This is a genomic window from Microbacterium suaedae (assembly GCF_003254645.1).
GTDB classification, from domain to species: domain Bacteria; phylum Actinomycetota; class Actinomycetes; order Actinomycetales; family Microbacteriaceae; genus Microbacterium; species Microbacterium suaedae.
Genome location: NZ_PNFD01000002.1, coordinates 395,017 through 452,687 on the forward strand (window position 1 = coordinate 395,017; position 57,671 = coordinate 452,687).

Below are 57,671 nucleotides of genomic sequence, written 5' to 3' on the forward strand. Positions count from 1 at the left end.
TCTCTGGAAGGACTGCCCGACGGTGCCGTTCGAGCTCCCGACACGCCCGTCGAACGAGCCCGATTTCACCTGATCTCGCGAGCTGTTGTAAGCTATATGAGTTGCCCGCGAGGGTGAAAAACAAAAAATGGGCCCATGGCGCAGCTGGTAGCGCACCTGCATGGCATGCAGGGGGTCGCGGGTTCGAGTCCCGCTGGGTCCACATAAGTTGAGCAAGTTGAAGCCTGCCCCGTCTGATGACGGGGCAGGCTTCTGCTTCACGCGCAGGGTGTTGCCGAGATCAGAGTAGGAAGACCTCGTCGGAGTCCCCGCTGACCCCACTCAGGTGCTCGTGTGTCAGCAGCCATCCTTCTGCGGTTCGAGCGAAGACGTTCGTGGCGCGACCGATGCCACTTCGCGCCTCTCCGTCAATGGTCCCCGTCCAGTGATATGCGTACACGGCTACGGCCGTATCGGTTCCGCGAGCTACCCACGTGACATTCGAGGCCCAGTACCGCTCGTCAGGGAGCAGCGCCCAGGTGCGTTCGAAGTACGCCCTGATCGAGGTCATGCCGACGCAGGTCGCATCCCCGAAGAAGTACACCGCGTCGGGGGCGAGGCACTCCGCAACCTCGTCGAAGTCGTGCGTATTCGTCGCTGCCAGGTACGCGTCCAGCGCGTCGTCCACGCGTGTCATCGTCGCGTCCTCGCGCTGTCGGGGGCAGAGTCGTTCAACGTCGCGGTCAGCCTCCAGATCGGCGGTCGCTCGGGGTCGTCGCGCTGGGCGTCGATGACGAACCCGTGGCGTTCGTAGAGGCGCACGTTCCTCGGGTCGGAGGTCTCCAGCGCGATCAGCGAGCCACCCCGCTGCGCGACTTCCCTCACGGCAAACGTGATCAGGGCCGACGCGTACCCGCGACCCTGGCTATCTGGCCTGACTCCGAGGGTCTCTAATCGCCACGCATGCGGCGGTGGTTCGGTGTGCTCGAGACGGGCGGCACGGTCGCCGTGCAACTCGAGGATGCGGTCGATCACACCTTGTCCCGGCGCGGGTGCTTCCGGCGGTAGAACGGCGATCACCCCGTCCCTATCGACGGTCACGGCGACGAGACCGTGCGTGTGTGCGTAGTCGAGATAGAGCCCCTGCAGCTCGCGCAGCCGATCGGCGTAGCCGCTTTCGGGGATGACGTAGCGGGTCCACGGGTAGTGCTCGAACGCGGCTGCGAGCGTGTCTGCCGCAGCGGCGAGATCTTCCGGGCGCGCATGTTTGATCGGAGTCGTCACTGTTCGCTCCCTGGGCCGCTCACGCCGGTACTCCGCTTTCGGCATCCGGTCGCCTGTGCACGATGCCGTCCTTCATGACGAAGTCGACCCGTCCCGTGGCCTCGATATCGGTGAGGGGGTTGCCGGGCATCGCGATGAGGTCGGCGATCCTGCCTTCGGCGATCACGCCGAGATTGTCGAGTCCGAGCATCTCGGCGGCCACGCTCGTCGCCGCCTTGAGCGCGCGCAGCTCGCTGATGCCGTGGGAGACCATTGCGGGGAACTCGCGCCAATTGTCGGCGTGGGGGAACATGCCGGCGTCGGTGCCGAATGCGATCTTCACCTCGCTGGCCGCGAGGTGTTCGGCGCCCGAGAGGATAGCCGACTGGTGCTTCTGGAACTTCTCCTGCTCGAATCGCGGCTTGCGCTTCCAGTGTTCTGCGTCGAACGCCATCTGCGCGTCGTTGACGACCGTGTACTGGGTCGGGACGAGAAACACCCCGGCGTCTTCGATCATCTTCAGCGAGTCCGCTGACGCGAGATTCCCGTGCTCGATGCTGCGCACCCCGGCCTTCACGGCCCTGCGCACGCCCTCGTCTCCGTAGCAGTGCGGGGTCACGGGCCGGCCCAGGTCGCGGGCGGTCTCGACGAGGACGCTCATCTCCTCCTGGGTGTAGGTGATCTGCTCCGGATCGTCGGAGGGGCTGGAGAATCCGCCGGTCGCTCCGAACTTGATCCAGTCGGCCCCCGCGCGGATCTCCTGCCGGACCCGCGTGCGGATCTCGTCCGGACCGTCGGCGGCGGCGAGTTCCATGGCGCGGTTCAGGGGTTGATAGTGGTCGGCCAGCAGGCCCGAGAAGTCGCCGTGGCCGCCGCGGGCGGAAAGCAGATGCGGGGCGACGAGCATGCGCGGACCGGCGACGAGTCCGGCATCGATGGCGTTTCGCAGATCGATCGTGGCGTAGTGAGGATCACCGGCTGCGAGGTCGCGGATCGTCGTGAAGCCGTTGCGGAGCAGCGTCTCGAGGACGGGCAGGCTGCGGAGCGCGGTCGCCGCGCCCGACGAACTCATGGCGCTGGTGATGTCTGGCGACACCGCCACGTGGGTGTGGCAGTCCATGAACCCGGGAGTCAGCGTGTGCCCGGCGAGATCGACGACGTCCGTGCCCGGCGGGGCTTCGATTCCGGGGCCGACGGCCACGATCCGTCCGTCGGTGACGAGCACCTCCTGGCCCGCCTCCGCGGCGTCGGCCAGGCCATCCCAGACCAGGGCTCCTCGGAGCAGAGTCGACGAAGTCATGGCGTTCCCCTTCACTCTCGTTTCGTGCGTTTCACCCGCGCACGTAGCGCAGCAGAAGCTCGTCGCGCGCTCGCAGGACGGACGCGAGGCGCATCGACGTCGGCGCGGATTGGGTATCGCCGGCGATCCGGGCCGCATCGCCTCCCTCGAGTGTCGGTGCGAGCGTCAGGCACAGCTCGTCGACGATTCCCGCGGTCAGGCACGCGCCGAAGAACGACGGTCCGCCCTCGCTGTGGATCCGCGTGCACCCGCGCGCCGCGAGATCGTCGCGAAGCGCGCGGAGGTCGACGCTCTCGTCGCCGGTCACGACCACGTCGGCGACCGGTTCGAGTGCCGCGCGTCGCTCGGATGGCGCGCTCGCCACCGTGTAGACGACCGGCCGTACGGGCGCGTCGGCGAAGACGGGGGAAGTCGGATCCACGTGGAGCGAGCGGGTCACGAGCGCGAAGACCGGGTGCGGGGCGAGGCCCTGACTCTCGCGCCAACGCGCGGATGCGTCATCGAGTCGCATCGCTCCGTAACCCTCCGCGCGTGCGGTCCCCGCGGCGACGAGGACCGCGTGAGCGGGGCGGCGGAGCAGGTCGAAGACGCGATGGTCGGCCTCGTCGCCCAGACCCGCCGAGAGCTCCTCGCGCGTGGCCGCACCGTCGAGGCTGGAGACGAAGTTCATCCTCAGCCACGCCTGGTCCGCCGGGAACGCGTATGCCGCGAGGAGAGCCTCGTCGTCCAGATCAGCGTCGGGGTTCGGCCAGAGACGGTCGATGCGCGGGCTCATACGTTCCTCGTGGGGTGCGTGTTGTGCTCCATCCGGGCCGGTTCGCGCCAGCCGAGGATCGCCTCGGTCATCCGCGCCGCATCGACGGCCGCCGCGACGTCGTGCATTCGCACGATCCGCGCGCCGCGCTCGATGCTGCTGACCATTGCCGCGAGCGAGCCTGCGAGCCGCATCTCTTTGGCACGGTCGAGGGTCTCGCCGATGAAGTCCTTGTTCGACACGGCGACGAGCAGCGGCGGCCCGATCTCCGCGATCTCGGCGAGTCGCCGGGTGAGCTCCAGCGAGTGCGCGGTGTTCTTATCAAGGTCGTGTCCCGGATCCACGATGATGCGGTTCTCCGGCACGCCTGCGTCGATCGCCCGCTCGGTCCGGGCGAGAAGGAAGTCCCGCACCTCGCGCACGACGTCATCGAAGCGGGCCGCGGGCTTCTCGACGCGGGGCGGCCCGACGCTGTGCGTGATCACGACGTGCGCATCGCTGTCGGCGATCACACGGGCCATCTCCGGGTCGCCGAGCCCGCTCGTGTCGTTGACGACCGACGCACCAGCCGCAATGGCCGCCGCGGCCACCGAGGCTCGATTCGTATCGACCGAGATGACGACGTCGCTTGTCTCCGCGATCCGCTCGACGACCGGGACGACCCGCTCGATCTCCTCGGGGACCGAGACGGACGGACCGCGCCCGAAAGGGACGCCCCCCACGTCGACCCAATCGGCGCCGAGTTCGGCGGCGCGACCGGCCGCAGCGACGGCCCGGTCGAGGGCGAACGTCGCACCCTCGTCGAAGAACGAATCGGGTGTGCGGTTCACGACCGCCATGACCGCGATCTGGCGCGCGAAGTCGAACTCGCGCCGGCCGATACGCCGAATCACGCGATCGATGCCAGGTCGATGGCCGAATCAGCGAGCTGGGTGCGGTCGACGGCGACCCGATCCCGGATCAGGCGCTGCACCTGATACTGCACGTCCCAGATGTTGACGTTCATGCCGGCGACGACGCGATCGCCCTGCACCCAGAAGGCGATGAACTCACCGGATCGGCGGTCACCGCGGACGACGACCTCGGCGTCGTCAGCGAGTGGCGCGTAGCCGGAGTACTCCATGCCGAGGTCGTACTGATCGGTGAAGAAATACGGCACATCGTCGAGCGCGGCGTCGCGCCCGAGCATCGAGGCGGCCGCGACCTTGCCGCTCGCGATCGCGTTCGCCCAGTGCTCGCTCCGCAGGCGAGCTCCGAGCACCGGGTGGAAGGCGTTCGCCGCGTCGCCCGCCGCGAAGATCCCCTCGACCGAGGTGCGCATGCTCTCGTCGACGAGGATCCCGCCGTCGATCGCGGCACCGGCCGTCTCGGCCAGTTCGGTGTCGGGAACGGCGCCGATGCCGACGATCACCACATCGGCGGGAACGAGCTCACGATCGGTGCGCACGCCCGTCGCGGAGTCGCCTGATCCGGTCTCGATGGCGAGCACCTGGCGCTCGAGCAGGAAGGTGACGCCGTGGTCCTCGTGGAGTTCGCGGAACACCCCGCCCATCTCGTCGCCGAGCGCGGCAGCCAGCGGCGCCCGGCTCCGGGTCACGACCGTCACTTCGTTGCCGTATCCGCGCGCGGCAGCCGCGAGCTCGAGCCCGATCCACCCGGATCCGACGCAGACGACGCGACGCCCGCCCTCGGCGAGCGAGGCGCGCAGCGCATCGGCGTCGTCGAGAGTGCGGAACGTGTGCACTCCGGGGGCGTCCCCGCCGGGGACGGGGAGCGGGCGCGGAGTCGCGCCCGTCGCGATCAGGATCTGATCGAATGCGAGCGATGTGCCGTCGTCGAGCTCGACCCGGCCCTCCGCGATGCCGCGCGCGGCGACGCCGAGGTGCGGCGTGACGTCGTACTCGGCCTCCCACCCCTCCGCGTGCACGAAGACGCTCTCGCGATCGTCGGCGCCCGTGAGGTAGCCCTTCGACAGCGGCGGTCGTTCATAGGGGCGACGCGGCTCGGCGGCGACCAGATCGATGGCGCCGTCGAAGCCGAGAGAGCGGAGCTCGGAGACCGCGGTCGCCGCGGCGAGGCCTCCTCCGATGACCACGAAACGTGTCGGCATGGTTCCTCCTCCCTCGTGTCAGCCTATGCCCGTCTGTGTGATCGTGGCGAGACCGAGTTCGGGCGCGATGCCGATGTCGCCTCCGTCCGCGAGAATCGAAGGATGCGTGAGACGACCGACCCGCCGCCGATCCGTTCCGGATCAGTGTGGCGCGTTCCCGGGATGTCGGCGCTGCTCGCGATGTCGGCGCTCGGGTTCTCCGGCTACGCACTGCTGCTGCCGACCGCCCCGCTCTGGGCACGGCACGGTGGCGCCGACGAAGCGGGGGCGGGGCTCGTCAACGCCGTGCTCATGCTCGCGACGGTTCTCGTGCAGACGGTGGTCCCGTGGGCGCTGCGGACACTCGGATGGCGAGTCACGATGATCGCCGGGATGCTTCTGCTCGGCGCCCCGTCAGCGATGCTCGCGCTCTCCGACGCGCTCTGGGCGGTGCTGGCCGTCTCCGCCGTGCGCGGCGCCGGCTTCGCCGTGCTGACGGTGTGCGGCGCGAGCGCGGTCGCGCACCTCGTCGCTGCTCCCCGACGCGGTCGTGCGATCGGTGCCTACGGGCTGTCGATCGCACTGCCGCAGTTCCTGCTCACGCCGACATCGGCATGGCTCGCGGAGTCCGTGGACTTCCGAGTCGTGTTCGCGCTCGGCTGCCTGCCGGTCATTGCCGCGCCCTTCGCCGCATTGCTCGGGGCCCGCATCGATCGGCGAGGCGAAGAGGACGAGGAAGAGAGCTCCGACGGGCCGGTGGGGCCGGGACGACTGATTCTCGCGCTCGCGGTTCCTTCTCTGGTGCTGCTCGCCATCACGACGCCGGGCGGCGCGATCATCTCGTTCGCCCCGCAATTCGGATACGGCGCGCTCACGGTGGTGATCGGTCTCTTCGCCTTCACAGGCGCAACCGCCTTCACGAGGTGGCTGGCGGGTGGCTTCGCCGACCAATTCGGCCCGCACCGATTCATCGCCCCGCTGCTCGTCGTCGGCGCGGCAGGTCTCGCCGTCGCGGCATGGGCCGTGCTGGCTCCGGACGACCGCCCCATCGCCCTCGTCGTCGGCGTGACGCTCGTGGGTGCCGCGTACGGCGCCCTGCAGAATCTGACCCTTGTCGTGTCGTTTGCCGCCGTACCGAACCGGCTGCGCAATGTCGCGAGCACGACGTGGAACATCGGCTTCGACGCCGGCACCGGTCTCGGATCCCTCGTCGTCGGCTTCATCGCGGCGGGCACGAGCTTCGCCGTGGGGTTGGCGACGACGGCAGCGTTCTGTCTCGTCGTCGCGGTGCTCTACGCGGTCGCTACGGCTCGTCGACGGCGCCGCGCGAGGGCGGAACCGCCCGCGTTCTGACGCCCGCGGTCTTGCCGCCGATGCGGCGTGCGCTCGGAGGCGGCGGGTCAGAGGCCGCCGTCGAAGCCGTTCTGCCGCCAGGCCTCGTACGTCGCAATCGCGGCGGCGTTCGAGAGATTGAGCGAGCGCGCGCCGGGGACCATGGGGATCCGCACGCGGTCCGTCACGCGATCGTGCCGCAGCACCTCGTCGGGGAGTCCGTCGGGCTCGCATCCGAACAGCAGCGCATCGCCCGAACGGTAGGAGACATCCGTGAAGGACCTGTCCGTGTGGCCAGTGAAGGCGCAGACTCGCCCCGAACCGTGTTCGTTCAGGAAGGCGAGGGCCGCGTCGAGATCGCTGTGCACGCGGACGCGCGCGAGGTCGTGATAATCCAGGCCCGCGCGACGCAGCTTCGCATCCGAGAGGTCGAAGCCGAGGGGCTCCACGAGATGGAGGGTGGAGCCTGTGACAGCCGCGAGGCGAATGGCGTTGCCCGTGTTCGGGGGGATCCGCGGCTCATGGAAGACGATGTGGAACACGACGCCTCACCGTACCCGGCTCTCCTGAAGAGGAGGGCGGCATCCATGCGACGTCACATTCCCCCTGCAGGCGGAACGAGGGGCGTAGCCTCGAACGAAGGAGGCGCATCATGGCCACCGTCCGCAGAACCATCCCGACCGATGTCCGTCGCACGGGCGGACGCGGCACCAGCGACTTCTCCGAGCTGGCGAAGAGGATCCGCGATCGGGGATTCCTCCGGCACCGCTACGGCTACTACTGGACGAAGCTCGTCGGCCTGCCGCTCGCGCTCGCCATCGCAATCGCCGGATTCGTCTGGATCGGCGACACCTGGTGGCAGCTATTCACCGCAGCGCTCCTCGCGATCATCTTCACGCAGATCGCCTTCCTCGGCCACGATGCGGCTCACCGCCAGATCTTCGTCTCGGGCCGGTGGAACGACTGGATCAGCCTTATCCTCGGCGATCTGTTCGTGGGGATGAGCTACGGCTGGTGGCGCCATAAGCACACGAGACACCACGCGAACCCCAACCGGGTCGGCGCGGATCCCGACATCGAGCTGCCCGTCATCGCCGTCTCGGGCGAGGAGTCCGAGCGTCGTCGGGGTCGGGTGCTGGGCTGGTTGCGCGCCCACCAGGGGCTGTTCTTCTTCCCGATCCTGCTTCTCGAGGGCGTCTCCCTGCACGCCTCGGGTGTGCGCCGCGTCGCGACGCGCGAGCATCTGGATCGGCGCTGGGTCGAGATCGGGATGCTCAGCGTCCGACTCATCGGATTCACCGCACTTGTGTTCTTCGTGCTCTCGCCGGGCATCGCCGCCACCTTCCTCGCGGTGCAGCTGGGCGTGTTCGGGTTCTATATGGGCGTCGCGTTCGCGCCGAACCACAAGGGCATGCCGATCGTGCCGCGTCATCTGAAGCTCGACTTCCTGCGTCGGCAGGTGATGATGAGCAGGAACATCCGCGGCGGCCGCGTGATCGATATCGCGATGGGCGGGCTCAACTATCAGATCGAGCACCACCTCTTCCCGTCGATGCCGCGCCCGCACCTGCGCCGCGCGGCCCCCGTCATCGCCGACTACTGCCGCGAGCGCGACGTCCCGTACACACAGACGAGCCTGTTCAGCTCGTACGCGATCGTCGTCCGCTACATCAACCGCGTCGGCCTCGGCGAACGCGACGTGTTCACGTGCCCTCTGGTGGAGCAGCGCAGCCACCTGGGGGCGTAGGCACGCTCAGCTCTCTTCCTCCGATGCCGCGGGAACCTCGCACACACCCGACTCGGCGTCGCAGACGACCCCGGGAGTGGTGACGAACGCGAGGGGCTGGGGGAGCGGATCACGCATTGCGCTGCTCCCAGGCCTGTGAGATGGCCTGTCCGTATGTCTCGGTCGGGACAGCGCCGGGAATCCCGAGGCGCCGATCGAGCACCGTGAACGGTACTCCCCGGGCACCGAGCGCCTGCGCCTCGGCCTGGTCGGAGCGCACCTCGTCGGCGTAGCGGTCGGAAGCGAGCACGTCGCGCACCTCGTCCTCGGGCACACCGGCCTCGGTCGCGATCCGCACGGCGGTCTCGTGCGAGAACGCGTCCGGGGTGCCGCCGAAGAGCTCACGCTGCATGGCCTTCATCACGCGCCATCCGGCTCCGTGGGACTCGGCGAGCTTGACGACCCGCAGGTGGTCGAGGGTGTTCCGCACCGCGTGATCGACCTCGTACGCGAGCCCCTCCTCGCGGGCGAGCGCCTGCACCTGCTCTTCCATGCCGCGCGCCTCGTCGAGGGACTTTCCGTACTTCTCCGCGAGATAGGCGACCGTCGACCGAGGCTCCTCCGGCGCGTCAGGGTCGAGCTGGAAGGCGCGGATCCGTACGTCGATCCGGTCGCCGTGCTCAGAGGCCTCCATCGCCTTCTCCAGGCGCTCGTCGCCGATGTAGCACCAGGGGCAGAGCACATCGCTCCAGACCTCGATCGTGAGGGTGTCGGCAGCGGATTCGGTCGTCATGTGGGGTCTCCATCTCTTGGGGCGTCCCCGGTTCAAACGCGGGGCGCCGCGCACTATTCCCCGCTCGCGCCCGATGCGGGCCGCGGTTCGTCGGTCAGCTCGCCGTGGATGCGGTGCAGATCCTCGAGGAGCGATCCGATGAGGATCCAGTGATCGCCCGATGGGGTCGCGACGCTGTAGGGGCGCGTGAGGGCGGGCATCGTCGTCGTGACCGGAGCGTCGCCGAGGGCGCCCGCTCGGCGGATGGCCAGCTTCACGTCGTGGGCCGCGCGGCGCAGCTGCTCGGCGATCCCGATCACGGCGGGCTCGCCGGAGAGCGCGTCGTCGTAGCGATCGTAGAAGGCGCGGGTCATGCCGATGATCTGCGTGACGACCGGGCCCACGCGGTCGACGAGGTCGCGGACCTCCCGGAGCTCTCGCCGGTGCCGGCGCCCGCGCGGGTTCAGCGACAGCGAGTTGCTCGCATCGTCGATCGCCTTCTCCGCCGCCTCGCGCATGGGACGCAGCAGGCGGGCGGTGACGAGAAGCTCGGCACGTTCGGAGGGCGACTGCGGCGACTCGAGCGCCTGTGCGAGCCGCTCCATGGCCGCGGCCAGTTCGTCGCCGAGGGCATCGAGCGCGCGATGCGCGGGCGCGACGGCGACGGGCGGGACCAGGGCGAGATTCACGACGAAGCCGATGATCGCGCCGATGATCGTCTCGCCCACGCGGGTGACGGCGTATCCGGGTGTCGCCGCGCCGAGAGCGAGCACGAGCAGCGCGCTGATGCCGACCTGATTCGTGGTTCCGGGCGTCATCTTGAGTGCCCACGCGATCAGCAGCGAGAGCGCGATCGCCGCGACCACGACCCACGAGGAGGGACCGAGCACGAGGCCGAGAATCGAGGCGATCACGACGCCGACGAGGACGCCCGTCGAACGTTCGACGGCCTTCTCCAGAGACTGATTGAGACTCGGCTGCACGACGAGGAGCGCCGCGATCGCCGCGAAGACGGGAGCGGGGCCATCGGGGATGAGGAGCAGCGAGATCAGCCATGCGCCGCCCGCCGCGACCGCAGACTTGATGATCTGCAGCAGGGGCGACCTGCGCTGCGCGCGGATCGCCGCGATCACGTTCATGGATCCACCGTATTGCGCGCGGTGGGGCGATGGGGCAGGAACAGCCTTCGACAGACCCTCACGTTCGCCCCGGGCGCTTACCATGGGAGACATGGTGACGAGGCCTCCTGAGCACGACATCGACGAGTCGAAGCTGACCGTCGGAGAACCGAAGACGCAGGCTGTCGGTGTGCCGGCCGTCCTGAACTCCCTGAAGATCGCCGTCGATCAGATGGGCCTCGCACGCAGCGCCCAGACGCTGCTGCAGGTGAATCAGAAGGACGGATTCGACTGTCCGGGATGCGCCTGGCCGGAGGAAGACCGCCGGCACGTCGCCGAGTTCTGCGAGAACGGCGCGAAGGCCGTTGCGGAGGAGGCGACGGTGCGCCGCGTCGGACCGGAGTTCTTCGCCGAGCACTCGATCGACGAACTGCGCTCCCACGACGACTGGTGGCTCGGGCAGCAGGGTCGCCTCACGCATCCGATGATCCTCGACGAGGGGGCCAGCCACTATCGCCCCGTGTCGTGGGACGATGCGCTCGACATCATCGCCGACGAGCTGCGCGCACTCGACGACCCCGACGAGGCCGTCTTCTACACGTCCGGGCGCACGTCGAACGAGGCCGCCTTCGTCTATCAGCTGCTCGTGCGCGGCTACGGGACGAACAACCTCCCCGACTGCTCGAACATGTGCCACGAGTCGAGCGGATCCGCGCTCGGCGCAACCTTGGGAATCGGCAAGGGCACGGTGTCGATCACCGACATCCACGATGCCGAGCTGCTGATCGTCGCGGGCCAGAATCCGGGCACGAATCACCCGCGCATGCTCTCGGCGCTCGAGAAGGCGAAGCAGCGCGGCGCAAAGATCATCGCGGTCAACCCGCTGCCCGAGGCGGGTCTGCTGCACTTCAACAACCCGCAGACGCCGCGCGGCGTGATCCTCGGCGGGACGGCGCTCGCCGATGACTTCGTGCAGATCCGCCTCGGAGGCGACCAGGCGCTCTTCCAGGCGATCGGAAAGCACCTCATCGAAGCGCACCGTGACCACGGCGGCGTGCTCGACACCGACTTCATCAACGCCCACACTTCCGGCTTCGACGCGTATGCGAGCGAGGTCGAGGGCGTGACGTGGCCCGACCTCGAGTCGGCCACAGGGCTCACCGAGGAGCGCATGCGGGCGATCGCCGAGCAGGTGCGCTCGTCGGGCAAGACGATCGTGTGCTGGGCGATGGGGCTCACGCAGCACAAGCATTCCGTGGCGACGCTGCGGGACGTCGTGAACGTGCTCCTGCTGCAGGGCAGCATCGGGCGTCCCGGCGCTGGCGTCTGCCCGGTGCGCGGCCACTCGAACGTGCAGGGCGACCGCACGATGGGCATCTACGAGAAGCCCCCGGAGGACTTCCTCGCCGCGCTCGACGAGGAGTTCGCCTTCCGCGCGCCGCGCGAGCACGGTTTCGATACGGTGCAGGCGATCCGCGCGATGGATGCGGGCCACGTCCGCGTGTTCCTCGCGGTCGGAGGCAACTTCGTCTCGGCGACGCCCGACACCGCCGTCGTCGAACGGGGGATGGCGAAGACCGACCTGACGGTGCACGTCTCGACGAAGCTCAACCGCTCGCACGTCGTCACGGGGCGGCGCGCGATCATCCTCCCGACGCTCGGGCGCACCGACAGGGATCGACGCGGTGGCGGTGAGCAGCGCGTCACGGTCGAGGACTCCATGGGTGCCGTGCACGGGTCCCGCGGGCGCCTCGCGCCGCCGTCGGAGGACATGCTCAGCGAGGTCGCGATCCTCACGCGGCTGTGCGAGCGAGTGTTCGCGGGACGCGACGACGCGCCGCGGGCCGACTGGACGGAGCTCGAGAACGACTATCGCGCGATCCGCGACCACATCTCGCGCGTCGTTCCCGGCTTCGAGCGCTACGAGGAGCGGATCCAGAAGGGACGCACCTTCTATCTGCCGAACGCACCCCGCGACGCCCGTCGATTCACGACGGCGACCGGCCGAGCCATGTTCACGGCAAATGAGCTCGAGTTCCCGCGGATTCCCGAGGGGCGCCTCCTGCTGCAGACGCTGCGCTCGCACGATCAGTACAACACCACGATCTACGGCAAGGACGACCGGTACCGCGGCATTCATGACGGCCGACGCGTGGTGCTCGTCCACCCTGACGATATTCGGGCCCAGGAGTGCGTCGACGGCGAGATCATCGACATCGTGTCGGAGTGGGCGGGGCCGGACGGTATCGAGGAGCGCCGCGCCGAGGGCTTCCGCCTGGTCGCGTACGACACCCCGCGCCGCAACGCCGCCGCGTACTACCCCGAGACGAACGTGCTCGTCCCTCTCGAGTCGTTCGCCGACGTGAGCGGGACGCCGACGTCGAAGTCCATCGTCGTGCGGTTCGAGAAGCGGGTCTGAGATGGGGCGCATCACCGCGCGCCGACCCGTCACGCGCATCGTGCTCGGTGCGGAGCCCCGGCGCCGCCCGGACGCACTCGCGGTCGAGGAGCCGCTCGAGATCCGCGTCGGCGGCGATCCGCTGTCGGTCACGATGCGCACTCCGGGCCACGATGTCGAGCTCGCGACCGGGTTCCTCCTCTCGGAGGGCGTCGTCCGGGACGGATCCGGCGTGGCCGCGGCGATCCACTGCGGCGGGCCCGGCACGGGTGGCGAGGAGAACACCTATAACGTTCTCGATCTGACCCTCGCCCCGGGCGTGGCTCCGCCGACGCCCGAGATGGCGCGGAACGTCTACATGACGAGTTCGTGCGGTGTCTGCGGGAAGGCGTCGATCGACGCCGTGCGCACCGAGTCGGCGCACACTGTCGACGCCGATCCGCTTGTGATCGATGCCGAGATGCTCGCGACGTTCCCCGACGCGCTCCGCGCGCAGCAGGCCGCGTTCGACAAGACCGGCGGACTGCACGCGGCGGCCCTCTTCGACGGGACGACGGGCGAGCTGCTCGTTGTGCGGGAGGATGTCGGGCGCCACAACGCGGTCGACAAGGTCGTCGGCTGGGCCGCGATGAACGGCCGGATCCCGCTGTCGGGACACGTGCTCATGGTGTCGGGACGCGTCGCCTTCGAGCTTGCCCAGAAGGCCGTCATGGCGGGGATCCCGATGATCGCCGCTGTGTCGGCGCCGTCGTCGCTCGCTGTCGAACTCGCCGCCGAGACGGGGTTGACGGTCGTGGGCTTCCTCCGCGGAACCCACATGAACGTCTACGCGGGGGAGCACCGTGTGCGCGTACCTGCGCGCGCCGTGACATGAGACGCGATCCCCCGTGCGCTCGCGGCCTCAGCGCCGCACGAGATCGGCGAGCGCGTCCGCCAGACGGGGGAACCGGAACTCGAAGCCGCGGTCCTCGAGCACGGTCGAGGTCGTGTGACGCCCCGTGAGTGCCAGAAGGGGATCCGTTCGCAGGGCCACGGCCGCGAGACGCAGGATGATCTCCGGCGTCGGGAGGGCGAGGGGCTGGCCGACGGCCTCGCGCAGGCATCGCATGAGCTCGTCGTTTCGCACGGGGTGGGGTGACGCGGCGATGACGGGCGCGTCCGGCAGATCCATGCGCGGAGACAGACCGAGACCGGCGCGCGCGATTCGCAGCCAGTCGTCGATGTGGATCCAACTGAACCACTGCGTACCGGCGCCGATGGGCCCGCCGAACCCCAGCCGCGCAGGCAGGAGCAGCCGATCGAGCGCCGGGGTGTGCGCGTCGAGAACGATCGAGGTGCGGATCGTCACGCGGTGCGCCGCGTGCGCGTCCCGGGCGGCGGCCTCCCAGGGGCGCACGATGCCGGTCATCTGGGGGAGCCCGTCGACGGGATCCGGTGTGTCCTCCGTGATCTGCTGCTCGCCGGCGTCGCCGTAGATCGCCGTCGTCGACGCCTGCAACCAGCGATCGACCGGGCGAGAAACGCGCCGGGAAGCCTCGACGAGCGCCTCGGTCGCCTCCACACGAGACGTGCGGAGGGCGCGGATGTTCTCCTCCGTTGGACGGCAGTCGACCGGCTTCCCCGCCAGATTGACGACCGCGATCTCGCCGTCTGACTCGAGCGCATGGGCCCACGAGGGGACATCGCGCGGGTCCCATCCGATCTCGACGGCGCCGGGCGGCGGACCGCCTGAGCGCCCGGGTGTCCGGGTGAGGACGACGACCTCATGATCGCGACGCACGAGATCGGTCGCCAGAGCGCGACCGAGGGAACCGGATCCGCCGGCGATGACGATCTTCATACGCGCGAGTCTGCCACTCGGGCGCGCATGCGAACAATGCGGATCGCCTGGCGTCTTTCCGTTCGTTCGAGCACCCCATGATTCACGATCGATTCACCCCCGCGTCACCGAGAAGGGCGGCGCGGTTCACCCTCCTTGCGGACACTGTGCCGACGGGCTCGTCAGAGCCTTCACCGCACATCCTCCGGAGGACGCATGCCAAAGGCCGTTGCCCCGGTTGCCTGGGTCGAGTCGCCTCTGCAGATGATCGGCGCCGCGGAGTGGGCGCACGCCCACGGCCGGCGCGTCGACCTCGCGGGTCGCCTTGCGGTGCAGGTGGAGACAACCGCCGCGGAACTCACCTCTCGCGGAGCGATGTTCGGCGAGCAGGCGGGCTTCTATGGGATCCCGTGGCGCATGCTCCGCAGCCACGAGCACTGGCTCGTCGGCGACGGATTCTCGGGACAGTTCCGCCTCGCGGTCGCGCTGCTGCGCCCGCGACGTCTGACGTTCCTCGACGATGGCCTGGGCGCGGTCGCGTTCGCCGACGCGCTGACCGGCGCCCGCTCATACTCGCGGCCCGGCGTGGCGGAACGGGGGGTCACACGCCGGGTCGCGCCTCTCGCCCTTGACGCGGTGCGGCTGCGTGCCGCGGCGGGTGCCGTGGACATGTTCACTGCGTTTCCGCTGGGCGAGGAGCGCGAACGCCGACTCGCCGATCTGGGCGTCGGCATCGAGAAGCATGCATTCCCCTGGCTGCGCGGCACCCGTCCGAGTGCGCGCATCGGCGAAGCGCTGCCGTGCGATCGCGTGATCCTCGGCAGTGCGCGCGTCGTCGACGGGCATATGTCCGCGGAGGAATATCTCGCCTGGGTGGGCCAGGAGGGGCGCCGCGGGCCAGCCTGCTACCTGCCGCATCGACGAGAGAGCGAGGAGATGCTCCTCGAAGTCTCCCGCGTGGCCGGTGTTCGCATCGTGCGTACCGGCCTCCCGATCGAGCTCGTGCTCGCGGGTCGTGCGCGTCCGCTGGAGATCGCGACGCAGCCGTCCAGCGCGGCCGTGACGCTGCGCCGCGTGCTCGCGGGAACGCAGAGCCTCGTACGCGAGGCGGGGGAGACACGGGAGATCGCCCGGTGACAGGCGAGGTCGTCGCGATCGACGTGGACGCCGTCGTCACCGATTTCGATGGCGTCCAGACGGATGACACGGCGTCGCTGAGCGAGGACGGCGCGGAGAGCGTGCGCGTGAGCCGCGCCGACGGCATGGGCGTGCGCCTGCTGCGCGAGGCGGGGATCCCTGTGCTCATCCTCTCGACCGAGACGAATCCCGTCGTGTCCGCACGCGCGTCGAAGCTGCGTGTCGACGTGATCCAGGCATCGGGCGATAAGCGTGCGGCGCTCGAGGAATGGGCTGCCCGCGCCGGGATCCCGCTGTCGCGGATCGCCTACGTCGGAAACGACGTCAACGACCTGGGCGCCCTGGATGCGGTCGGCTGGCCGATCGTCGTCCCCGGGGCCCATCCGCTCGCCACGGCGAGCGCCCGCATCGTGCTCGCCCGTCCGGGCGGGCACGGAGCTGTCCGCGAGGTGGCCGAGCGCGTGCTCGCCGCGCGGGCGGCGCAATCACCACGAGAAGGGATGAGCGCATGAGCGTCACCATCGGATCGCGTCAGGTCGGGGGAGGCGCACCGGCCTTCGTCATCGCGGAGATCGGCCTCAACCACAATGGGTCGGTCGAGCTCGCGAAGCAGCTCATCGACGTGGCGGCCGATGCCGGCGCCGACGCCGTGAAGTTCCAGAAGCGCACGCCCGAGATCTGCACTCCCGAGCACATGCGCGATACGCCTCGTGACACGCCGTGGGGAACGATGACGTACCTCGAATATCGCCACCGCGTCGAGTTCGGCCGCGACGAGTACATCGAGATCGGTGACCACGCCGTGATGCGCGGGCTCGAGTGGTTCGCGTCGCCCTGGGACGTGCCGAGCGTCGAGTTCCTCGAGGATCTGGGCGCCGTGTGCCACAAGGTCGCGTCGGCGAGTGTCACCGACATCGAGCTGCTCGAGGCCCTGCGGGACACGGGGAAGCCGATCATCCTGTCGACGGGCATGTCGACCATGGCGGAGATCGACCGAGCGGTCCAGGTGCTCGGAACGGACGGCCTCGTCGTGATGCATGCGACGTCGACCTATCCGATGGAGCCGGAGGAGGCGAATCTGCGCATGATCCCGGTTCTGCGGGATCGCTTCCCCGGAGTGCCGATCGGGTACTCGGGCCACGAGCGCGGCCTGCAGATCTCTCTCGCCGCGGTCGCCGTCGGCGCCGTCGCAGTCGAGCGCCACATCACCCTCGACCGCACGATGTGGGGATCCGATCATGCGGCTTCCCTCGAGCCCGGCGGGCTCGCGACGCTCGTTCGCGACATCCGGATCATCGAGTCGGCTCGTGGCGACGGTGTCAAGCGCGTCTTCCCGGGGGAGGAAGCGCCGAAGGCGAAGCTGCGGCGCGTCGGCGCGTGACGCGGCCCCTCGGGCGGCCGCTGCGGATCGTGGCGGTCACCGAGACCGACTCGTACGTGAAGTGGGCGGCCGCACTGCTCGGGGGAGCGCGCGCGGAGGGGCGGCTCATCGTCCTGGACACGCAGCTTGTCGTCAGTGACGCGCAGCTGGAGGCCGCTCTCGCGGGGACCGGGCTGGCGACCAATCGGGTCGCGCGGTGCACTTTCGACGAACTCGCAGGGGAGCTCCGCGGAGCCGACGTCGTTCTGGCGGCGGCCCGAGGGCCCGTCGGGCGCGTGGTCGCCCGGGTCGCGGCGGGGCTCGATCCCCGGCCCGTCATCGCGACGGGGCTGCCGGGTATCTCGATCCCCGCGACGTGGCTCGCCCTGCATTTCCGTCGCGAGTGCGATGTGTTCCTTCTCCATTCGCATCGCGAGATCCGGGACTTTCGCGAGCTGGCGGCGCTGCGGGGGATCACACAGCGATTCGCCCTCGCGACCCTCCCCTTCGCACGCGCGGTGAAACTCTCGGGGGAGAGCACCGCATCGTCGAGCATGTTCTCCGAGACATCGATCGCCTCAAGCGCGGCCTCCGCCGTCATCCTCAGCTCCAGCCGCGCGGACGGTGCACGCCCCGATGGGTCGGGCACGGATCTCGTGTTCGCGGCCCAGGCCATCGTGCCGCGCGAACGCGACGACCGTGTGCGGATGGCGCGGATCCTCGTGCGCGCGGCGCGGGCCGACCCCTCGCGCCGGGTGGTGCTGAAGCTGCGGGGCAGACCGGGAGAGCAGCAGACGCATCGCGAAGATGACGCGTATCCGGATCTGCTTGCCGAGATGCCGGACGTGCCGCCGAATCTCGTGACGTCGTACGAGCCGATGTCACGCGCCCTCGAACGGGCTGAGGGTCTCGTCACGGTGAGCTCGACGGCGGCGATCGAGGCGGCCGCGCAGGGCGTGCCGGTCATCGCGCTCGATGCCTTCGGCGTGGATCCCTCGCTCATCAACATCGTGTTCGAAGGCAGCGGGCTGCTCGCGGGGGAGGACGACGTCGTCGCACGTCGGTTCCGGCGGCCCGATCCGGCGTGGTTGCGCGACAACTACTTCCACGACCCGGTCGATGACACCTGGGAAGAAGTCCTTGATGAGTTGGTCGCGCGGCGCCGTGGCGGTGAGCTGGATCCGCGTCCGGCGCCCCGCGCGATCGGCGGGCGGGCACGCGCGGCGTGGGAGCGCCGCATCGCCCTCGGCAACCGCGACCGCTCTCTCGCCGGGCGCGCCGTCTTCGCGATCGGCGTGCCGGTGCGCGCGGTGCTGCGCGGGGTGCGGCGCCTCACGCCCTGAGGCCCGGCGGGAGAACCGTCAGCAGGCGAGCTCGCTGCGAAGCCGTGCGATGTGCCGAGCCGTGATGTCGTCTTCGGCGACTCCCTCGTCGAAGCGCGGCCGCTCGCGGATGACCCGGAACGGCACTTCAGGAACGTCGCCGAAGGGACGCACATCGAGGTGGGTCGTGTCGTAGCCGGACTCGTGGAGCTGCGCCGACATGTCGTAGTCCTGGCCGGAATCTCCGGCCGTGAACCATCGCCGGGGCGGGGTCATCTGTGCGGAGATCAGATCGAGGGCGCGCCGGGCGCCGAGCGCCTTGCCGCTTGAGACGTGCTCGACATCGACCGAGATCACGGTCGGATAGATCGTGATGGCGTCGCCGACGTCGAGACGATCGATCTGCTCTTCGATGGCTGCGACGAGCTCGGTGCGGCGGGCGACGAATGTCTCGTTCGGCACCTCGACGTGCTGTTCGAGGGAGATCATCGTGCGCTTCGTCTCATCGAAGAAGACGACGTCTCGGAATCGCTCGGCGACTTCGCGGCCGGCCGCGACAAGGGCAGCGGGAGGGGCGACCGCGTCATCGCGCTGCACCTCGCCGACGGTCGCCTCGCCGCCGGTTGAGTCAAGAGCGAACCACGTGCCGCCCTTCTCGCCGACGCCCCACACCGGGTCCTCCGCTCGCAGGCCGGCGGCGACGAGGGGCGGGATCACGCGGTCGCGAAGGAAGTCGGTCGATCGACCCGTGTTGAATACGACGGGGCATCCGGCCTGCGCGATCGCGACGAGATCGGGCGCGAGAGTCGGCACGCGCAGCGTGCGGGTCTGGGTGCTCGAGAGAGGTCCGTCGACATCGAGGAGGAGGCCGAGGGCAGGGGAATCGGTCACCGGGCCATTCTGTCAGCCCAGCGGCACCTCGCGCGTCTGATCCCACGGCTCCTCCCAGCCGAGACGAGCGAGCAGACGGTCGAGGAGACCGGCCGTGAAGCCCCAGATGAAGCGCTCCGCGCCGTCGACCTCGAGAATCCAGCCCGGGCCGCGCCGCGTCTCGGCACCCTGGCGGATCGTCCACGTCACGCGGTTCGCGGGGTCGAGAAGATCGGCGACAGGCGCGCGGAACACCGCGGACGACTCGGCCGCGTCGACGGGGCGCACGGGGGTCGGCTGGTGCCACCATCCGACAACAGGCGTGACGACGTGGTTCGAGAACGGCAGCGGCTGTTCACCGAGGCGTCCCAGGACTTCGACGCCGGAGGGATCGAGACCCGTTTCCTCCCACGCCTCGCGAAGGGCAGCGCTCTCCACGCTGTCGTCGCCCGGATCCACGCGTCCCCCGGGGAAGGCGACCTGACCGGCGTGCGATCGGAGCGTCTGGGCGCGCGTCAGAAGCAGGACGTCGAGATCAGCCGAGACGGCCGCATTCCGTGCGCGATGCTCGGCGGGGAGGCGATCGAGCACGCCGAACAGGATGAGCACGGCGGCGGGGCGGGCACGGTCGACGTCGAACGCGTCGACCTCGGGCAGGTCCCAGATCGGATCCGGACCCGCCCGACGGAGGAGGTCGCGCAGCTGCGCGTACGCGGTGCTCAGAGGAACTCCACGATCGCGTGCTCGTCGTTCAGGACGACGACCGGCGTGATCGTCGGGAGACCCGCGGCGCGGATCTTCTCGAGGTCGACGCGCAGAAGCGGCGTGCCCTCGTCGATCGTGTCGCCGGTCGATACGAGTGTCTCGAACCCATCGCCGCCCATGCCGACCGTCTCGAGCCCGACGTGGATGAGGATCTCGGTGCCCTCATCGGTCACGATGGCGACGGCATGCCCCGTGTCGAAAACGTGCCCGACGCGGCCCGGAGCGGGTGCGACGACCGTGTCTCCCGTCGGCTCGATCGCGAGCCCCGGGCCCATGATCTGCTCGGCGAAGGTCGGGTCCGGCACCTCCGAGAGCGGCTTCACGGTTCCCTCGATCGGCTGCCGGAGCGTCAACACCTGGCGCGCCGTCTCAGTGCGGATCGTGTCAGTGGCGGGCGTCGCGGCGGGGGCGTCGGGCGCGGGCGCGTCGATGCGTCCGGCCATGATGCCCTCCATGGCGTCCTTGACGAACTGCACATTGAGTCCGTAGACCACCTGCACCGCCGTGCCGCCGGGTTTCATGGTGCCCGCGGCTCCGGCGCGCTTGAGAGCGGCCTCGTCGACCGCCGAGACGTCGGCGAGCTCCATGCGCAGGCGGGTCGCACAGTTGTCGAGGCTCGTGATGTTCGCGGATCCGCCGAGCGCGTCGAGGAACCGCGCCGCGGTCGCGGCGAATCGTGCGTCGCCGCCGGACGCGGTGTCCTCCGAATCGGGAAGCGCATCCTCGTCCTGCCTCCCGATCGTCTTGAGCTGCCACTTCCGGATCACGAAGGCGAAGACGAGGAAGTAGATGATGAACCAGCCGACGCCCATCAGCAGGATGATCCACGGGTTCTGCGCCATAGGGTTCGACCACCCCAGGCCCAGATCGAGCGCGCCGGCCGAGAAACCGAAGCCCATGCGCACGGGGAGGAGCGCCGTGAGGAACATCGAGATCCCCGTGAACAGCGCGTGGATCACGTACAGGACAGGGGCGAGGAACATGAACGAGAACTCGAGCGGCTCGGTGATGCCGACGAAGAACGACGAGATGGCCGCCGAGAACAGGATGCCCGCGGCGACCTTCTTCTGCGTGGACTTCGCCGTGACGTACATGGCGAGCGCGGCGCCCGGCAGGCCGAACATCATGATCGGGAAGAACCCGGTCATGTACTGACCCGTCACGCCGTAGGTCCCCTCGCCGCTCAGGAAGTTCGGCAGATCGTCGATTCCCGCGACGTCGAACCAGAAGACCGAGTTGAGGGCGTGATGGAGGCCGGTCGGGATGAGGATCCGGTTGAAGAAGCCGTAGATACCCGCGCCGACGGGGCCCAGTCCGAGGATCCACTCGCCGAATCCGACGAGGCCCTGATAGACGAACGGCCAGAGGAACAGAAGCGCGAGCCCGATGACGAGCGAGACGCCTGCAGCGACGATGGCGACCGCGCGCTTGCCCGAGAAGAAGGCGAGCCAGTCGGGCAGCTGGACATCCTTGAAACGGTTGTACGCGAACGCGCCGACGAGGCCACACAGGATTCCCGTGAACGCGTTCTGGATGTTCTCGAAGGCGGGATCGACATCCGCGGCCTCCATGCCGAGGAAGTCCCCGACGGTCTCGGGAGCGAGCAGAAGCGTGACGACGAGCCACGAGACGAGGCCCGCAAGGGCCGACGTTCCGTCCGACTTCTTCGCCATGCCGATCGAGACGCCGACCGCGAAGAGGATCGCGAGATTGCCGATGATCGCGTCGCCCGCGGCCGTGAGGAACACCGAGACGATGTTGTCGCCGGCCGTGCGCGAGATCCAGCTCCCGACGCCCATCAGGATCGCTGCGACGGGCATGACGGCGATGGGCAGCATGAGCGATCTGCCCAGGTTCTGCATGAACTTCATTTCGAGTCTCCGAGTCGGGTCGCGAGAGAGAATGAGGTGAAGATATCGACCTCCGGGCGCCGGCGACAGGGGGCTGCGCCGGGCGCCCGGCCCGGGGTCAGATGATACGGCGCCGCTCGTCGCGACGGGCGGCCTGCTCCGCGGGATCGGGAACCGGCAGCGACGCGATGAGGCGCCGCGTGTAGTCGTTCTGCGGATCCCCGAGGACGTCGGCCGTGAGCCCCTGCTCCGCGACGCGCCCGTTCTTCAGCACCGCGATGCGGTGCGCGAGGAGGTCGACCACCGCGAGATCGTGGGTGATGAACAGGCACGCGAAGCCGAACTGCTCCTGGAGTTCCTGGAACAGCTCGAGCACCGTCGCCTGTACCGACACGTCGAGCGCGCTCGTCGGCTCGTCGGCGATGAGCAGCTTCGGGTTCAGGGCGATCCCGCGCGCGAGCGACGCGCGCTGACGCTGACCGCCGGAGAGCTCGTGCGGGTACCTGCGGGCGAAGTCGCCCGGGAGGCGCACGGCCTCGAGCAGCTCGACGACCCGATCCTCGGCGTCCTCGACGGTCGACGCCTCGCCGTGCACAATGAGGGGCTCGGCGACGCACGCGCCGATCGTCAGCAGCGGATTGAAGCTCGACGCCGGGTCCTGGAACACAAACCCCAGGTCCTTTCGATGCGGGCGCAACTGGCGTTCGCGAACCCCGTTCATCTCGACCCCGAGCACCTCGAGAGATCCGCCCGTCACGGTCGTCAGGCCCGCGATCGCGCGCCCAATCGTCGACTTGCCGGATCCGGACTCGCCGACGAGCCCGAGAACCTCGCCGGGGCGGATGTCGAAATCGACGCCCCGCACGGCGCGGAAGCCGTGCGCCCCGAAGCGGCCCGGGTACTCGATCTCGAGCCCGCGCGCCGCGACGAGGGGAGTGGCCTCAGGGTCGCCCGTCCACGTCCGGTCGGCGATATCGAGGCGCGGGACGGCGGCGAGGAGCGTCTTCGTATAGTCGGCCTGCGGTGCGTCGAACAGCTCGGCGGTCGGGGCGGTCTCGACGACGTCGCCGCGATACATGACGCACACGCGATCGGCGAGATCGGCGACAACGCCCATGTTGTGCGTGATGAGCAGGATCGCGGTGCCGAACTCGTCGCGCACGACCCGCAGGAGGTCGAGGATCTCGGCCTGGACCGTGACGTCGAGCGCCGTCGTCGGCTCGTCCGCGATGAGCACCTTCGGCCCGAGGGCGAGGGCCTGCGCGATGACGATGCGCTGCTTCTGCCCTCCCGAGAACTGGTGCGGGTAATCATCGACGCGCTTCTGCGGATCCGGGATCCCGACCTTCTCGAGGATCTCGATCGCGCGCCCGCGCGCGGCTTTCCTCGAGATCTTCTGGTGGGCTCGCAGGCCCTCCGCGATCTGCCACCCCACGGGAAAGACCGGGTTGAGGGCGGTCATCGGCTCCTGGAAGATCATCGCAGCCTCGGTGCCGCGCAGCTCGCGCAGGCGGCTGCCCGACAGGGTGACGACGTCGGTCCCGTTCACGACCACGGCGCCCGTCGTGGTCGCAGTCTCGGGCAGTAGCCCGAGGAGGGTGCGCGCCGTGACGGTCTTGCCGGATCCGGATTCGCCCACGATCGCGAGCACCTCGCGCTCGCGCACTTCGAGGTCGATTCCGTGCACGACGTGCACGTCGCCGCCGTCGGTCGCGAAGGTGACGTCGAGGTTCGAGATTTCGACGGGGAGCTGGTTTGCGCTCATACCGCGACCTCCTTGTTCTGCTTCTTCGCGCGTCGGCGCGTACGCAGGCGCGGATCGGCGAGATCGTTGAGGCTCTCGCCGACGAGCGTGATGCCCATGACGACGAGAACGATGGCGAGTCCGGGGAACACGGCTGTCCACCAGCGCCCGGCCGTGACATCCTCGACGGCGCGGTTGAGGTCGTAGCCCCACTCCGCCGCCTGGGTCGGCTCGATTCCGAAGCCGAGGAAGCCGAGGCCCGCGATCGTCAGGATCGCCTCGGAGGCGTTGAGCGTGAAGATCAGCGGGAGGCTGCGGGTCGCGTTGCGGAGGACATGGCGCAGCATGATTCGCCACGTCGACGCGCCGACGACGCGGGCCGACTCGACATACGCCTCGCTCTTGATGCGCACGGTCTCGGCGCGCACGACACGGAAGTACTGCGGGATGAACACGACCGTGATCGAGATCGCGGTCGCGAAGATCCCGCCCCACAGCGTCGACTGCCCCGCCGAGATGACGATGGCCGCGACGATCGCGAGCAGGAGCGACGGGAACGCGTAGACGGCGTCACAGATGACGACGAGGATCCGATCGAGCCAGCCGCCGAGGTAGCCGGACACGACGCCGAGGAGGATGCCGAGGAAGAGGCTCATCACGACGGAGACGACGATGACGAGGAAAGCGGTCCTGGCGCCCCAGAGCACCCGGGAGAACACGTCGTAGCCCGCAATGGTCGTGCCCCAGATGTGCTCTGCCGACGGTGCCTGCCGCGGGGTGAAGGTGCCCGCGTCGTCAGACAGCTGCGCATAGCCGAACGGGGCGATGAACGGGGCGAACACCGCGACGAGCAGGAAGATCACGCAGATCACGAGACCCGCGATGAGCATGCCGCGCTGCAGACCGACGGCCTGTCGCAGATCCTTGATGACCGGGATTCGATCGAGCAGGGGAGTGCTTGCCATATCAGTGCCTCACCTCTCGCGCTGTGGGCACTGCGCCGATGAAGGTCGTGCGGGGCATGTCAGTACCTCACCCTCGGGTCGATGAACGCCGCGATGATGTCGACGATGAAGTTCGTGAGCGCGACGATCACGGCGAGCAGGGCGACGATGCCCTGCACGGCGACGAAGTCGCGCGACTTGAGGAACTCGCTCAGCTGATAGCCGAGGCCCATCCACTCGAAGGTCGTCTCGGTGAGCACGGCGCCGCCGAGCAGCACGGCGATCTGGAGGCCGATGACGGTGATGATCGGGATGAGCGCGGGCTTGTAGGCGTGCTTGCGCACGAGGCGGAACTCGCTCACGCCTCGCGAGCGCGCGGCGTCGACGTACGGCATCGAGAGCGTGCCGATGACGTTCGTGCGCACGAGGCGCAGGAAGACGCCGGCCGTCAGGAGGCCGAGCGCGAGGCCGGGGAGGATCGCGTGCGCGAGCACGTCGCTGATGAGCGACCACTGCCCCGTGCGCAGGGCATCGATCGTGTAGATGCCGGTCGCGCCATCGATCCGCCCGAGCTGCAGCTCGACGCGCGGCGAGGCGCGGCCGGAGCTGGGCAGCACACCGAGCCAGACCGAGAACACGAGCTTGAACAGCAGGCCGGCGAAGAACACGGGGGTCGCGTAGAAGAGGATCGCGAGGACGCGCAGGACGGCGTCCCCCCAGCGATCACGGATCGCGGCCGCGAGCATGCCGAGAGGGATGCCGACGACGAAGGCGATGATCAGTGCGTAGAGCGCGAGCTCGAGGGTCGCTCCGCCGTAGCGCAGCAGCACGCTCGTGACGGTCTGGCCGTTGATCGTCACGCCGAAGTCGCCCCGCGCGATATTGCCGAGGTACTCGAAGTACTGCACGATGAGGGGCCGGTTGTAGCCGGCCGCCTCGATGCGCTCGGCGAGCTGCGCGGGCGTGAGCTGGCCGCCGAGAGCGGCGGTGATGGGATCACCTGTCACGCGCATCATGAGGAACACGGTCGTGACGAGGATGAAGATCGTCGGGAAGATGAGCAGGAACCGGATCAGCACGTAGCGCCAGAGCGACGTGCCGCCGGATCCCCTTTTCTTCTTCGGAGGCGCCACCGGTGCGTCGGAGGCGAGGGCGGTTTCTGCCACGGGGGAGTCCTTGTGGGAATCGGGTGGAGCATGGATCCGGGGCGGCTCGCCTCATGGGCGACCCGCCCCGGATCCGCTCTGTCGGGTGCTGGTCAGCGCGTGAGCGACGACATGCGGAGCTTGAACGACGCGTCGAGGACGACGCCCTCGACATCGGCCGCGGTCACGGCGACCTGAGCGCCCTGCAGGTAGGGAACGGTCGAGAGGTCCTCGGCGACCTTCTGCTGGATGTCGCCGATGAGCGCCTCGCGCGCAGCGGGATCGGACTCGGAAGCCTGGTCGGAGATGAGCTGGTCGACCTCGTCATCGGCGTAGTGGTTCACGAGGAAGTTCTCCGAGCGGAAGAACGGCGTGAGGTAGTTGTCAGCGTCCGAGTAGTCGGGGAACCAGCCGAGCTGGTAAGCCGGGTAGACGTCGCCGACGCGGTCATCGGAGTACTGCACCCACTCGGTGCCGGCCAGCGTCACGTCGAAGAGGCCATCGGCCTCGAGCTGCTGCTCGATCAGTGCGTATTCGTCGGCCGAGTTCGGGCCGTAGTGGTCGGGGCTGTACTGGAGCGAGAGCTCGACGGGCGTCTCGACACCCGCGTCCGACAGGGTCTGCTCGGCTGCCTCTGCCGAGGGTGCGCCCTGACCGTCGCCGTACATCTCCTTGAGCGGCTCGGTCGCGCCGGCGAAGCCCTCGGGGACGTACGAGTAGAGCGGCGTGAAGGTTCCGTCGTAGACCTGCTCGCTCAGCGCCTCGCGGTCGATGAGCGACGCGACGGCCTGGCGCACGGCCAGCGCCTTGTCGGGATCCGCGTCCTCGGTCTCAGCGCCGTACGGCTGGGTGTTGAAGTTGAAGACGATGTAACGGATCTCGCCACCGGGGCCGTCGTGGATGGCGAGGCTGTCGTCACCGGAGAGGTCCTCGACGTCGCTCGGTGACAGGCTGCGGTAGGCGACGTCGACGGAGCCGTCTTCGACGGCGAGCTTCAGGTTCGACGACTCGGCGTAGTAGTTGATCAGCACGCCGTCGTTCGCGGCGGGCTCGATGAGGCCCTCATAGTTCTCGTTGGGCGTCAGCTCGACGAGCTCGTTGAACGTGTAGTCGGTGATCGAGTACGGCCCGCCGAACGCGTTCGCCTCGACGATGTCGTCGTCGGGGGTGACCTCGTCGGCCGAGAAGGTGTCCTCGTCAACGATGGCGCCCGGGAAGCTCGTGAGCACGTGCGGGAACGTCTGGTCGTCGGCGTTGGTGAGGTGGAAGACGACGGTCTGCTCGTCGGGGGCCTCGACTGAATCGAGGTTGCCGAGAAGCGACGACGGCCCGTTCGGGTCGGCGATCGCGAGCTGGCGATCGAACGTGAACTTCACGTCGCTCGAGGTGAGTTCGTTGCCGTTGGCCCACATCAGCCCCTCGGGGAGGGTCACCGTGTACTCATTCGGTCCGGTGAACTCGGCGGTCTCGGCGAGGTCGGGAACGACGTCTGTGCTGTTCGGGGCCGTGTTGACGAGGTACGGGAATACCTGCGTCTGCAGCGTGAGGGAGCCGTTGTCGTACGACCCGGCCGGGTCGAGGTGCGTGACGGAGTCGGTCGTGCCGACAAGGATGTCGTTGCCCGTCGCGCTGTCTCCGCCGTCAGTGCTCGCGCAGCCGGCGAGCGTGATGGCGGCGACCGCGGGAGCGGCGACCAGCAGGGCGCGTCTGCGCGCATGCGTCGTGAGGTTCATTCGTGCCTCTTCTCGAAGATGCCGTGTGCTGTGTGTCACCGCGTGTCGGTGACAGGGTTTTGTCAAAATTTACACAGTCGGCTACCAGGGAGGAATCGAAAGCAGATATCGATCGTGTGAAGATTGAGCAGAATGCACGTGGACGAGTGTCGCGTCGCGCGTTATGCGACGAGTTTCGAGGATCCCTGCCATGCGTCGAGGAGCGCGCGCCGCAGGCGATTGCCGCGCTCGGCGAACGCCCGCTGCCGGTGGACGTACTCGGCCTTTCCTTCGGCGGTCTCGATACGCACCGGGTCGATCCCGAACGCGCGGAGATCGTACGGCGCGGCCTCCATGTCGAGCCGCCGGATGTCGCGCGCGAGTTCGAAGGCGTCGAGGAGCAGATCGCCCGGAGCCAGCGGCCCGAGCTTCGCCGTCCACTTGTAGACGTCCATCCCCGCGTGCAGGCACCCCGGCTGCTCCCGTTCCGGCTGCGTCTCGCGGTCGAGCGGCGCGCGATTGCGGGGCACGGCGTCGGGGGTGAAGAAACGGAAAGCGTCGTAATGCGTGCAGCGGAGCTCATGCGTCTCGACGACCTCGTCAGTCTCCTGCTGGCCGAGGCGCAACGGCTGCGGGTGTCGGTGCTCCGACTGCCGGTAGACCATCGCCCACTCGTGCAGGCCGAAACAGTCGAACTGGCCCGGGCGTGAGGCCGTGCGGCGCAGCATGATGTCGATGAGACGCGCCAGTGCGGGCTTCTCCCGCGCGAAACCCTCGGCATCGGGCGTCACGGACCTGTTCGTGTCGCCGGGGCGATACCAGCGCCATTCGGCGCGCGGCTCGCCGGACGCGTCGAGCAACGTGACGCCCGCCCCCGGATGCCAGCGGCGAAGGAGGGATGGCTTGAACGAGTAGTAGGTGAACAGGAAGTCCCAGACCGGGTGCTTCTCGCCTCGCCGCGCGCGGGCGCGGTGGGCGGCGGTGAGCGCGTCGGCCCGCTCCTCGTGGATCCGCTCGCGCTCCCGCCACTCCTCCCGCGTCAGCTCGAACATCCGGATCAGCGCGCGAGCACGGCGCTCATCGCGCGGGACAGGAACCAGGGGTCCACGACAGCGGTGAGCTCGCGGGCCGAGTGCATCGAAAGGATCGGCACGCCCACGTCGACCGTACGGATGCCGAGGCGCGTCGCCGCGATCGGGCCGATCGTGGATCCGCACGGGACGGTGTTGTTCGAGACGAACTCTTGCGTCGGCACGCCCGCCGATCGGCAGGCCGCGTTCCAGGAGGCGGCGCCGTGCGCGTCGGTCGCGTAGCGCTGGTTTCCGTTGATCTTGAGGATCGGCCCGCCGCCCGCGACCGGCTGATTGGCGGGATCGTGCCGTTCGGAGTAGTTCGGGTGCACGGCGTGGCCGACGTCGCTCGAGACGTGCAGGGAGCGCGCGAAGCTGCGGGCGCGGTCTTCGTCCGAGCCGCCGAGGGCGCCCAGGATCCGTGTGAGGACTTCCTCGTGGAACGGGCCGGCTGCGCCCGTGCGGGAAGCGGATCCGATCTCCTCGTGGTCGAAGGCCGCGAACATCGCGATGTTCTCGGCGGGCCGCGCCTTGAGGATCGCGGTGAGCCCCGCGTGCGTCGACAGCAGATTGTCGAGGCGGCCGCTCGCGAACAGGGCCTCGTCGGCGCCGAAGGTGCGCGGCGTCTGGGTGTCGGCGGCGACGATGTCGAAGCCTCCGATCTCGTCGGGGGCGACGCCCGCGTCTCGCGCGAATCGGGCGACGATGTCGGCAGACTCAGCATCGCCGAGGCCCCACACAGGGGTCGTATGGCGCTGCTTGTCGAGCGTGAGCCCGTCGTTGACCTGGCGGTCGAGGTGGATCGCGAGCTGCGGGATCCGCGCGATCGGCCCCGTGCGCACGAGATGCTCGTCTCCGGACGAGGTGACGATGCGCCCCGCGAGCTCGAGCTCGCGGTCGAGCCACGAGTTGAGGAGCGGTCCGCCGTACACCTCCCAGCCGAGCTGCCACCAACCTCCCGCGCCAGTCTTCGTGGGCTTCGGCTTGAGCTTGAAGCTCGGGGAATCGGTGTGCGCGCCGACGATCGAGAACGGCGTCGTCGCTCCGGCGCCATCGGGCAGCGCGAACGCGATGACGGATCCTTCACGCAGGACGACGTATCGACCGCCCGGCTCGATCCGCCATGCTTCCGTCTCGTCGAGCGCCGTGAAACCCGCATCGACGAGGCGGCGGAAGCTCTCGTCGGCGGCATGGTATGAGGAGGGCGACGCGGTCACGAACGCGGCGAGATCGTCGATGTGGGTACGAGCTTCTGCGGGAATCGGTGAGGTCACACCATCCATTGTCGCGCGGATCGCACGGGAGCAGTCCGAGATCAGCCGGCGACGGGATCGATGAAGGAGGGGGAGTCGCGCCGTACATCGCCGACGGCACGGTCGACCTCGTGCCACGCGAGCGATTCGCCCACGCGGGGCGCGTCGTCGATCATCGCATCGAGGACGTCCCGTGGCGCCTCCGCATGAGGATCGAGCCACGCATCGGCGTGCGCGGTGTCGAGGAAGACGGGCATGCGGTGGTGGACGGATCCGAGGGCGCCGACGCCGGAACGGGTGAGGATCGTGAAGCTCAGCACCCAGCGATCGGGTTCGTCATCGCTCTTCTCGCGATCCTTCCACCACTCGTAGAGCCCCGCGAACAGCATCGGCTCGCCGCCTTCGGGATGGATGAACAGCGGCACCTTGCCGTCGTCGGTCGTCTTCCACTCGTAGTAGCCGGTCGCCGGGATGACGGCGCGGCGTCCCGCGAGGGCCGGCGCGAACATGCGCTTCTGCTCGAGTTCCTCGGCGCGGGCGTTGAACGCGCGCCGTCCGAGCGAGAGATCCTTCGCCCAGCCGGGGACGAGGCCCCACCGGGCCGATTCGACACGCCGAGTCGGCGGGTCGGTCTTGGTGGAGTCGAGCACGATCGCGGCCCGCTGTGTCGGGGCGATGTTGAAGCTTGGCGCGGGCAGATCGTCGGCGATATGGTCGGCGCGCAGTTCTCCCACGAGCTCGCTGCCGACCCGGGCTACGACGAACCGTCCGCACATGTCTCGAGCCTACGACGGGGGCGCCGCTCGGGCACCCGGGTCGCCGATCATCGGAAGTCCCGCGAACGATGGCCGATGCCGACGCGGAGGTCCTCGAATCCGTCCGCGACGAGGTTGACGACGCCCTCGGGTGAGCGCTCGAGCATGCCGCGCGCGATCAGGGCCGGGCTGTCTCGCACGACGCGGCGATAGCGCGTCCAGACTCCGACCGAGCAGACGACGTTCACGAGCCCGTGCTCGTCCTCGAGGTTGAGGAAGGTGATGCCCGACGCGGTCGCGGGACGCTGCCGATGGGTGACGAGCCCCGCGGTCTCGATGCGGCGACCGGTTTCGTGCGTGCGCAGGCCGATCGATGTGAGCACGCCCCGCGCGTCGAGGGCGCTGCGGAAGTGGGTGAGCGGATGATCGTCGGTCGACACGCCGGTCGCCCACAGATCGCTTGCGAGCCGTTCGTAGCTCGAGGGGTCCGCGAAGAGCGGCGGCTGTACGGACAGCGCCGTGCCTGGCAGGAAATCGGGGCGATCTTGGGCGGCGGAGCCCGCGAGCCAGATTGCTTCGCGTGTGCCGTGCCCCAGAGATTCGAACGCACCCGCCGTCGCGAGGGCTTCGAGCTGCTGCTCGGTGATGCCCGTGCGGCGTACGAGGTCGGACATCGACGAGAAGGCGCCCGCTCTCTCACGCTCGGACACGATGATCTCGGCCGTACGCCCGCCGATTCCCGTGATCCCGGAGAGACCGAGTCGGACGGCGAAGCCTGCGTCGCGCCGGTGCGCGGCCGAGTCGTCGGGTGCGGAGCGGTCGAAGGGTGCCGGCTCGCTCACGACATCGACGGGTGCGTGGTCGATGAGGCAGGAGTCGCGGCCTGTCGGCGCACGCCGCGGGGGTTTGAGGGGCTCGAGGGGTTCGAGGGGCTCGAGCGTCTCGTGCGCGTCGGAGCGCAGGATGTCGGGGCGACGCACCTCGACGCCGTGACGGCGGGCATCGGCGGTGAGGGTTGCGGGGGAGTAGAACCCCATCGGCTGCGAGCGCAGCAGCCCCGCGAGGAAGGCGGCGGGGTAGTGCAGCTTGATCCAGCTCGATGCGTAGACGAGCAGAGCGAACGAGAGGGAGTGCGACTCGGCGAAGCCGAAATTCGCGAACGCCTGGATCTGCGCGTAGAGCCGTTCGGCCTGCTCGCCGTGGATGCCGTTCGAGGCCATGCCCGTGAAGAGCTTCTCCCGCAGCTTCTCGATGCGTTCCTGCCCGCGTTTGGATCCCATCGCCCGGCGCAGCAGATCGGCGTCTTCTCCCGTGCAGTCGCCGATCGCCATCGCCATCTGCATGAGCTGCTCCTGGAACACGGGGATGCCTTTCGTGCGCTTCAGGACGGGTTCGAGCTTCGGGTGCGGGTAGGTGACGGGCTCGAGACCCATCTTGCGGCGGACGAACGGGTGCACGGATCCGCCCTGGACGGGGCCGGGGCGGATGAGGGCGATCTGGATGACGAGGTCGTAGAAACGGCGCGGCTGCAGGCGGGGGAGCAACCCCATCTGCGCCCGGGATTCGACCTGGAAGACGCCGATCGAGTCGGCGCGGCAGAGCATGTCGTAGACGGCGGGCTCCTCGCGCGGCAGCTCGCGCAGATCGAAGCGCTCGCCCGTCGCACCGGCGATGATGTCGAAGCAGTGCTGCAGGGCCGCGAGCATGCCGAGGCCGAGCAGATCGAACTTGACGAGCCCCATCCACTCGGCGGAGTCCTTGTCCCACTGGATGACGGTCCGGCCGGGCATGCGCGCGTGCTCGATCGGGACGACCTCGCCGACAGGACGGTCGGTGAGCACCATGCCGCCCGAGTGGATCCCCAGATGGCGTGGCGCGGTCAGGAGCTCCTTCGCATAGTCGAGCACCTGGTCGGGAATGTCATGGTCGGGTCCGGATTCGAGAGAGGCGCCCCAGCGTTCGACCTGGCGCGACCAGGCGTCCTGCTGGCCGGGTGAATAGCCGAGCGCACGGGCGACGTCGCGCACGGCGTTCTTGGGGCGGTATTGGATGACGTTCGCCACCTGAGCGGCGCGTTCGCGGCCGTACTCGTCGTACACCCACTGGATGATCTCCTCGCGCCGATCGCTGTCGAAGTCGACGTCGATGTCGGGTTCCTCGTCGCGCATGGCCGAGAGGAAGCGTTCGAAGGGCAGCTGGTAGTAGATCGCATCGACCGCGGTGATGTCGAGCAGATAGCAGACGGCGCTGTTCGCGGCGGATCCGCGTCCCTGGCAGAGGATCCCGCGCCGGCGAGCCTCCGCGACGATGTCGTGGACGATGAGGAAGTAGCCCGGAAAGTCCTTCTTCTCGATCACATCGAGTTCGTGCGCGATGCGTTCGCGATCGGCCGCGGACAGGCGCGGGTAGCGGCGCGGGACGGCGCGCCAGACGAGTTCGCGCAGATAGGACATCGGCGTGTGCCCGTCGGGGACCGGCTGCTTCGGCAGGGCGGGGCGGGCCGCTCGCAGCGGGAACACGAGCTCGTCGGCGAGGTGTGCGGCGGCTTCGACGGCCCCGGGGAAGCGGGAGAAGATCCGGGCCATTTCGTCGCCGGAGCGGAGGTGGGCGGGGCCGCCCGCAGGCAGCCAGCCGTCGAGATCGTCCATGCTGCGGGTCGCACGGATGGCCGCGACCGCCTGGGCGAGGCGCACCTTGTCGGGGCCTGCGCAGTGCGCATTCCCTGTGGCGACGAGCGGCAGACGGACGCGTTCGGCGAGCAGTGCGAGGGCATCGTTGCGGTGGTCGTCGAGCGGATCGCCGTGGTGGGTGAGCTCGACGAACACGTTGTCTCGGCCGAAGAGGGAGACGAGGCGCCGCAGCTCGTGTTCGGCGCCGCTGAGCTGTTCGTCGGGGGAGACGTTTCGGCGCAGGGCCTGCCCGACGGATCCCTTGCGGCATCCGGTGAGCACCGCCCAGTCGCCTGAGGACTCCTCACCGAGATCCTCCAGGTCGTAGACGGGGCGCCCCTTCTCCTGTCCTCGCAGCTGCGCGCGGGTGATGGCGCGCGATAGTCGGTGATAGCCCTCCTCGCGCCGGGCGAGCACGAGGAGGTGCTGGCCCGCGGGATCCGGAAGGCCCTTCTGGGGTGCGGGCAGGTCGAGCGAGAGCTCGGCGCCGAACGCCGTGCGCACCGAGGTGTGCTCGGCGGCCTCGGCGAAGCGCACGATGCCGTAGAAGCCGTCGTGGTCGGTGAGCGCGAGGGCCTCCAGCCCGAGCCGCTCAGCCTCCTCGACGAGATCTTCGGGGGAGGAGGCGCCGTCGAGGAACGAGTACGTCGAATGGGCGTGCAGCTCGGCGTAGCGCACACGGCTCTTTCCGCGCGCGATGCCCGGTGGCTCGTAGGCGGCGCGTTTGCGGCTCCAGGCGGGGCTGTCGCCCCCGTCGACGGCGGCGGGCCGCGGATCGGGGCGGCGCCCGCTCAACGTGCGTTCGAGCTCGTTCCAGGGGATCGGCGGATTCTTCCATCCCATCAGGAGTACCTGCCTTCCAGCCACCAGCGGCCGTCTTCGAGAACCGCGAGCCAGGCCGCCTGTTCTTCGTCGACGATCTGGAAGCGGTGAGCGCGGCGGGCTCGTGCGGGATCCCATGTGCGCTCGACGATCGGCCAAGGGCCGGCCCAGTGGGTGATGCGCCGCCCGTCGATGACGGCGGGCGGTGTCGTGAGGAGCCCGCGCTCGTCGATCGCGACGGGGACGTCGTGCGCCCCGACGATGTGCGCGGCACGCGCCTCATGGAACACCTCTGCGGGCAGGGGCGGGGGGAGGGATCCGGGCCAGGGAAGATCGCGGCGTCGCGCGGGGCCAGCGGCGTCGCCCCAGGGGCGGAGCGTCTCGCGCTCGGCGAGCCAGCGACCGCCGCCGATGGTGGGGGTGAGCACGCCTCGATGCCCGAGCGCGCTCTGCACGCGCGTCATCGCGTGGTGGGTGCGCTCGTCGGGGCCCTGTCCGACGAGCGCGGGCTGGTGTCCGGTCGCGTCGTCGACGGCATCAGGTTCGAGCAGGATGCGTGTGACACCTCCCGAGAGCGAGGGAGTCTCGAGAGAGGGCTGCAGCTGCCAGCGCACGCGATCGACGATGCTTGCGGCGTCGAAGCTCTGCGGGTGCTGCCAGATGCGCTCGCTGCGGGAGCCGAGGTCGCTCTCGATCGTGACGCGCAGGGCCGTGCAGACGAGCCCTGCACCACCGAGGCCGTCGCAGAACGCATCGGCCGTGCGGCGCACCGCGAAGGCGACTTGATCGGCGAGCTCGAGGGGAGGCTCGAGAACGAGCTCGCGCGCGAGCTCGGGCGGCGGTACGCGGGGGACGACGGTGCGTGAGTCGGCGCCGGCGGCGAGATCGCGCAGACGGGATCCGTGGGGGCCGAGTCGGTCGTGGATGCGCTCCGCGGGAAGCGCGGCGAACTCGCCGAGCGTCTGCACGCCGAGGCGGGAGAGGAAGAGTGCGAGCTCGTCGTCGCCGAGGGCGGCGACCGGCAGCGGCGCGAGGAACGCGGCCGCCTCCCCGGGGGCGACGATGCGCACGGCATCGTGGGGAGGGGTGGTTCGTGTTGCCTGTTCGGTTGTGGACGGTCCGTTGGTGGTGTCTGTCTGGGGGTCGTGGATGCGCCCGGGGGTGTGGGGAGGGGTGGTTCGTGTTGCCTGTTCGGTTGTGGACGGTCCGTTGGTGGTGTCTGTCTGGGGGTCGTGGATGCGCCCGGGGGTGTGGGGAGGGGTAGTTCGTGCTGCCTGCTCGGCCGTGAACAGCCCGTCGGCGACGCCTGCCCGAGCGTCGACGAGGCCGTCATCGGCGAGGGCGCGGAGGAGCGTCTCGGCCGCGGCCCGCTCGCTGCGGTAGAACCGGGCGGGGCCTCGGGCGCGAAGGGCTGCGACACCGGGGCGCAGCGGTTGGACGCCGGGGGTGAGTTCTTCGAGCCGGGTGAGAACGCGGTGGAAGGCGCGTTCATCGCGCCCTTCATCGGCGGGGAGCAGGCGCAGGCGCGAGCAGGCGCCCTGCGCATCGCGACGTCGCTGTCCGCGGCGGACGCCCTCGGCTCGGGCAGCGGCGGAGCAGGTGATGACGCGTCCGTCGCGCACGATGGCGAGCGGGTCATCGGGGGAGACGCGCTCGCTCTCGGCGACCTCGCGTGCCTGCGTCCGCAGATAGGCGGTGATCGGCCAATCGGGCAGCCACAGCACGATGGTGCGCTCGGGCGTGGTGCGGTCGTGCGCGGATATCTCGGTGGTGGGTGCTTGTGGGGTCTGGTCGTGTGCGGGGTCGGGGAGAGGTTCTTCGTGGGGTACTTGTTGGGTGCTGGGGTCGGGCGTGGCGTGGTCGTGTGTGTTCTTGGGATGGGCGTCTTCGGGCGTGGTCGTTGCGGTGGTGTACCCCGGCGTGGCGTGCCACTGTGCGGTATCAGGGCGGGTGCCATCCTGCGCGGCTCGCCTCTGGAAAGAGGGAGTCGCCGTTCTCGGGAGCGAAGCCGACGTCATCATGCACCGACCGCAGCCAGATGCCCGTGTCGGTGGGGGCGCACCGTCGTGGATGCGAAGGGGCGATCCACCCCGCCCGAGGGGCCGGGGAGGAGGACGCGTACGGTGCGCGGCCGGGGCATGCGTCGGCCCGCGGCGGCGAGCGTCACGGCGCGCGAGGTAATCAGGCCGTGCCCCCGTCCGATCCCGCTCCATTCGGCCTCGCTCATCGTGAGGGAGAGATCGACACCGCGCCACGGGCCGACGACGAGCAGGGCGCTGCCACGATCGCGCAGGCGTGCGTCGAGGCGCGCGACTTCGGCTGAGGTCGCCGGACGGGGAGGGCGGACGGCGACGAGGGGGAAGACCTCGGCAGCGGACGACGCGGCCTGCAGCCAGCGATCGCCCGGAGAGGGGATGAGCGCAAGTCGCGAGAGGTCGACGCCGTACCCCTCTGCCGCCTCGGCCGAGAGGTCGGGTATGCCTACCGTGGCGCACCACGATCCCTCCCGGGAGGAGGCACCGAGCAGGGCGAGGAGGAGGCTCGCGGAGTCGGGCAGTGCGTAGCTCGCCCCAGGGCGCAGCCCACCGGAGGGGAAGAGGGGGGCGAGGGCGTCGTGGACCGGCAGCGCATCGACCTGAGCGGTGCGCCGCTGCATCTGGCTGATCTGCGCCTGCAGGCGCGAGACCATCGCCGTCTGCTCCGCCTCTACGGCGGCCTGTGCGACTGCCATCTTCACGCCCTCATTCTAGAAACTATGTTCGATGAAACCAAGTGATATTCGAACACTAGTTCGAACCTCTGACAAACGAACGAGTGAGGGCCGATAGCCTCGCGCAGACGCGAATACCCATCGGGAACCGTTCGTCCGCAGAGCGCTCAGTACCGCGCCTGACGTGATGCCGCTCCCGAGTGCGGATCCGCCCCTGCCTTGCGCCGCCGAGTGCAATTCCGCCGTCCAAAGCGCCGCCGAGGGCGTGTCCGCACTCGGGGGCCCGAGGCCCTCCGGCGAGGATGCCGTGGGGGTCGGCGAGTGTCGTGTCCGCCCACGACGGTGCGACGTTGTCCGGCGAAGGATGCCGTGGGGGTCGGCGAGTGTCGTGTCCGCTCAGTGTCGTGTCCGCCCTCGGTGGCCAGAGGCCCTCCGGTGAGGATGCCGCTGCGATCAAGGCGAAGGGAGCGTCCGCGGGGCGAAGCCCGTCGGGTGTGTGGATCAGGTCAGTCCGAGCTTGCGGCGCACGCGCCGAGGAACCTCGCTCGATAAACGGAAGACATGACGGGATGTGAGGCGCACATACGACCAGCCCGAGTCTTCGTATCGGGAGAAGCGTTCGATGTCGCGCTCGAACTGTGCACGATCCATGTGTCCTTCCCCCTCGTATTCGATTGCCAGCTTCCTGCGCGGATACGCCAGGTCGGCAGTGCCGATGAAATCGTCGGTGTCGTCGTACACGTCGTGATCAAGGATCGGTTCCGGAAGTCCCGCATCTACGATGAGGAGGCGCGTCCATGTCTCTGGTCGCGACGACGCCCCAGTGCGTGCACGATCGAGGGCGAGACGCAGCCTCGGGGCCGCGCGCCAACGATGCTCGTCGAGGATCCCAGCGAGGATCTCGCGCGTCGTGTAAGGATCCGTTCGGTCGAGGCGAACCAGACCGCCGGGTGCGCGCGGGACGCGGAGCAGGTGATCGGTGGCTGCGACGAGGTCGTACTCCTCAAGATACGGTCCCAGAGTCGCCCACGTCACAGCAGGGCCAGGGACGCGGAGGCCGTGGACCTCGTACACGGGGACAGTCATGCCGACGCGTGTTCCACGGATCCCCGGCCGTCGTGGCGGTGTCCTCGGAAACTCGACGCCGACGTGCAGTTCTGCGTGGAGACCGGACGGCAGGGGAACGCCGACGATGAGTGCCGCCGTCGGTCCGACGAAAAACGCGTGGTCGGGCATGATCTCGGCGTAGGCGCGGATGCGCCGCCAGGCGTCTGCACGTTCGCCCGCCGCGCCGGATTCCCGATCCGGTGTCATCTCGAGTGTGCGTACGCCGCGGAAGGGGACGGCGAGAGCCGGGTTCCGCAGACGCTTCTCCGTGACGCCCGCCTCGCGTGCTGAGCGCACGGAGAACGACTTTCCGAGTTCATCGGGGAGGTCGAGTGGCGGCACCATGCGACGACAGTGCCACGTCGCGCGGGTGCGCACAGAAGTTATCCACAGGTCCGGCGGTCTCGCTGAGTGGACCGCGCACCCGCTGGCTGTTCCCGAGTGTGGGGATGCCCTTCTGGGTGAAGATGAGGGCGCGCGTGCACTCGGGAGTCAGGGACGTGGCGATCTCACCTGCAGTCGTCGAGCGGGGCGGCTTGGTCCGGTGGGGGCAATGCGACAGATGATGGAGTATGCGACGAACAGCATTGGTGATCCGAGCTCCCGAGGCCGATGCGGTCGTCGGACACTGGCGCGAAGGTCTGGCGAGCGATGCGCGACGGGGCGTGCCCGCGCATTTCACTGTGCTCTTCCCATTTGTTCCCGTCGTCGACATCGATGGCGCCAGGGATCGGATCGCCGCCGCCCTCGCACCCATCGCGCCGTTCGAATACGCCCTCACTTCGACGGCATGGTTCGGCAGTGACGTGCTGTGGTTGGCACCAGATGACGATGTGCCCTTCCGGACACTGATCGGATCCGTCGAACGCGCCTTCCCCGCCCTGCGCCCGTATGGCGGAGCACACGCGCAGACGGTCCCACACCTGACGATCGGTGACGGCCGCGCGCTTGCGGATCTGCAGGAGGCAGAGCGGGCGATCCAGGCGCGCCTGCCGATCCATGGCCGGGTGGAGCGCCTGACCCTCCTGGCCGAGCAGTCGGATGCGACCTGGCGCACCTCGGAGACCTTCCCGCTCGGGCGCGAGCGGCTATGAAGTGCCTCCCGAGTGTCTAGCGGCCCTGTGCCGCCGTGGAGAGGGCGTGTCGGCACTCCGGAATGTGTGGCACGTGCGCGTGTGGATGGTGCGTGTCGCCGGGCGGCGTCATGGCATGACGGGTGGCTTCCCGAGTGCCTAGCGGCCCTGTGCCGCGGCGGAGGGGGCGTGTTGGCACTCTGGAGCGTGTGGGGTGTGCACCGTCGTGCGGCGTCATGGCATGCCGGGTGGGTTCCCGAGTGCGTAGCGGCCCTGTACCGCACCGGAAGGGGCGTGTCGGCACTCTGGAACGACTGGGGGCCGCGCAAGCAATGCGCCGTGCCCTCAGCCCAGCAGCCCCACCCGCTCGAGGCGCTTCGCGAGGCCCGCGCCGTCGTGCGATGCGACCCACGGCACGCCGGCCGCGGAGTGGTCGTCGACCGAGGTACGTCCGCCGGCGAGGACGGCCTCGGTCGCTGTGAGGCGGCGGATCGCGACGCCCGCGACCGACGACGGGTGTTCGGCCGTGAACTGCGTGTAGATTTCGTCGTCGTGCTGGCCGTCGTCGCCGATCAGCAACCACTCGATGTGTGGGAACTCCTCCGCGAGGCGCCGCAGGTTCTCCTCCTTGTGGGCTCGGCCGCTGCGGAACCAGCGGTCGTGCGTCGGGCCCCAGTCGGTGAGCAACATCGAGCCGCGGGGGAACAGATTGCGGTACAGGAAACGGGTCAGCGTGGGGGCGACATTCCACGCGCCCGTCGAGAGATAGATCATCGGCGAGGCTGGATTCTCGCGCATCAGACGCTCGAGCAGCACCGCCATACCGGGGACGGGCTGCCGGGCGTGCTCGTTGAGGACGAACGAGTTCCACGCGGCGAGCAGCGGGCGCGGCAGAGCGGTCACCATGACCGTGTCGTCGACGTCGCACACGACTCCGAAGCGCACATCAGGGTCGACGACGAACACGCGCGCGTCCACAGGGACGCCGCCCTCGACGGACATCTGGAACGTCTGCCATCCGGGCGGGAGATCAGCGGGCAGGACCGTGTCGATCACGCCGCCGCGATCCGCGACGATCTCGTGGTGTGCGTCGCCGATCACGACCGTCACGGTCGCGAACGCGACGGGGATCCCGACGAAGGATCGCCAGCCGCGCACGCCATCGTCGGATCCGCGACTCGCCAGCGGCGGGAGGATCAGCACGCGGCCGACGACACGGATCCATCCCTCGCCCCCGTATCCGGGGAATGGCACGACCTGCGGCGAACGTCCCGCCCGTCTGGCCATGCGTTCGCGCCAGCCGTGGAAGCGGCGCTCGATGCGGGCGACCCAGTGGATCTTGGAGGAAACAGCGCGCTCGGCGCGCGCGGGACGGGAGGACATCGCCCGTCAGTCTTTCATGTGGCGGTGTTCGAACCAGTGAAGGAGCTTCTTGCCCCCGAAGACGACGAGGAGGCCCACCACGATGATCCCGAAGAAGGCGTAGCCCGCCCAGTGGGCGCTGTCGGCCAGCTCGCGGTACGTCTCGGCCGCGCCGGCGGCGATCGTGATGTAGATCGCCGACCACAGAACGCAGGCGGGGAGGGTCCACGCGAGGAACTTCCGGTACGGGTAGCCCGACATGCCGACGGTGAGGGGCACGAGCGAGTGCATCACCGGCAGGAATCGCGAGAGGAAGATCGCGATGCCGCCGCGTCGGCGCAGGTACACCTCGGCACGCGCCCAATTGCGGGCGCCGATGCGGCGACCGAGCCACGAGTGCTCGATATGGGGGCCGGCCCAGCGGCCGATCGCATAGCCGATACTCTCGCCCGCGATCGCTCCCGCCACGACGAAGGCGCCGAGGATCACGCCTTCGACGGCTGACGTCACGCCCATCGCGCTGACGATGACGACCGTGTCGCCCGGCACGATGAGGCCGATGAGCACGCTCGTCTCGAGCATGATCGCCACCGAAGCGATGAGGATCCGCAGCCAGGGCGCGACGCCCTGCACGACGTCGAGGATCGCCGTCAGGACATCGTTGATCACGTCTTCGATCCTACGGGTCGGTGAGGTGTGTCGGCGGCGCGCGGTACTCTGGAGACTCTCCGAAGCGCGCGGGTACGCGCTCGCGCGTGCGTTCATCGACCGATAGGCCCCAATCGACGTGTCACAGACCACCGCTCCCGAAAACTCCGCACCCGCCGAGGTGCACGACGTCCACGCCGTCCAGGCGAAGTGGCAGGCGTACTGGGAGCGGAACGACACGTTCCTCGCGGGCGACGACGATGACAACCGTCCTCGCAAGTATGTCCTCGCGATGTTCCCGTACCCGTCGGGCGATATGCACATGGGGCACGCCGAGAACTATCTCTACAGCGACATCATCGCCCGGTTCTGGCGCCACCGCGGGTACAACGTGCTGCACCCGATCGGTTGGGACTCGTTCGGCCTCCCCGCAGAGAACGCGGCGATCCAGCGGGGTGCGGATCCGCGGGAATGGACCTACGACAACATCGCGCAGCAGCGGGCGAGCCTGAAGAAGTATGGCGTGTCGTTCGACTGGTCGCGCGTGCTGCATACGTCCGACCCCGAGTACTACCGCTGGAACCAGTGGCTGTTCCAGCAGCTGCATGACCGAGGGCTCGCCTACCGCAAGGAGAGCCCCGTCAACTGGTGCCCGAACGACCAGACGGTGCTCGCGAACGAGCAGGTCGTCGACGGCCAGTGCGAGCGCTGCGGCGCCGAGGTCGTGAAGAAGAACCTCACGCAGTGGTACTTCAAGATCACCGAGTACGCCGATCGCCTGCTCGACGACCTCAATCAGCTCGAGGGTGCCTGGCCGAGCAAGGTGCTGCAGATGCAGCGCAACTGGATCGGGCGCTCGGTCGGCGCCGACATCGACTTCCGCATCGAGGGGCGCGATGAACCCGTCACGGTGTTCTCGACGCGTCCCGACACGCTGTACGGCGCGACGTTCATGGTGGTCGCCCCCGACAGCGCGCTCGCCGCCGAGCTCGTCGCCGATGCCGATCCCGCGGTGCGGGCGCGCTTCGAGGAGTACCTCGCGGCGGCGCAGAAGGAGACCGACATCGAGCGGCAGTCGGCCGACCGCGAGAAGACGGGCGTCCCGCTCGAGCGGTTTGCGATCAATCCGGTCAATGGTGAGCGCCTCCCGATCTGGACGGCCGACTACGTCCTCGCCGACTACGGACACGGCGCCGTCATGGCGGTGCCGGCGCACGATCAGCGTGACCTCGACTTCGCGCGGAAATACGATCTGCCGGTGCGTGTTGTCGTCGATACGACGGCCCCCATCACGGGGGCGATCCCGGTGATCGAGACCGATGAGAACGGCGACATCATCGACCCGGATCCGCTGCCGAGCCCCGCGGAGACGGGGCAGGCGCTCTCGGGCGAGGGGCGGATGATGAACTCGGGCGATCTCAACGGGCTCTCGAAGCGCCATGCGATCGCGCGCGCGATCGAGATCCTCGATAAGCGAGGAACGGGCCGCGCGGCGAAGCAGTACCGCCTGCGCGACTGGCTGATCTCGCGTCAGCGCTTCTGGGGCACGCCGATTCCCATGGTGCACACCGCCGATGGGCGCATCGAGAAGGTGCCGGCCGAGCAGCTGCCGGTGACGCTGCCGCAGGCGAAGGATCTCGATCTGAAGCCGAAGGGATCCTCGCCGCTGGGCGCCGCGACCGAATGGGTCACGACGACCGATCCCGTCACGGGCGAGGAGGCGCTGCGCGACCCCGACACGATGGATACGTTCGTCGACAGCTCGTGGTACTTCCTGCGGTTCCTCTCGCCGGGCGACGCGTCGAACGCTTTCGACGAGAAGGACGCGCTTCGGTGGGCGCCTGTCGACAGCTACATCGGCGGTGTCGAGCACGCGATCCTCCACCTGCTGTACGCACGCTTCATCACCAAGGTGCTGTTCGACATGGGGCATGTCGACTTCACCGAGCCGTTCTCCAGCCTCATCAATCAGGGCATGATCCTGCTCGACGGCGCGAAGATGTCGAAGTCGAAGGGCAATCTCGTCGAGATCACCGACGAGATCGAGGCGCACGGGACCGACGCCGTCCGCGTCGCGCTCGCGTTCGCGGGGCCGGTCGAGGACGACAAGGACTGGAAGGACGTGCACGCGGCCGCCGCGACGAAGTTCCTGGCGCGCGCCGTGCGTGCCGCGGGGGACGTCACGAGCGACACCGGCGTCAAGTGGGCCGACGGCGATCAGGCGCTGCGGCGAGTGACGCACCGTCTGCTCGCCGACGCCCCGGGCCTCGTCGAGCAGACGAAGTTCAACGTCGTCGTGGCGCGCCTCATGGAGCTCGTCAACGCGATCCGCAAGACCATCGACGGCGGGCCCGGCGGGGGTGACCCGGCCGTGCGCGAGGCCGTCGAGGTGACGGCCATGGTGCTCGACCTCTTCGCACCACACACCGCCGAGGAGATGTGGGAGACGCTCGGCTACGAGCCGTCGATCAGCCAGGTCTCGTGGCGACCCGCCGACCCGACGCTCCTCGTCGAGGAAGACGTCACCGCGGTCGTGCAGGTCAACGGCAAGGTGCGTGCGCAGCTGACGGTTCCCGCCAAGATCGATGCCGAGGCGCTCGAGCAGATGGCGCGCGACGACGAGAAGGTGCAGCGCTTCGTCGGCGACAAGCAGATCGTGAAGGCGATCGTGCGCGCGCCGAAGATCGTCAGCCTCGTGGTGAAGTAAACCGCGAACTGTAGGAGGAGGGCGTCCCGTGGGGACGCCCTCCTCGTCTTCTCTGCCGAACCTCAGCGCCGTTCGCGCCAGATCCGCAGCCCGTCGGCCGCGCTCACCAGAACGAGGCCGTCGGCGTCCGTGCGCGCGACGCTTGCTCCCGACCGCGCGAGCGTCGCCAGCAGATCGGGGTGCGGGTGACCGTAGTCGTTCTCGCCGACTCCGATGAGCGCGATACGCGGAGCCGCCAGCACATAGAGCTGGGGCAACTGGTCTCGGCTGCCGTGATGCGACACCTTGACGACGTCGAACTCGCCCGTGAGACGGCCGGAGGCGAGGAGGAGCTGCTGGGCGTCCGCGGATAGGTCGCCGAGGAGAAGCGCGCGGGGCATCCCGGGCCCGTCGAACTCGACGACGAGGCTCGTGTCGTTCCCCGGCGCGAACGCGCGCGTATCGGCGGTGGGCCAGAGGACTCGCCACGACGCGTCGCCGAGCGTTCCGTGCATGCCCGCGGACGCTTCACGGACGTCATCACTCGCTGCGCGTGCGGGTGCGAGGTCTTCGACGCTCGCCGCTGGCCCGTGCAGGATCATGCTGACGCGGCCCGCGAGTGCGGGAAGATCGGCGGCGTGATCGGCGTCGAAGTGCGTGAGGAACGCGGTGTCGATGCGGTCGATGCCGAGACGCGCGAGACACGCATCGAGAGCGTCGCGGTCGGGGCCCGTATCGACGAGTCCGATGCGCCCCGCGGATCTGAGGAGGATCGCGTCGCCCTGACCGACGTCGCACAGCGCGATCGCCCAGTCGCGCGGTGTCGCGAGGGGTGCGACCGCGCCGTGCCACGCGACGGCGCCGGATCCGACCCCGAGCGCGAGGGAGAGGACGGCCACGCCTGCGCGGTGGATCCACATCCACGCGCGCCGCGGTGGCGGACGGACGATCGCTGCGACGACGCAGGCCCCGAACGCCGCGAGAGCGAAGAATCCCGTCCACCCCTCGTGCCAGGGCAGGCGTGCGGCGGGGAGGGATGCGAACGTCGTCGCCGTCTGGGCGATCCACGCCGACGGTGCCCACGCGAGCGCGGCCGCGCCGAGAGCGAGCGGGGCGAACGGCTGCGCGACGCACGCGACGAGCCCGAGTACGGTCGCGAGGGGTGCCGCGGGAGCGGCGATGATGTTGGCGACGACGCCGTAGAGCGCGACTTCCGGGGCGAAGAGGACGATGATGGGCCCGCACACGATCTGAGCGGCGAGCGGCACCGCGATGCCGAGCGCGAGCCCGCGGGGCATCCACCGTTCGAGGCTGCGCGCGAGCGGCTCGGCGAGCAGGAGCAGCGCGCCCGTCGCCCCCGCGGAGAGCAGGAAGCCGTACGAGGTCGCGAGCCAGGGGTCCGCCGCCACAAGAATCGTCACAGCGAGCGACAGAACGGCGACGCCGGATCCGCGACGGCCGACGAGAAGCGCGATCATCGCGATCGCGGCCATCGTGGCCGCACGGATCACGCTCGCCTCCGGTGTGACGAGCACGACGAAACCGGCGAGCACGAGGAGCGAGCAGGCGATGCGCGTGCGCCTGCCCGCTCCGCACAGGGCCGAGGCGCCGAAGGCGATGCCGACGACGAGCGCGCAATTGCTTCCGGACACCGCTGTGAGGTGGCTCAGCGATGACGCCTTCATCGCGGCGTCGAGCTCGTCTGAGACGCCGCTCGTCTCACCGACCGACAGTCCCGGGAGAAGCCCCGCGCCGGGCTCGGGCAGTCCGCTTGCGATGTCATCGACGAAGCCGCGTCGCAGCGTGCTCGCGACCGCGAAGATATGGGGCGGCGGCGCCCGCACCTCGACCCGCTCGGCGAATACGATCGCGACGGCGGCGTCTCCGGGGCCGGTCGGTTCCGCGTCGCCCGAGACCTCCACGCGCGCACCGAGGTCGAGTCCGTCCGGAGGGGATCCTCCGCGCCAGTTCACGCTCACGGTCGCGGTGCGGCCGCCCACATGGGCGGATCCATCGAAGCGCACCCCGTCCGCAACGGGCTCGATCTTCGTCGTGACCACGATGGTCAGAGACGACACGCGAGCATCGAGCTCTGTGCCGATTGCTGCGCGGACGGGTTGGGCGAGCGCTGCGTGGCTCGCGGCGACGGCGGCCGCAGCGAGCGCGATGCTCGCGAGCGTGCTCCATGCGCGGAGACGCCCTGGATGGGGCAGGAGTCCGACTGACGTGCATTCGCGAGGCCGAGACGCCGTCGCGGGCGGATCCGCGGGGTGCGACGACGATTCCGCATCGCTCGAAGCGCGAGGCCCGGTTGCGGCTGCGCGCCGGGCCGCAGCCGCCGCGACCAGGAGCGATGCCGCGGCGCCTGCCCATGCGGTGATCGCGACACCCGCGGCCGCGCCAGGCATGAGGACGGCGGCGAGGGCTGCGGCCCAGGCGACCACGGCGATCGGGAGCATCCTCAGATCGCGCGCGGACGATTGACGCGGAACCGCGCCGCTGCGGGGATCCGGCACGACGGTGTCGCGTCGCGCCGCACTCACGTCGTCACCAGATCCCGCACCGATGCCAGGACCGAGGGGCCGATCCCCGATACGGCGAGGAGGTCGTCCACGGACCCGAAAGGGCCCTCGGCCGCGCGCCAGTCGATGATGCGCTGCGCGAGGGCGGGGCCGATTCCCGGCAACGTCTCGAGCGTCGTGCTGTCGGCGGTATTGAGGTTCACACGAGCGGGTGTCGTTCCCCCGCCGGGAGCGACCGCGGCAGGCGTCTCTCCCTCGGCGGGGACGACGAGCTGCTCGCCGTCTGTCACGGGGCGAGCGAGATTGATCCCCACTGCGTTCGCGTCGTCTGCCAGGCCGCCGGCCGCCGCGATGGCGTCCACGACCCGTGCATCGGACGCCACGACGTACAGGCCGGGCGCGCGGACGGCACCCGAGACATGCACGTACGCGTCGCCGGAGAGTCCGGGCGTGAGGGCGGGCGAGGCGACGACCGGATCGTCGGCAAGATGCTCGACGGGCGTGCGTGCGCTTCGCCAGACCCCGATCCCCACCGTCGCGGCGAGCGCGATGAAGACGAGCAGGATCGCCGCGCCCACACCGAGCCGCGCGCGGGGCGCTGCTCGTCGATACGGTTCGAGGTCGGCCATGGTCGAGACGCTACGGATCGCTGAATCCGCGCGCGGCGCGGCCTGACTCGATCCTCAGATAACTCGCCCGATCCGATCCCTGTGGACACGTTGACAGGGGTGCCCACGCGCGAGGAATGTCGGTCGCCGCGACTACGCTGGAAGGCATGGCCGCACGACGATCAGGAACCGCGAAGAAGCCGTCGGCGATTCCGCAGTTGTCGTGGCGCGAGCCGCGAGCCGCGCCCGTCGTGCTCGTCTCCGGCCCCGAAGAGGTGTGCGCAGAGCGAGCGACGGCGGCGATCCGCGACGAGCTGAGGAGCGCCGATCCGTCGCTCGAGGTCACCGATTTGCGTGCCGACGACTACACCGCCGGCAGTCTGCTCGCAGTCACCTCTCCGTCGCTGTTCGGCGAGCCGCGCCTCGTGCGCATCGGCGGTGTGGAGAAGTGCTCCGACGCGTTTCTGCAGGAGGCGCTCGCATACCTCGACGCGCCGCAGGAGGGTGCGACGGTCGTCCTGCGTCACACGGGGGCGAGCGTCCGCGGGAAGAAGCTGCTCGAGGGCATCCGCGGCGGCGCGGGCGGCGGCGTCGAGGTCGCATGTCCGGCCATCAAGTACGACCGTGATCGCGAGGCGTTCGCGGCGGGGGAGTTCCGGCATGCAGGTCGCCGCATCAGCCCGAAGGCGCTCGGAGCGCTCACGCAGGCATTCTCGGGTGATCTGTCGGAGCTCGCGGCGGCCTGCCAGCAGCTGCTGCAGGACACTGCCGGAGACATCGACGAGAAGATCGTCGATCGCTACTACGGCGGCCGCATCGAGACGAGTGCATTCGAGGTGGCTGATGCCGCGATCGCAGGCGAATACGGGCGCGCTCTTCTCACGCTGCGCCATGCTCTCGATTCGGGGGCAGATCCGGTCCCGCTCGTCGCCGCGTTCGGGATGAAGCTCCGCACGATGGCACGGGTCGGCGGGCGCCGCGGGCCGTCGCGGCAGATCGCTCAGGAGCTGAAGATGACCGATTGGCAGGTCGACCGCGCGCGGCGCGATCTGCAGGCCGGGTGGTCGGAGCGCTCGCTCGGTCTCGCGATGCAGGCGGTGGCTCGCGCCGATGCCGAAGTGAAGGGCGCATCGCGGGATCCGGTCTTCGCCCTGGAGCGCATGGTCACCGTCGTTGCGACCCGCGCCCCCTTCGGCGCGTAGCTGGCAGGGTCCACGTCCGATCGGCGGATCGCATGCGCCTTGGCGAGCGACGCGCTCGGGCGACGACGCGCACGCAGAAGGCCCGCCCCCAGCGGGGACGGGCCTTCTGCGTGGTGCTCAGCTCAGAGAGCGGCGATCTGCTTCGCCAGCGCGCCCTTGCGGTTCGCGGCCTGGTTCTTGTGGATCACGCCCTTCGTGGCGGCCTTGTCGAGCTTCTTCGAAGCCTTCGCGAAGGCGGCCTCTGCGGCGCTCTTGTCGGCCGACGAGATAGCCTTGCGCGTCGCGCGGACGAGCGTCTTGAGCTCGCTCTTCACGATGCGGTTGCGCTCGCGCGCCTTCTCGTTGGTCTTGATGCGCTTGATCTGCGACTTGATATTTGCCACGTCGGTACAGACTTTCGTTCGTGATGTGCGTCGGATGTTGCCGGCCGGCAGTAGAGGGGCTGTCGTCCGACGAGTGCGGGTGTGGGGGCCCGCACGCAAGCCAAGAACCTATGTTACCAGGTGGATCGTGCGGATCCCGACGATGAGACCGTCGCGATGGCGAGGTCGAGGACTGCGTTCGTCACGCGCGGACGCATCGTCGTGAGCAGATGCGTCGTGCGCGGCACCACGATGAGCTCGGCACGGGGGACGAGGCGCGTGAACGTGCGCTCGCCCACGCGCAGCTGATCCCACTCTCCATTGACGAACCACACGGGCAGGGCCCGATGCTGCAGGCGCACGAGCGCCCTCGCGAGGGGCAGATCGGCGAGGCTTGCGAGCGCGCCGTCTTCTGCGCCCAGCGCATAGCCCCCGGCTTCGAGATCGGCGCGCGTCTCGGGCGGAAGCTGCGCGTCGAGCGCCCGCTGGATAAACCATCGCCCCTGGTTCGGCAGGCGCAGCACGCCGCGTGCCATGAGCCGATAGGCCGTGAGCCCGGCGCCTCGCGGAAACGCGGTGCAGCACGCCCCGACGAACGCCGATACTGGGGGAGCGGCTCCGGCCCGCCCCACGTATGCGGTCGAGAGCAGGCCGCCGAGGGAGTGTCCGACGAGCACGACCGGTCCGCGCTCGGCCGCGCGCGACACAGCACGGTCGATGGACCCGAGCGCCTCGTCGAGCGACCACGGCTCGCCCATGCGCGTACCGTGGCCCGGCAGATCGATCGCCTCGGCCGCAATTCCGCGTCGCTCGAGGTGCGCGAGCTGCGCGCGCCACATCGTCGCCGATGTGCGGATCCCGTGCACGAGCACGAGCTGGGGATCCATGCCGCCAGCATACGAGAGCGGGGCCGGCGCCCGAAGGCGCCGACCCCGCGGTCGTGATTCAGTGGGCGAGGATTACGCTGCCCAGCCGAAGTTCTCCACCGGCTGGATGCCGAAGAGGTCCAGGCCCGTGTAGGGCTCGGGCGTGAGGTTCGCCAGACCGTCCTTGGCCGCCATGATGTGCGGGCCCGAGTACAGCGGCAGGATGCCCCACGACTCGGCCATCAGATCTGCCTCGAGCTCCATCGCGGCCGGGATCTGCTCCTCCGCCGTCGGCAGCGCCTCGACCTGGTGGATGCGCTCGTCGAACGTCGAGTCCATCGTCGAGGAGAGGTTCAGTCCGCTGCCCTCACAGTAGAGCTGGCACATCCACATGACACCGTAGGCGTCGCTGGACGAGAACCCGAGCATGACGAGGTCCCAGTCCTTCTCGCTGATCGTCGTCGAGAACTCGCTCGGCGCGCGCTGGTCGAGCTCGAGCTCGAAGCCGATCTGCGCGAGCTGCTGCTGCACCACGCGGCCGCGGGCCTCGGTGAGCGGGTCGTCGCCGAACGACGGCAGGCGTCCCTCGAAGCGCACGCCGTCGCGCTCGCGCACGCCGTCGTCGCCCATGACCCAGCCGGCGTCGTCGAGGATCTGGTTCGCCTCGTCGACGTTGAACTCCCAGCCCGCGTTCGCGAGCGCATCCTCGTAGCCCTCCTGGAAGGGGTAGAGGTTGAGCGAGCCCGCGGGCTCCTCCGTGTAGTCGAGGCCGTCCCACATGACGTCGGTGATCTGCTCACGGTCGATCGCCATGAACATGGCCTGACGCGTCTCGAGGTCAGCGAACTGCTCACGCTCGGCGTTCAGCTCGACGAGGTTCGTCGCGGCGCGCGCGGCGCGGTAGGTCGAGATGTCCTCCATATCGGCGATCTGCTCGAGATCGTCCGCCGAGAGGCTCTGAACCGTGCCTGCGATGTCGACCTCGCCGTTGCGGAAGGCATTCATCGCGGCCGTGTCGTCCATCTCGCGGAACGTGACCTCGTCGAGCATCGGCTCGTCGCCCCACCAGTTCTCGTTCGGCTCGAACGTGATGACGCGCGCGTTCTTGTCGAACTCCTTGATCGCGTACGGCCCGGCGCCCCATTCGGGGTTCGCCTCCTCGAGGTACGCCTCGTTGAACTTCTCGGCCGTGTCGACGGCGGGGTGCACGACGTTGAAGAACAGCGCGTCGACCCATGCGAAGGTGCCGTCGAAGGTGACGACCGCCTGCTTCTCGGTCTCGCCCTGCTCGACCGAGGCGATGTTGCGGTAGCCCTCCGTGCTGTTCGGCACGTAGTCTCCCTCGCCGTTGTTGGCGATCCAGGTGTTCTCGATCGTCTTCCAGTCCATCGGCGTGCCGTCGTTGAACTCGGCCTCGTCGGTGAACGTCAGCGTCAGCACCGTGTTGCCGTCGACCTCTTCGACGTTCTTGTCGGAGATGTAGGCGGGATTCGGGTACGCCTCGCCGTCGGGAGTCGACAGGATGATCTGGGGGTTGTACCAGGTCCAGATCGTCTGCGTGTCGACCTGTCCGTCGCTGTGCATGGCGTTCATCTGCGGCGAGATCTCGCCGATCGCCTGCACGACGGTGCCGCCCTGCTGCATGTCGTCACGGTCGACGGGGTTGTAATCAGCGCCCTCGACGGTCTGTGCTTCGGCGGGCTCGTCCGATCCGTCTCCGGAGGGCGAACCGCCGCAGGCGGTGAGAGCGAGCGAGAAGCTCGCCGCGATCGCGGCGGCTCCCAGCCACTTCGTCTGCTTCTTCATTGGTGCTCCTTTCGCGCTTTCGCGCTCTGGGTGGGAATGAGGGGGAGGCCTATCGGTAGTGGCACGCGTTGGTGTGCACACCCTCGCGCCCGGTCAGCTGTGGAGCCTCGCCCTCGCAGCGAGCCCTGCTAGCCGTATCCAGAGTCTGGTACAGCGGGCAGCGGCTCACGAAGGGGCAGCCCGAGATCTTGTCGGTTGGGCTGGGAAGATCACCCGTCAGGACCACGCGCTCTCGTGTGCGCTCCACATGCGGGTCCGGGATCGGAATGGCCGAAAGCAGCGCCTGTGTGTACGGGTGCTGCGGGTCGTCGAAGACCTCGTCGACGTCGCCGAGCTCGACGAACTGACCGAGGTACATGACCGCGACCCGGTCGGCGAGGTGGCGGACGACCGAGAGATCGTGCGCGACGAAGAGATACGACAGGCCCAGGCGCGCCTTGAGCTCGTCGAGCAGGTTGATGACCCCGGCCTGGATCGACACATCGAGGGCCGAGACTGGCTCGTCGAGCACGAGCAGGCGCGGCTCGGTCGCGAGCGCGCGGGCGATGCCGATGCGCTGCCGCTGGCCGCCCGAGAACGCCTGGGGGAAGCGGTCGCTGTGCGCCGGATTGAGCCCGACCAGATCCATGAGCTCGTCGACGCGCTCGTGCGTCGCGTCTTTGCTCGTTCCGATCGTCCGCAGTGGCTCGGCGATGATGTCGAACACCGTCATGCGGGGATCGAGCGCGCCCATCGGATCCTGGAACACGATCTGGATGTTGCGGCGCATCTCGCGTTCGTGGCGCGACGAGCGAATCTCGGACACGCTCGTGCCGTTCACGACGATGTCGCCCTGCTCCTGCTTCGCGAAGTCCATGATCTGCAGGAGCGTCGTCGTCTTGCCGGAGCCCGACTCGCCGACGATCGCGAGAGTCTCGCCCTCGCGGATGTCGAACGAGACGTTCTTCACCGCGTGCACATCGCCGACGCGACGCTTCACGAGCGCGCCCTTCATGAGAGGGAAGGTCTTCGTGAGGTTGTCGACCGTGAGGGTCGCGGCGCGCTCCTCGCGCGGGACGGCCTCGAGCGCGTTCTCGGGGATCTCTGGCGGCGGGAACACCGGGGCGCCATCGATCTCACCGTTCCGGATCTCGTCGGCGCGGATGCACGCGGCGAGGTGCTCGCCGCCGCCAGCGACCGGTGCGAGCTCGGGTTCACCCTCGCGGCAGGCCGCCGTCGCGATCGGGCATCGATCGGCGAAGGGGCACGCATCGGGGAGATCGATGAGCATGGGCGGGTTGCCCTTGATCGGCACGAGCGGCTGCTTCTCCCGCTTGTCCACGCGGGGGATCGCACCGAGCAGACCGATCGAGTAGGGCATGCGCGTGTCGTCGAAGAGATCGTCGACGGGCGCGTGCTCGACGGGCTTGCCCGCGTACATCACCAGCACATCATCGGCCACGCTCGCGACGACGCCCATGTCGTGGGTGATCATGATCACCGCGGCGCCCGTCTCCTTCTGGCCCTTCTTGATGACGTCGAGGATCTGCGCCTGGATCGTCACATCGAGGGCGGTCGTCGGCTCGTCGGCGATGATGAGCTTCGGACGATTCGCGATCGCGATCGCGATGACGACGCGCTGGCGCATGCCGCCGGAGAACTCGTGCGGGAAGCTCCGCATACGCGCCTCGGCATTCGGGATGCCGACGGTCTGCAGCAGCTCGATGCCGCGCTGCCACGCCGCCTGCTTGGACATGCTCTCGTGCGCCGTGAGCGTCTCGACGAGCTGATCGCCGATCGTGAATACGGGTGTGAGCGAGGTGAGCGGATCCTGGAAGATCATCGACAGGCCGTTGCCGCGGATCTGCGACATCTGCTTGTCGGTCTTGCCGATGAGCTCCTGGCCGTCGAAGGTGATCGAACCGCCGACTGCGGCGTTCTCATCAAGCAGGCCCATGATCGCCAGCGAGGTGACCGACTTGCCGGATCCCGATTCGCCGACGATGCCGATCGTCTCACCGGGGTGCAGGTCGAAGGAGACGCCGCGCACGGCGTCCACGCGGCCGGCCTCGCTCGCGAAGCTGACGGTGAGGTCCTGGACAGAGAGGATGGGGTCGGTCATGCACGGCCTCCTGCCGCCGAAGTCGGATCGAGGGCGTCGCGCAGGCCGTCGGCGATGAACGCCATCGACACCGTGAGGAGCGTCAGGATGAGCGCGGGGAAGGCGAAGATCCACGGTGCCGACGTCACGAGAGACGCGCCGACCCCGATGAGGGAGCCGAGCGACACATCCGGCGTCTTCACGCCGAAGCCGAGGAACGAGAGGCTTGTCTCGGCCTGCACGGCGCTCACGACACCGAGCGTGAAGTTGATGATGAGAAGCGAGCCCATGTTCGGCAGCATGTGGCGCAGCACGATGCGGAAGCCGCGCACGCCCATGTAGCGCGCCGCCTGGATGTACTCGCGTTCGCGGATCGATAGTGAGAGGGTCCACACCGTTCGGGCGAGGATCATCCAGCCGATGAGGATCAGCATGAGCGACAGCACGAACCAGTCGCCACCCGACCCCGTCGTCACGAGCGCGACGATGAGAAAGCCGGGGACCGCGATCATGAAGTGGATGACGGTGAGCACGACGCGCTCCCACCAGCCGCCGAAGTAGGCGGCCGATGCGCCCAGCACCGCTGAGATGACAGTCGTTCCCGTTGCGACGACGAGCGCGATCATGAGCGAGCGCTTGAGGCCCTCGACCGTCATGGCATAGATGTCGTTGCCGGCGCTCGTCGTGCCGAACCAGTGCTCAGCGCTCGGCGGATCGGAGAGGGCGAGGAAGTCGAGCTCGACGTGATCGTACTGCTGGAGCAGCGAGCCGAAGAGCGCGAAGAGTACGAGGAAGGCGAAGATGCCGAGGCCGATTGTCGCGGGTACGTTGCGGAAGAACCGGCGCGCGTAGAGCTTCGTCTTGGACATCGGCTTCGAGCGCCGGATGCCCTCGGATTTCGCGATCGGGGTGGTCTTGGGATCGGTGGACATGGTCATGTCAGTTCACCCGCACTCGGGGGTCGAGGGCCACGACGGCGATATCGGCGAGGATGGCGCCAATGGCCGCAAGGAAGGCGCCGAACGCCGCGATCGCGACCGTGCCGTGGATGTCGTTCTTATTGATCGTCTGTACGAAGTACTCGCCGAGCCCGTGCCACGTGAAGATGGTCTCGGAGAGGACGGCACCGAGGAACACGTTCGGGATGGTGAATGCGATCTGGGTCGCGATCGGAATGAGCGACGTGCGCAGAGCGTGCCGGCGGATCGCGGTCTGCTTGGTGAGCCCCTTCGCGCGCGCCGTGCGCACGTAGTCGGCGCTGATGTTGTCGAGCAGGAGTGAGCGCTGCAGGAAGTGCGTTGTCGCGTAGCCGACGAGGGCCATCGCGAGTGTCGGCAGCAGCAGGCGGTGCAGCGTGTCGAACACGGCCCCCCACCAGGTGTCGATCCCGATGCCCGACGGCCCGGTGACGAAGAGCACGTTCCGCCCCGTCAGGTTGTTGATCCATACCGCGGCGATGACGAAGCCGAGGGCGGCGACGATCGGCGGAATGTTCATCGTGATGATCGACGTGAATTGGCCGATGCGGTCGGCGAGCTTGTACTGCCGGTTCGCGGTGTAGACGCCGAGCGCGATGCCGGCGACGGTCGCGATCAACGTGGCTCCCGTGACGAACTCCGCAGAGATCCACATGCGGTACGCCATCTGGCCGTTGACGCTCTGGCCGTCGGGGGCGACGCCCCAGTCCCAGCGCAACACGATGTTCGTCAGCCACGTCCACCACCGCTCGACGAGAGGGACGGTGTCGCTGAGGTTGCGCGGCTCGAGGAGGGCCGAGATCTCGTCGGATGAGAGGGGAGGGCGTCGACCGATGTAGTTGCTGCGCGGATCCAGGAAGTTCCACGCGAGCAGGTAGATGAGGTTGGTCGACACCACGATGATCGCCAGCCACGAAACGATGCGGCGCGTCAGGTATCGGAACAAGGTGTCAGGGTGCTTTCTCGGAGGAGCATCGGGCTGAGAGGTGACTCTAGTCCGGGCTCGTGCCCTTCGGCCAGGGGCGGCACCCCCGACGGAAAAGCGTTATCAATCTGTTTCGGTATGAACTTTTCGTCCTGTTTTCCGGGTGTGGACTGTGCACCCTGCTGAGCGTCGACAGTGACGTCGCCGAACATCCTGCGCCCTCTAGCTGGACGTCCCGTGCACGTGTTGAGCAGATTGCGCAGCCTCGCGCGCGCCTGCGGGAATACTCACGGCCTCCGGAGACGCATGTTTCGATCTCGTGAAGAATCTCGTGTCGACCGGCTCGCCCTGCGGTGCGTGCGCGCAGTGATCTGTCGAGCGACTGCGTAGACTGGTGCAGATATGTCGCCCCGTGCCTCTCAACCCCTCGCGCCCGCCGCCACGCCTCCTGCGCGTCTGCGGAACTTCTGCATCATCGCCCACATCGACCACGGCAAGTCGACGCTGGCCGATCGCATGCTGCAGCTGACCGGCGTCGTGCCCGACCGCGAGATGCGGGCGCAGTACCTCGATCGCATGGACATCGAGCGCGAGCGGGGCATCACGGTCAAGAGCCAGGCCGTGCGCATTCCCTGGCAGGTCGATGGCGAGACGTTCGCGCTCAACATGATCGACACGCCGGGTCACGTCGACTTCTCGTACGAGGTGTCCCGATCTCTTGCCGCCTGCGAGGGCGCTATTCTCCTCGTCGACGCCGCACAGGGCATCGAGGCGCAGACGCTCGCGAATCTCTATCTCGCCCTCGAGAACGACCTCACGGTGATCCCGGTCCTCAACAAGATCGACCTGCCGGCCGCGGATCCCGAGCGCTTCGCGAAGGAGCTCGCCGATCTCATCGGCGGCTCTCCCGACGATGTGCTGCGGGTGTCGGGCAAGACCGGCGTCGGCGTCGATGCGCTGCTCGACCGCCTCGTTCGCGAGATTCCCGCGCCCGTGGGGGATCCCGATGCCGAGGCGCGCGCGATGATCTTCGACTCGGTCTACGACGCGTATCGGGGCGTCGTCACGTACGTGCGCATGATCGACGGCAAGCTCTCGCCGCGTCAGCGGATCCAGATGATGTCGACGCGGGCCACGCACGATCTTCTCGAGATCGGCGTGTCGAGCCCCGAGCCGGCGCCGTCTGACGGTCTCGGCGTCGGCGAGGTCGGCTACCTCATCACGGGCGTGAAGGACGTGCGCCAGTCGAAGGTGGGCGACACGGTGACCGACTCGCGCAAGCCCGCCTCTGAGGCTTTGCCCGGTTACGTCGAGCCGAAGCCGATGGTCTATTCGGGCGTGTACCCGATCGACGCGAGCGACTACCCGGTGCTGCGCGAGGCGCTCGACAAGTTGAAGCTGTCGGACGCGGCGCTGGCCTACGAGCCGGAGACGTCGGTGGCGCTCGGCTTCGGATTCCGCTGCGGATTCCTGGGACTGCTGCACCTCGAGATCGTGACCGAGCGACTGCGCCGCGAGTTCGACCTCGACCTCATCACGACGGCACCGAGCGTCATCTACACCGTCACGACCGAGGCGGGCGAAGAGATCGTCGTCACGAACCCGAGCGAGTACCCCGACGGCAAGGTCGCCTCGGTCACGGAGCCCATCGTCGAAGCCTCGGTCCTCACGCCGAAGGACTTCGTCGGCACCGTCATGGAGCTCTGCCAGGGGCGCCGTGGCTCGCTGCAGGGGATGGACTACCTCTCAGAGGAGCGCGTCGAGCTCAAGTACACGATCCCGCTCGGCGAGATCGTCTTCGACTTCTTCGATCAGCTCAAGAGTCGCACGCAGGGATATGCGAGCTTCGACTACGAGCCGTCGGGATCCCAGGAGGCCGATCTCGTGAAGGTCGACATCCTCCTCCAGGGCGAGCGCGTCGATGCGTTCAGCGCGATCGTGCATCGGCACAGCGCCTACTCCTACGGCACGACGATGGCCGAGCGCCTGCGCAAGCTCATCCCGCGCCAACAGTATGAAGTCCCCATTCAGGCGGCGATCGGCGCGCGCATCATCGCGCGCGAGACGATCCGGGCCATCCGCAAGGATGTCCTCGCCAAGTGCTACGGCGGAGACATCAGCCGCAAGCGCAAGCTGCTCGAGAAGCAGAAGGAGGGCAAGAAGCGAATGAAGATGGTCGGACGCGTCGAGGTCCCCCAGAACGCGTTCATCGCGGCCCTCTCCGGCGATGTCGAGTCGGCGGGAAAGAACTGAGATCCCCGACCCGGGGACGCGAACCGAGGCAGTGAGGGTAAACAGCATGCGCAGGGCGACCTTCCGAGACCAGACGGTCGACTATGCGGCGGTCGGCGCCTCGCAGGCGGCGGATCTGCTGCAGTATCCGCCGGAGCGCGCGCTTCCGGCGGTGGATTCGTGGCGTATCGGCAGCGGCGAAGAACGCTTCCGCAAAGCGGCCGAGGATCTGCTCTCGTGGCGCGTCCTCACGGGCGCCGGCCTCGAGGTCACCGATGTGCGTCCGTCCGCCGATCCCGGGTACACGGGCGTGAGCTTCGATGTCGACGGCACGCCCGTCGTTCCCTCGAAGCGCGAGCCCGATCAGCGATTCACTGCGGACGGGATCGCGTACGTGAGTGCGGGCGCGACGGCGCACGTGCATGGACGCGCCCGAGGGCGTCGCGCTGATGGCGACTACCGAGTGATCTTCGTCGCGGAAGAGGAGCGTCGCGTCGCGTTCGCCCTCGGTACCGTCGATTCGACGATCGTCAGTGG

General features: G+C 68.9%; 48 protein-coding genes and 1 tRNA gene (2 of these 49 only partly in view). 15 read left to right on the forward strand and 34 right to left on the reverse strand.

Translation table 11 applies throughout. The annotated features are described in order from the left end of the window. Positions 1–73, forward strand: partial view of a ribosome silencing factor gene (rsfS, locus tag C0012_RS08485; RefSeq protein ID WP_110589402.1) — the final stretch only. Its footprint begins 290 nt before the window's first position; only the last 73 of its 363 coding nucleotides appear in the window; the start codon falls outside the window, past its left edge; it ends in the stop codon at positions 71–73. A 56-nt stretch (positions 74–129) separates the two neighbouring features. Next, positions 130–202: transfer RNA gene (locus C0012_RS08490), tRNA-Ala, on the forward strand. Between the two features lie 78 nt (positions 203–280). Here the strand turns inward: C0012_RS08490 and C0012_RS08495 are convergent. The 6 genes from C0012_RS08495 to C0012_RS08520 are packed head-to-tail and all read right to left on the reverse strand — an operon-like array spanning position 281 to position 5,406. Continuing rightward, positions 281–676, reverse strand: a complete 396-nt coding sequence (locus C0012_RS08495; protein WP_110589041.1) for a YybH family protein — start codon at positions 674–676, stop codon at positions 281–283. After that, positions 673–1,263 (reverse strand): GNAT family N-acetyltransferase, encoded by a 591-nt coding sequence (locus C0012_RS08500; RefSeq protein WP_110589040.1) that lies wholly within the window; start codon positions 1,261–1,263, stop codon positions 673–675. The genes C0012_RS08495 and C0012_RS08500 overlap by 4 nt, the downstream gene beginning before the upstream one ends. A gap of 19 nt (positions 1,264–1,282) precedes the next feature. Continuing rightward, the gene (locus C0012_RS08505; protein ID WP_110589039.1) at positions 1,283–2,542 is read right to left on the reverse strand and encodes an amidohydrolase family protein; all 1,260 of its coding nucleotides are present in this window, start codon (positions 2,540–2,542) and stop codon (positions 1,283–1,285) included. Between the two features lie 31 nt (positions 2,543–2,573). Continuing rightward, positions 2,574–3,317 carry a pyrimidine reductase family protein gene (locus C0012_RS08510; protein WP_110589038.1) on the reverse strand — a complete coding sequence of 248 codons (744 nt, stop codon included), beginning with the start codon at positions 3,315–3,317 and terminating at the stop codon, positions 2,574–2,576. Continuing rightward, positions 3,314–4,135, reverse strand: coding sequence for a dihydropteroate synthase (gene folP, locus C0012_RS08515; protein ID WP_110589401.1), 822 nt, complete (start codon positions 4,133–4,135; stop codon positions 3,314–3,316). Before folP ends, C0012_RS08510 begins: the two co-directional genes overlap by 4 nt. Positions 4,136–4,185: 50 nt before the next feature. Beyond that, positions 4,186–5,406 carry an NAD(P)/FAD-dependent oxidoreductase gene (locus C0012_RS08520; RefSeq protein WP_110589037.1) on the reverse strand — a complete coding sequence of 407 codons (1,221 nt, stop codon included), beginning with the start codon at positions 5,404–5,406 and terminating at the stop codon, positions 4,186–4,188. Positions 5,407–5,508: 102 nt separating this feature from the next. Here C0012_RS08520 and C0012_RS08525 point away from each other — a divergent pair, with 102 nt between their 5' ends. Continuing rightward, complete coding sequence (locus tag C0012_RS08525) at positions 5,509–6,738, forward strand: MFS transporter (protein WP_198411102.1); 1,230 nt, start codon at positions 5,509–5,511, stop codon at positions 6,736–6,738. A 47-nt stretch (positions 6,739–6,785) separates the two neighbouring features. On the opposite strand, the gene C0012_RS08530 is transcribed toward C0012_RS08525, so the two are convergent. Next, complete coding sequence (locus tag C0012_RS08530; RefSeq protein ID WP_110589036.1) at positions 6,786–7,259, reverse strand: tRNA (cytidine(34)-2'-O)-methyltransferase; 474 nt, start codon at positions 7,257–7,259, stop codon at positions 6,786–6,788. 110 nt (positions 7,260–7,369) lie between these two features. Here C0012_RS08530 and C0012_RS08535 point away from each other — a divergent pair, with 110 nt between their 5' ends. Further along, positions 7,370–8,464 carry a fatty acid desaturase family protein gene (locus tag C0012_RS08535; protein ID WP_110589035.1) on the forward strand — a complete coding sequence of 365 codons (1,095 nt, stop codon included), beginning with the start codon at positions 7,370–7,372 and terminating at the stop codon, positions 8,462–8,464. A gap of 109 nt (positions 8,465–8,573) precedes the next feature. On the opposite strand, the gene C0012_RS08540 is transcribed toward C0012_RS08535, so the two are convergent. Both C0012_RS08540 and C0012_RS08545 read right to left on the reverse strand, forming a co-directional pair. After that, positions 8,574–9,236: a DsbA family oxidoreductase gene (locus tag C0012_RS08540; protein ID WP_110589034.1), complete on the reverse strand. Its 663-nt coding sequence runs from the start codon at positions 9,234–9,236 to the stop codon at positions 8,574–8,576. Positions 9,237–9,289: 53 nt separating this feature from the next. Continuing rightward, the gene (locus tag C0012_RS08545; protein WP_110589033.1) at positions 9,290–10,354 is read right to left on the reverse strand and encodes an FUSC family protein; all 1,065 of its coding nucleotides are present in this window, start codon (positions 10,352–10,354) and stop codon (positions 9,290–9,292) included. Positions 10,355–10,445: 91 nt separating this feature from the next. On the opposite strand from C0012_RS08545, the gene C0012_RS08550 reads away from it, so the two are divergent. Together C0012_RS08550 and fdhD are read left to right on the forward strand one after the other, a co-directional pair. Next, positions 10,446–12,752, forward strand: a complete 2,307-nt coding sequence (locus C0012_RS08550) for an FdhF/YdeP family oxidoreductase (protein ID WP_110589032.1) — start codon at positions 10,446–10,448, stop codon at positions 12,750–12,752. 1 nt (position 12,753) lies between these two features. Next, a complete protein-coding gene (gene fdhD, locus C0012_RS08555) occupies positions 12,754–13,605 on the forward strand; it encodes a formate dehydrogenase accessory sulfurtransferase FdhD (protein WP_110589031.1) in 852 nt (283 codons plus the stop codon). 27 nt (positions 13,606–13,632) lie between these two features. Here the strand turns inward: fdhD and C0012_RS08560 are convergent, their stop codons facing one another. After that, positions 13,633–14,571, reverse strand: coding sequence for an epimerase (locus C0012_RS08560; RefSeq protein WP_110589030.1), 939 nt, complete (start codon positions 14,569–14,571; stop codon positions 13,633–13,635). 195 nt (positions 14,572–14,766) lie between these two features. Between C0012_RS08560 and C0012_RS08565 the strand changes: the two genes are divergently transcribed. Genes C0012_RS08565 through C0012_RS08580 form a run of 4 tightly spaced genes read left to right on the forward strand, consistent with a single transcriptional unit; the run spans position 14,767 to position 18,390 of the window. Next, on the forward strand, positions 14,767–15,687 hold the full coding sequence (locus tag C0012_RS08565; RefSeq protein ID WP_110589029.1) for a hypothetical protein: 921 nt from the start codon (positions 14,767–14,769) through the stop codon (positions 15,685–15,687). Beyond that, positions 15,684–16,199 carry a KdsC family phosphatase gene (locus C0012_RS08570; RefSeq protein ID WP_110589028.1) on the forward strand — a complete coding sequence of 172 codons (516 nt, stop codon included), beginning with the start codon at positions 15,684–15,686 and terminating at the stop codon, positions 16,197–16,199. Before C0012_RS08565 ends, C0012_RS08570 begins: the two co-directional genes overlap by 4 nt. After that, entirely contained in the window at positions 16,196–17,068 is an 873-nt protein-coding gene (locus C0012_RS08575; protein ID WP_110589027.1) for an N-acetylneuraminate synthase family protein, read from the forward strand. The genes C0012_RS08570 and C0012_RS08575 overlap by 4 nt, the downstream gene beginning before the upstream one ends. Then, positions 17,065–18,390 carry a DUF6716 putative glycosyltransferase gene (locus C0012_RS08580; protein ID WP_110589026.1) on the forward strand — a complete coding sequence of 442 codons (1,326 nt, stop codon included), beginning with the start codon at positions 17,065–17,067 and terminating at the stop codon, positions 18,388–18,390. The genes C0012_RS08575 and C0012_RS08580 overlap by 4 nt, the downstream gene beginning before the upstream one ends. 18 nt (positions 18,391–18,408) lie before the next feature. On the opposite strand, the gene C0012_RS08585 is transcribed toward C0012_RS08580, so the two are convergent. The 14 genes from C0012_RS08585 to C0012_RS08650 all read right to left on the reverse strand — a co-directional run bounded on the left by C0012_RS08585 (position 18,409) and on the right by C0012_RS08650 (position 38,130). Then, positions 18,409–19,260 carry a hypothetical protein gene (locus C0012_RS08585; RefSeq protein WP_110589025.1) on the reverse strand — a complete coding sequence of 284 codons (852 nt, stop codon included), beginning with the start codon at positions 19,258–19,260 and terminating at the stop codon, positions 18,409–18,411. 12 nt (positions 19,261–19,272) lie between these two features. Further along, positions 19,273–19,905 carry an NUDIX hydrolase gene (locus C0012_RS08590; protein ID WP_232527865.1) on the reverse strand — a complete coding sequence of 211 codons (633 nt, stop codon included), beginning with the start codon at positions 19,903–19,905 and terminating at the stop codon, positions 19,273–19,275. Between the two features lie 53 nt (positions 19,906–19,958). After that, a complete protein-coding gene (gene nagE / locus C0012_RS08595; RefSeq protein WP_110589023.1) occupies positions 19,959–21,875 on the reverse strand; it encodes an N-acetylglucosamine-specific PTS transporter subunit IIBC in 1,917 nt (638 codons plus the stop codon). Positions 21,876–21,972: 97 nt separating this feature from the next. Next, complete coding sequence (locus C0012_RS08600; RefSeq protein WP_110589022.1) at positions 21,973–23,619, reverse strand: ABC transporter ATP-binding protein; 1,647 nt, start codon at positions 23,617–23,619, stop codon at positions 21,973–21,975. Next, positions 23,616–24,563 (reverse strand): ABC transporter permease, encoded by a 948-nt coding sequence (locus C0012_RS08605; RefSeq protein WP_110589021.1) that lies wholly within the window; start codon positions 24,561–24,563, stop codon positions 23,616–23,618. The genes C0012_RS08600 and C0012_RS08605 overlap by 4 nt, the downstream gene beginning before the upstream one ends. Positions 24,564–24,622: 59 nt before the next feature. Beyond that, entirely contained in the window at positions 24,623–25,708 is a 1,086-nt protein-coding gene (locus C0012_RS08610; protein WP_198411103.1) for an ABC transporter permease, read from the reverse strand. Between the two features lie 92 nt (positions 25,709–25,800). Next, the gene (locus tag C0012_RS08615) at positions 25,801–27,420 is read right to left on the reverse strand and encodes an ABC transporter substrate-binding protein (RefSeq protein WP_110589020.1); all 1,620 of its coding nucleotides are present in this window, start codon (positions 27,418–27,420) and stop codon (positions 25,801–25,803) included. A 161-nt stretch (positions 27,421–27,581) separates the two neighbouring features. Further along, the gene (locus C0012_RS08620) at positions 27,582–28,451 is read right to left on the reverse strand and encodes a 3-methyladenine DNA glycosylase (RefSeq protein WP_110589019.1); all 870 of its coding nucleotides are present in this window, start codon (positions 28,449–28,451) and stop codon (positions 27,582–27,584) included. A 5-nt stretch (positions 28,452–28,456) separates the two neighbouring features. Beyond that, complete coding sequence (locus C0012_RS08625; RefSeq protein WP_110589018.1) at positions 28,457–29,752, reverse strand: M18 family aminopeptidase; 1,296 nt, start codon at positions 29,750–29,752, stop codon at positions 28,457–28,459. Between the two features lie 32 nt (positions 29,753–29,784). Beyond that, positions 29,785–30,498: an SOS response-associated peptidase gene (locus tag C0012_RS08630; RefSeq protein WP_110589017.1), complete on the reverse strand. Its 714-nt coding sequence runs from the start codon at positions 30,496–30,498 to the stop codon at positions 29,785–29,787. 47 nt (positions 30,499–30,545) lie between these two features. Further along, positions 30,546–33,989 (reverse strand): error-prone DNA polymerase, encoded by a 3,444-nt coding sequence (locus C0012_RS08635; protein ID WP_110589016.1) that lies wholly within the window; start codon positions 33,987–33,989, stop codon positions 30,546–30,548. Continuing rightward, on the reverse strand, positions 33,989–35,692 hold the full coding sequence (locus C0012_RS08640; protein WP_232527836.1) for a Y-family DNA polymerase: 1,704 nt from the start codon (positions 35,690–35,692) through the stop codon (positions 33,989–33,991). The genes C0012_RS08635 and C0012_RS08640 overlap by 1 nt, the downstream gene beginning before the upstream one ends. A 293-nt stretch (positions 35,693–35,985) precedes the next feature. Continuing rightward, positions 35,986–36,699 (reverse strand): hypothetical protein, encoded by a 714-nt coding sequence (locus C0012_RS08645; RefSeq protein ID WP_110589397.1) that lies wholly within the window; start codon positions 36,697–36,699, stop codon positions 35,986–35,988. A gap of 480 nt (positions 36,700–37,179) precedes the next feature. Further along, the gene (locus tag C0012_RS08650) at positions 37,180–38,130 is read right to left on the reverse strand and encodes a hypothetical protein (protein WP_162621839.1); all 951 of its coding nucleotides are present in this window, start codon (positions 38,128–38,130) and stop codon (positions 37,180–37,182) included. Positions 38,131–38,357: 227 nt separating this feature from the next. Here C0012_RS08650 and C0012_RS08655 point away from each other — a divergent pair, with 227 nt between their 5' ends. Next, complete coding sequence (locus C0012_RS08655; RefSeq protein WP_110589014.1) at positions 38,358–38,879, forward strand: 2'-5' RNA ligase family protein; 522 nt, start codon at positions 38,358–38,360, stop codon at positions 38,877–38,879. A gap of 324 nt (positions 38,880–39,203) precedes the next feature. Here the strand turns inward: C0012_RS08655 and C0012_RS08660 are convergent, their stop codons facing one another. Together C0012_RS08660 and C0012_RS08665 are read right to left on the reverse strand one after the other, a co-directional pair. Further along, complete coding sequence (locus tag C0012_RS08660) at positions 39,204–40,241, reverse strand: App1 family protein (RefSeq protein ID WP_110589013.1); 1,038 nt, start codon at positions 40,239–40,241, stop codon at positions 39,204–39,206. A 6-nt stretch (positions 40,242–40,247) separates the two neighbouring features. Further along, positions 40,248–40,886, reverse strand: coding sequence for a DedA family protein (locus tag C0012_RS08665; RefSeq protein WP_110589396.1), 639 nt, complete (start codon positions 40,884–40,886; stop codon positions 40,248–40,250). 121 nt (positions 40,887–41,007) lie between these two features. On the opposite strand from C0012_RS08665, the gene leuS reads away from it, so the two are divergent. Then, positions 41,008–43,575, forward strand: coding sequence for a leucine--tRNA ligase (leuS, locus tag C0012_RS08670; protein WP_110589012.1), 2,568 nt, complete (start codon positions 41,008–41,010; stop codon positions 43,573–43,575). A gap of 62 nt (positions 43,576–43,637) precedes the next feature. Here leuS and C0012_RS08675 read toward each other — a convergent pair whose 3' ends face one another. Next, positions 43,638–46,097 carry a ComEC/Rec2 family competence protein gene (locus C0012_RS08675; protein ID WP_232527837.1) on the reverse strand — a complete coding sequence of 820 codons (2,460 nt, stop codon included), beginning with the start codon at positions 46,095–46,097 and terminating at the stop codon, positions 43,638–43,640. Then, the gene (locus tag C0012_RS08680; RefSeq protein WP_110589011.1) at positions 46,094–46,705 is read right to left on the reverse strand and encodes a ComEA family DNA-binding protein; all 612 of its coding nucleotides are present in this window, start codon (positions 46,703–46,705) and stop codon (positions 46,094–46,096) included. Before C0012_RS08680 ends, C0012_RS08675 begins: the two co-directional genes overlap by 4 nt. Positions 46,706–46,851: 146 nt before the next feature. Here C0012_RS08680 and holA point away from each other — a divergent pair, with 146 nt between their 5' ends. Next, complete coding sequence (holA, locus tag C0012_RS08685; RefSeq protein ID WP_110589010.1) at positions 46,852–47,886, forward strand: DNA polymerase III subunit delta; 1,035 nt, start codon at positions 46,852–46,854, stop codon at positions 47,884–47,886. A 122-nt stretch (positions 47,887–48,008) separates the two neighbouring features. Here the strand turns inward: holA and rpsT are convergent, their stop codons facing one another. The 6 genes from rpsT to C0012_RS08715 form a co-directional block, all read right to left on the reverse strand. Continuing rightward, on the reverse strand, positions 48,009–48,269 hold the full coding sequence (rpsT, locus tag C0012_RS08690; RefSeq protein ID WP_110589009.1) for a 30S ribosomal protein S20: 261 nt from the start codon (positions 48,267–48,269) through the stop codon (positions 48,009–48,011). A 113-nt stretch (positions 48,270–48,382) separates the two neighbouring features. Continuing rightward, positions 48,383–49,135, reverse strand: a complete 753-nt coding sequence (locus C0012_RS08695; protein WP_110589008.1) for an alpha/beta hydrolase — start codon at positions 49,133–49,135, stop codon at positions 48,383–48,385. A 72-nt stretch (positions 49,136–49,207) separates the two neighbouring features. Beyond that, positions 49,208–50,920 carry an ABC transporter family substrate-binding protein gene (locus C0012_RS08700; RefSeq protein ID WP_198411104.1) on the reverse strand — a complete coding sequence of 571 codons (1,713 nt, stop codon included), beginning with the start codon at positions 50,918–50,920 and terminating at the stop codon, positions 49,208–49,210. Positions 50,921–50,969: 49 nt separating this feature from the next. Then, positions 50,970–53,021, reverse strand: a complete 2,052-nt coding sequence (locus tag C0012_RS08705; protein ID WP_110589007.1) for an ABC transporter ATP-binding protein — start codon at positions 53,019–53,021, stop codon at positions 50,970–50,972. Beyond that, complete coding sequence (locus C0012_RS08710; RefSeq protein WP_232527838.1) at positions 53,018–53,938, reverse strand: ABC transporter permease; 921 nt, start codon at positions 53,936–53,938, stop codon at positions 53,018–53,020. The genes C0012_RS08705 and C0012_RS08710 overlap by 4 nt, the downstream gene beginning before the upstream one ends. 1 nt (position 53,939) lies before the next feature. Then, positions 53,940–54,923 (reverse strand): ABC transporter permease, encoded by a 984-nt coding sequence (locus C0012_RS08715; protein WP_110589006.1) that lies wholly within the window; start codon positions 54,921–54,923, stop codon positions 53,940–53,942. Positions 54,924–55,304: 381 nt separating this feature from the next. On the opposite strand from C0012_RS08715, the gene lepA reads away from it, so the two are divergent. Next, on the forward strand, positions 55,305–57,155 hold the full coding sequence (lepA, locus tag C0012_RS08720; RefSeq protein ID WP_110589005.1) for a translation elongation factor 4: 1,851 nt from the start codon (positions 55,305–55,307) through the stop codon (positions 57,153–57,155). A 46-nt stretch (positions 57,156–57,201) separates the two neighbouring features. Beyond that, positions 57,202–57,671: the 5' portion of a DUF1990 family protein gene (locus C0012_RS08725; RefSeq protein WP_110589004.1), read on the forward strand. Its footprint extends 172 nt past the window's final position; the window shows 470 of its 642 coding nt (coding positions 1–470); the start codon lies at positions 57,202–57,204; its stop codon lies off the right edge, out of view.

Bases quoted from the DNA above. Each gene is read 5' to 3' on its own strand.
- C0012_RS08495 (WP_110589041.1), bottom strand. From the start codon at position 676: ATGACACGCGTGGACGACGCGCTGGACGCGTACCTGGCAGCGACGAAT.
- C0012_RS08505 (WP_110589039.1), bottom strand. From the start codon at position 2,542: ATGACTTCGTCGACTCTGCTCCGAGGAGCCCTGGTCTGGGATGGCCTG.
- C0012_RS08510 (WP_110589038.1), bottom strand. From the start codon at position 3,317: ATGAGCCCGCGCATCGACCGTCTCTGGCCGAACCCCGACGCTGATCTG.
- folP (WP_110589401.1), bottom strand. From the start codon at position 4,135: ATGGCGGTCGTGAACCGCACACCCGATTCGTTCTTCGACGAGGGTGCG.
- C0012_RS08520 (WP_110589037.1), bottom strand. From the start codon at position 5,406: ATGCCGACACGTTTCGTGGTCATCGGAGGAGGCCTCGCCGCGGCGACC.
- C0012_RS08525 (WP_198411102.1), top strand. From the start codon at position 5,509: ATGCGTGAGACGACCGACCCGCCGCCGATCCGTTCCGGATCAGTGTGG.
- C0012_RS08535 (WP_110589035.1), top strand. From the start codon at position 7,370: ATGGCCACCGTCCGCAGAACCATCCCGACCGATGTCCGTCGCACGGGC.
- C0012_RS08540 (WP_110589034.1), bottom strand. From the start codon at position 9,236: ATGACGACCGAATCCGCTGCCGACACCCTCACGATCGAGGTCTGGAGC.
- C0012_RS08545 (WP_110589033.1), bottom strand. From the start codon at position 10,354: ATGAACGTGATCGCGGCGATCCGCGCGCAGCGCAGGTCGCCCCTGCTG.
- C0012_RS08550 (WP_110589032.1), top strand. From the start codon at position 10,446: ATGGTGACGAGGCCTCCTGAGCACGACATCGACGAGTCGAAGCTGACC.
- fdhD (WP_110589031.1), top strand. From the start codon at position 12,754: ATGGGGCGCATCACCGCGCGCCGACCCGTCACGCGCATCGTGCTCGGT.
- C0012_RS08560 (WP_110589030.1), bottom strand. From the start codon at position 14,571: ATGAAGATCGTCATCGCCGGCGGATCCGGTTCCCTCGGTCGCGCTCTG.
- C0012_RS08565 (WP_110589029.1), top strand. From the start codon at position 14,767: ATGCCAAAGGCCGTTGCCCCGGTTGCCTGGGTCGAGTCGCCTCTGCAG.
- C0012_RS08575 (WP_110589027.1), top strand. From the start codon at position 16,196: ATGAGCGTCACCATCGGATCGCGTCAGGTCGGGGGAGGCGCACCGGCC.
- nagE (WP_110589023.1), bottom strand. From the start codon at position 21,875: ATGAAGTTCATGCAGAACCTGGGCAGATCGCTCATGCTGCCCATCGCC.
- C0012_RS08600 (WP_110589022.1), bottom strand. From the start codon at position 23,619: ATGAGCGCAAACCAGCTCCCCGTCGAAATCTCGAACCTCGACGTCACC.
- C0012_RS08605 (WP_110589021.1), bottom strand. From the start codon at position 24,563: ATGGCAAGCACTCCCCTGCTCGATCGAATCCCGGTCATCAAGGATCTG.
- C0012_RS08615 (WP_110589020.1), bottom strand. From the start codon at position 27,420: ATGAACCTCACGACGCATGCGCGCAGACGCGCCCTGCTGGTCGCCGCT.
- C0012_RS08620 (WP_110589019.1), bottom strand. From the start codon at position 28,451: ATGTTCGAGCTGACGCGGGAGGAGTGGCGGGAGCGCGAGCGGATCCAC.
- C0012_RS08625 (WP_110589018.1), bottom strand. From the start codon at position 29,752: ATGGATGGTGTGACCTCACCGATTCCCGCAGAAGCTCGTACCCACATC.
- C0012_RS08630 (WP_110589017.1), bottom strand. From the start codon at position 30,498: ATGTGCGGACGGTTCGTCGTAGCCCGGGTCGGCAGCGAGCTCGTGGGA.
- C0012_RS08635 (WP_110589016.1), bottom strand. From the start codon at position 33,989: ATGGGATGGAAGAATCCGCCGATCCCCTGGAACGAGCTCGAACGCACG.
- C0012_RS08645 (WP_110589397.1), bottom strand. From the start codon at position 36,699: ATGGCAGTCGCACAGGCCGCCGTAGAGGCGGAGCAGACGGCGATGGTC.
- C0012_RS08650 (WP_162621839.1), bottom strand. From the start codon at position 38,130: ATGGTGCCGCCACTCGACCTCCCCGATGAACTCGGAAAGTCGTTCTCC.
- C0012_RS08655 (WP_110589014.1), top strand. From the start codon at position 38,358: ATGCGACGAACAGCATTGGTGATCCGAGCTCCCGAGGCCGATGCGGTC.
- C0012_RS08660 (WP_110589013.1), bottom strand. From the start codon at position 40,241: ATGTCCTCCCGTCCCGCGCGCGCCGAGCGCGCTGTTTCCTCCAAGATC.
- C0012_RS08680 (WP_110589011.1), bottom strand. From the start codon at position 46,705: ATGGCCGACCTCGAACCGTATCGACGAGCAGCGCCCCGCGCGCGGCTC.
- holA (WP_110589010.1), top strand. From the start codon at position 46,852: ATGGCCGCACGACGATCAGGAACCGCGAAGAAGCCGTCGGCGATTCCG.
- C0012_RS08695 (WP_110589008.1), bottom strand. From the start codon at position 49,135: ATGGATCCCCAGCTCGTGCTCGTGCACGGGATCCGCACATCGGCGACG.
- C0012_RS08700 (WP_198411104.1), bottom strand. From the start codon at position 50,920: ATGAAGAAGCAGACGAAGTGGCTGGGAGCCGCCGCGATCGCGGCGAGC.
- C0012_RS08705 (WP_110589007.1), bottom strand. From the start codon at position 53,021: ATGACCGACCCCATCCTCTCTGTCCAGGACCTCACCGTCAGCTTCGCG.
- C0012_RS08710 (WP_232527838.1), bottom strand. From the start codon at position 53,938: ATGACCATGTCCACCGATCCCAAGACCACCCCGATCGCGAAATCCGAG.
- lepA (WP_110589005.1), top strand. From the start codon at position 55,305: ATGTCGCCCCGTGCCTCTCAACCCCTCGCGCCCGCCGCCACGCCTCCT.